The 57,671-nt window shown below is 71.0% G+C and carries 46 protein-coding genes (1 of these 46 running past the window's edge); 11 read left to right on the top strand and 35 right to left on the bottom strand.

The annotated features are described in order from the left end of the window. The 3 genes from ABE487_RS14385 to ABE487_RS14375 all read right to left on the bottom strand — a co-directional run. A protein-coding gene (locus ABE487_RS14385; RefSeq protein ID WP_346452912.1) for an efflux RND transporter periplasmic adaptor subunit crosses the window boundary here: on the bottom strand, positions 1-73 show its beginning. It extends 1,457 nt beyond the left edge of the window; 73 of the gene's 1,530 nt are visible here — the first part of the coding sequence; the start codon lies at positions 71-73; the stop codon falls past the left edge of the window. Positions 74-181: 108 nt separating this feature from the next. Continuing rightward, the gene (locus tag ABE487_RS14380; RefSeq protein ID WP_346443005.1) at positions 182-1,495 is read right to left on the bottom strand and encodes a HAMP domain-containing sensor histidine kinase; all 1,314 of its coding nucleotides are present in this window, start codon (positions 1,493-1,495) and stop codon (positions 182-184) included. A 25-nt stretch (positions 1,496-1,520) separates the two neighbouring features. After that, a complete protein-coding gene (locus ABE487_RS14375) occupies positions 1,521-2,234 on the bottom strand; it encodes a response regulator transcription factor (protein WP_047137337.1) in 714 nt (237 codons plus the stop codon). Positions 2,235-2,376: 142 nt separating this feature from the next. Here ABE487_RS14375 and ABE487_RS14370 point away from each other — a divergent pair, with 142 nt between their 5' ends. Further along, the gene (locus ABE487_RS14370; RefSeq protein ID WP_346443007.1) at positions 2,377-2,721 is read left to right on the top strand and encodes a DMT family protein; all 345 of its coding nucleotides are present in this window, start codon (positions 2,377-2,379) and stop codon (positions 2,719-2,721) included. Between the two features lie 330 nt (positions 2,722-3,051). Here ABE487_RS14370 and ABE487_RS14365 read toward each other — a convergent pair whose 3' ends face one another. The 4 genes from ABE487_RS14365 to nudE all read right to left on the bottom strand — a co-directional run bounded on the left by ABE487_RS14365 (position 3,052) and on the right by nudE (position 5,805). Next, entirely contained in the window at positions 3,052-3,375 is a 324-nt protein-coding gene (locus tag ABE487_RS14365) for a YnfA family protein (RefSeq protein WP_346448991.1), read from the bottom strand. Positions 3,376-3,473: 98 nt separating this feature from the next. Beyond that, positions 3,474-4,319, bottom strand: a complete 846-nt coding sequence (gene mazG, locus ABE487_RS14360; RefSeq protein WP_346452510.1) for a nucleoside triphosphate pyrophosphohydrolase — start codon at positions 4,317-4,319, stop codon at positions 3,474-3,476. Between the two features lie 126 nt (positions 4,320-4,445). After that, the gene (gene cysQ / locus ABE487_RS14355) at positions 4,446-5,261 is read right to left on the bottom strand and encodes a 3'(2'),5'-bisphosphate nucleotidase CysQ (RefSeq protein ID WP_346452512.1); all 816 of its coding nucleotides are present in this window, start codon (positions 5,259-5,261) and stop codon (positions 4,446-4,448) included. After that, positions 5,254-5,805 (bottom strand): ADP compounds hydrolase NudE, encoded by a 552-nt coding sequence (gene nudE, locus ABE487_RS14350; protein ID WP_183427527.1) that lies wholly within the window; start codon positions 5,803-5,805, stop codon positions 5,254-5,256. The genes cysQ and nudE overlap by 8 nt, the downstream gene beginning before the upstream one ends. Positions 5,806-5,858: 53 nt before the next feature. Here nudE and bioA point away from each other — a divergent pair, with 53 nt between their 5' ends. Together bioA and ABE487_RS14340 are read left to right on the top strand one after the other, a co-directional pair. Continuing rightward, positions 5,859-7,286 carry an adenosylmethionine--8-amino-7-oxononanoate transaminase gene (gene bioA, locus ABE487_RS14345; RefSeq protein ID WP_346443015.1) on the top strand — a complete coding sequence of 476 codons (1,428 nt, stop codon included), beginning with the start codon at positions 5,859-5,861 and terminating at the stop codon, positions 7,284-7,286. Then, positions 7,277-8,011, top strand: coding sequence for a 16S rRNA (uracil(1498)-N(3))-methyltransferase (locus ABE487_RS14340; RefSeq protein ID WP_346443017.1), 735 nt, complete (start codon positions 7,277-7,279; stop codon positions 8,009-8,011). The genes bioA and ABE487_RS14340 overlap by 10 nt, the downstream gene beginning before the upstream one ends. Positions 8,012-8,048: 37 nt before the next feature. Here ABE487_RS14340 and ABE487_RS14335 read toward each other — a convergent pair whose 3' ends face one another. From ABE487_RS14335 to ABE487_RS14305, 7 genes are read right to left on the bottom strand one after another with little or no spacing between them, the layout of a single operon-like run. Next, positions 8,049-8,516, bottom strand: coding sequence for a chemotaxis protein CheW (locus tag ABE487_RS14335; protein WP_346443019.1), 468 nt, complete (start codon positions 8,514-8,516; stop codon positions 8,049-8,051). Next, positions 8,513-9,823 carry a chemotaxis protein CheB gene (locus ABE487_RS14330; protein ID WP_346443021.1) on the bottom strand — a complete coding sequence of 437 codons (1,311 nt, stop codon included), beginning with the start codon at positions 9,821-9,823 and terminating at the stop codon, positions 8,513-8,515. The genes ABE487_RS14335 and ABE487_RS14330 overlap by 4 nt, the downstream gene beginning before the upstream one ends. Beyond that, positions 9,816-15,200: an Hpt domain-containing protein gene (locus ABE487_RS14325; protein WP_346452911.1), complete on the bottom strand. Its 5,385-nt coding sequence runs from the start codon at positions 15,198-15,200 to the stop codon at positions 9,816-9,818. Before ABE487_RS14325 ends, ABE487_RS14330 begins: the two co-directional genes overlap by 8 nt. A 19-nt stretch (positions 15,201-15,219) precedes the next feature. Then, positions 15,220-17,241, bottom strand: coding sequence for a methyl-accepting chemotaxis protein (locus ABE487_RS14320; protein ID WP_346452516.1), 2,022 nt, complete (start codon positions 17,239-17,241; stop codon positions 15,220-15,222). A gap of 36 nt (positions 17,242-17,277) precedes the next feature. Further along, positions 17,278-17,841, bottom strand: coding sequence for a chemotaxis protein CheW (locus ABE487_RS14315; RefSeq protein ID WP_346443025.1), 564 nt, complete (start codon positions 17,839-17,841; stop codon positions 17,278-17,280). After that, positions 17,838-18,203, bottom strand: coding sequence for a response regulator (locus ABE487_RS14310; protein ID WP_346443027.1), 366 nt, complete (start codon positions 18,201-18,203; stop codon positions 17,838-17,840). Before ABE487_RS14310 ends, ABE487_RS14315 begins: the two co-directional genes overlap by 4 nt. Positions 18,204-18,213: 10 nt before the next feature. Beyond that, positions 18,214-18,618 carry a response regulator gene (locus ABE487_RS14305; protein WP_346443028.1) on the bottom strand — a complete coding sequence of 135 codons (405 nt, stop codon included), beginning with the start codon at positions 18,616-18,618 and terminating at the stop codon, positions 18,214-18,216. A 159-nt stretch (positions 18,619-18,777) separates the two neighbouring features. Here ABE487_RS14305 and gshB point away from each other — a divergent pair, with 159 nt between their 5' ends. Both gshB and ABE487_RS14295 read left to right on the top strand, forming a co-directional pair. Beyond that, complete coding sequence (gene gshB / locus ABE487_RS14300) at positions 18,778-19,719, top strand: glutathione synthase (protein ID WP_346452518.1); 942 nt, start codon at positions 18,778-18,780, stop codon at positions 19,717-19,719. A 59-nt stretch (positions 19,720-19,778) separates the two neighbouring features. Next, positions 19,779-20,648 carry an energy transducer TonB gene (locus tag ABE487_RS14295; protein ID WP_346443031.1) on the top strand — a complete coding sequence of 290 codons (870 nt, stop codon included), beginning with the start codon at positions 19,779-19,781 and terminating at the stop codon, positions 20,646-20,648. 105 nt (positions 20,649-20,753) lie between these two features. On the opposite strand, the gene ABE487_RS14290 is transcribed toward ABE487_RS14295, so the two are convergent. Genes ABE487_RS14290 through mrcB form a run of 6 tightly spaced genes read right to left on the bottom strand, consistent with a single transcriptional unit; the run spans position 20,754 to position 28,065 of the window. Further along, the gene (locus ABE487_RS14290; protein WP_346452520.1) at positions 20,754-21,557 is read right to left on the bottom strand and encodes a class I SAM-dependent methyltransferase; all 804 of its coding nucleotides are present in this window, start codon (positions 21,555-21,557) and stop codon (positions 20,754-20,756) included. Beyond that, positions 21,554-22,216: a signal peptidase I gene (gene lepB / locus ABE487_RS14285; RefSeq protein WP_346452521.1), complete on the bottom strand. Its 663-nt coding sequence runs from the start codon at positions 22,214-22,216 to the stop codon at positions 21,554-21,556. Before lepB ends, ABE487_RS14290 begins: the two co-directional genes overlap by 4 nt. Before the next feature lie 47 nt (positions 22,217-22,263). Next, on the bottom strand, positions 22,264-22,968 hold the full coding sequence (tsaB, locus tag ABE487_RS14280; protein WP_346452523.1) for a tRNA (adenosine(37)-N6)-threonylcarbamoyltransferase complex dimerization subunit type 1 TsaB: 705 nt from the start codon (positions 22,966-22,968) through the stop codon (positions 22,264-22,266). Next, positions 22,965-25,040: an ATP-dependent DNA helicase gene (locus tag ABE487_RS14275; RefSeq protein ID WP_346452525.1), complete on the bottom strand. Its 2,076-nt coding sequence runs from the start codon at positions 25,038-25,040 to the stop codon at positions 22,965-22,967. Before ABE487_RS14275 ends, tsaB begins: the two co-directional genes overlap by 4 nt. A gap of 20 nt (positions 25,041-25,060) precedes the next feature. Beyond that, on the bottom strand, positions 25,061-25,588 hold the full coding sequence (locus ABE487_RS14270; protein ID WP_346452526.1) for a hypothetical protein: 528 nt from the start codon (positions 25,586-25,588) through the stop codon (positions 25,061-25,063). After that, positions 25,585-28,065: a penicillin-binding protein 1B gene (mrcB, locus tag ABE487_RS14265; protein WP_346452528.1), complete on the bottom strand. Its 2,481-nt coding sequence runs from the start codon at positions 28,063-28,065 to the stop codon at positions 25,585-25,587. The genes ABE487_RS14270 and mrcB overlap by 4 nt, the downstream gene beginning before the upstream one ends. Before the next feature lie 122 nt (positions 28,066-28,187). On the opposite strand from mrcB, the gene ABE487_RS14260 reads away from it, so the two are divergent. Further along, positions 28,188-30,305, top strand: a complete 2,118-nt coding sequence (locus ABE487_RS14260) for a glycosyltransferase (RefSeq protein WP_346452529.1) — start codon at positions 28,188-28,190, stop codon at positions 30,303-30,305. On the opposite strand, the gene ABE487_RS14255 is transcribed toward ABE487_RS14260, so the two are convergent. Together ABE487_RS14255 and ABE487_RS14250 are read right to left on the bottom strand one after the other, a co-directional pair. Continuing rightward, positions 30,306-31,859, bottom strand: a complete 1,554-nt coding sequence (locus ABE487_RS14255) for a hypothetical protein (protein WP_346452531.1) — start codon at positions 31,857-31,859, stop codon at positions 30,306-30,308. Positions 31,860-31,905: 46 nt separating this feature from the next. Next, a complete protein-coding gene (locus ABE487_RS14250; RefSeq protein ID WP_346452533.1) occupies positions 31,906-34,062 on the bottom strand; it encodes a bifunctional (p)ppGpp synthetase/guanosine-3',5'-bis(diphosphate) 3'-pyrophosphohydrolase in 2,157 nt (718 codons plus the stop codon). 64 nt (positions 34,063-34,126) lie between these two features. Here ABE487_RS14250 and ABE487_RS14245 point away from each other — a divergent pair, with 64 nt between their 5' ends. Further along, the gene (locus ABE487_RS14245) at positions 34,127-34,657 is read left to right on the top strand and encodes a hypothetical protein (protein ID WP_346452534.1); all 531 of its coding nucleotides are present in this window, start codon (positions 34,127-34,129) and stop codon (positions 34,655-34,657) included. Between the two features lie 286 nt (positions 34,658-34,943). Continuing rightward, entirely contained in the window at positions 34,944-35,354 is a 411-nt protein-coding gene (locus ABE487_RS14240) for a transposase (RefSeq protein ID WP_346452536.1), read from the top strand. A 119-nt stretch (positions 35,355-35,473) separates the two neighbouring features. Here ABE487_RS14240 and hrpA read toward each other — a convergent pair whose 3' ends face one another. Beyond that, the gene (gene hrpA / locus ABE487_RS14235; RefSeq protein WP_346452538.1) at positions 35,474-39,601 is read right to left on the bottom strand and encodes an ATP-dependent RNA helicase HrpA; all 4,128 of its coding nucleotides are present in this window, start codon (positions 39,599-39,601) and stop codon (positions 35,474-35,476) included. A gap of 89 nt (positions 39,602-39,690) precedes the next feature. On the opposite strand from hrpA, the gene ABE487_RS14230 reads away from it, so the two are divergent. Continuing rightward, positions 39,691-40,263, top strand: coding sequence for a Dps family protein (locus ABE487_RS14230; protein ID WP_346443054.1), 573 nt, complete (start codon positions 39,691-39,693; stop codon positions 40,261-40,263). A gap of 619 nt (positions 40,264-40,882) precedes the next feature. Here the strand turns inward: ABE487_RS14230 and ABE487_RS14225 are convergent. From ABE487_RS14225 to ABE487_RS14170, 12 genes are all read right to left on the bottom strand, one after another. Further along, on the bottom strand, positions 40,883-42,256 hold the full coding sequence (locus tag ABE487_RS14225) for a dicarboxylate/amino acid:cation symporter (protein ID WP_346452540.1): 1,374 nt from the start codon (positions 42,254-42,256) through the stop codon (positions 40,883-40,885). A gap of 47 nt (positions 42,257-42,303) precedes the next feature. Further along, positions 42,304-43,962, bottom strand: coding sequence for a BatD family protein (locus ABE487_RS14220; protein WP_346452541.1), 1,659 nt, complete (start codon positions 43,960-43,962; stop codon positions 42,304-42,306). Positions 43,963-43,970: 8 nt separating this feature from the next. After that, a complete protein-coding gene (locus tag ABE487_RS14215; RefSeq protein ID WP_346452910.1) occupies positions 43,971-45,725 on the bottom strand; it encodes a VWA domain-containing protein in 1,755 nt (584 codons plus the stop codon). Next, the gene (locus ABE487_RS14210; RefSeq protein ID WP_346452775.1) at positions 45,722-46,741 is read right to left on the bottom strand and encodes a VWA domain-containing protein; all 1,020 of its coding nucleotides are present in this window, start codon (positions 46,739-46,741) and stop codon (positions 45,722-45,724) included. The genes ABE487_RS14215 and ABE487_RS14210 overlap by 4 nt, the downstream gene beginning before the upstream one ends. Next, entirely contained in the window at positions 46,738-47,196 is a 459-nt protein-coding gene (locus ABE487_RS14205; RefSeq protein WP_346452774.1) for a DUF4381 family protein, read from the bottom strand. The genes ABE487_RS14210 and ABE487_RS14205 overlap by 4 nt, the downstream gene beginning before the upstream one ends. Position 47,197: 1 nt before the next feature. Next, positions 47,198-48,115 (bottom strand): DUF58 domain-containing protein, encoded by a 918-nt coding sequence (locus tag ABE487_RS14200; RefSeq protein ID WP_346452773.1) that lies wholly within the window; start codon positions 48,113-48,115, stop codon positions 47,198-47,200. 37 nt (positions 48,116-48,152) lie between these two features. Then, the gene (locus ABE487_RS14195; RefSeq protein ID WP_346452772.1) at positions 48,153-49,145 is read right to left on the bottom strand and encodes an AAA family ATPase; all 993 of its coding nucleotides are present in this window, start codon (positions 49,143-49,145) and stop codon (positions 48,153-48,155) included. Positions 49,146-49,296: 151 nt separating this feature from the next. Continuing rightward, positions 49,297-51,111: a type IV pilus secretin PilQ gene (gene pilQ, locus ABE487_RS14190; RefSeq protein WP_346452771.1), complete on the bottom strand. Its 1,815-nt coding sequence runs from the start codon at positions 51,109-51,111 to the stop codon at positions 49,297-49,299. Positions 51,112-51,205: 94 nt separating this feature from the next. Next, complete coding sequence (locus ABE487_RS14185) at positions 51,206-51,727, bottom strand: pilus assembly protein PilP (RefSeq protein WP_346443095.1); 522 nt, start codon at positions 51,725-51,727, stop codon at positions 51,206-51,208. Between the two features lie 20 nt (positions 51,728-51,747). Continuing rightward, positions 51,748-52,422: a type 4a pilus biogenesis protein PilO gene (gene pilO, locus ABE487_RS14180; protein ID WP_346443072.1), complete on the bottom strand. Its 675-nt coding sequence runs from the start codon at positions 52,420-52,422 to the stop codon at positions 51,748-51,750. After that, a complete protein-coding gene (locus ABE487_RS14175; RefSeq protein WP_346448939.1) occupies positions 52,419-53,024 on the bottom strand; it encodes a PilN domain-containing protein in 606 nt (201 codons plus the stop codon). Before ABE487_RS14175 ends, pilO begins: the two co-directional genes overlap by 4 nt. Further along, positions 53,024-54,082 carry a pilus assembly protein PilM gene (locus ABE487_RS14170; RefSeq protein WP_346443076.1) on the bottom strand — a complete coding sequence of 353 codons (1,059 nt, stop codon included), beginning with the start codon at positions 54,080-54,082 and terminating at the stop codon, positions 53,024-53,026. The genes ABE487_RS14175 and ABE487_RS14170 overlap by 1 nt, the downstream gene beginning before the upstream one ends. A 165-nt stretch (positions 54,083-54,247) precedes the next feature. Between ABE487_RS14170 and ABE487_RS14165 the strand changes: the two genes are divergently transcribed. Continuing rightward, the gene (locus tag ABE487_RS14165; RefSeq protein ID WP_346443078.1) at positions 54,248-56,809 is read left to right on the top strand and encodes a penicillin-binding protein 1A; all 2,562 of its coding nucleotides are present in this window, start codon (positions 54,248-54,250) and stop codon (positions 56,807-56,809) included. A 108-nt stretch (positions 56,810-56,917) separates the two neighbouring features. Continuing rightward, the gene (locus ABE487_RS14160; protein WP_346448935.1) at positions 56,918-57,559 is read left to right on the top strand and encodes a hypothetical protein; all 642 of its coding nucleotides are present in this window, start codon (positions 56,918-56,920) and stop codon (positions 57,557-57,559) included. Positions 57,560-57,671: the final 112 nt, after the last annotated feature.

Below are 57,671 nucleotides of genomic sequence, written 5' to 3'. Positions count from 1 at the left end.
CCACCACGAGGGGCACGATGCGCGCCGGACCACGGCGACGGGAAACGGTCTTGGGCTTGGCACGGCTCGACATGCAGGCATCTTCGATGGGCGATATGACGGGGTAACGCACCAGGCCGGCCGCAGTTGACCGGTGTGCGCACCGATCATCATGCCGCGTGCAGACCCGGTGGGCACGGGCTCAGCCGGCCGGGCGCGTCAGCCTGATCGTCACCGTGGTGCCCTCGCCGGGCGTGCTGTCCAGGCTCACCGGCCAGCCGAAGCGGGTGCCCAGCCTGCGTACGATGGACAGACCGATTCCCTTGCCGGCCTGGCCGAACGGATCGGCACGATAGAACGGCTCGTAGACCCGCTGCAGCACTTCGTGCGTCATGCCGATGCCGGTATCGCGCACGACGATGCGATCCTCGGCCACCACCACCACCACCTCGCCTTTCTCGGTGAATGCCCAGGCATTGCGCAGCAGATGGCCGAGCATCACGCCGAGCACGCGCGGCGGCGCATCGAGTCGCGGGCTGGCCTGCAGATCGACCCGCAAGCCCAGGTGCTTGGCGTCGAACATCGGGCGGACCTTCTCGACCTCTTCCTCGACCACCGCGGCGACCTCGAACACTTCGCTTTGCGGCATCACCCCACGCTCGCGCGCGAGCACCAGCAAGGCGTCAATGACGGCCTCCATGTCCTGGCTGGCGCGACGGATGCGCAGCAGCGGGCGCTGCTGGTGCGGCGGCGTCGACGGATCGGCGGCAATCATGTCGCTGGCGACACGGATCACCGTCAGCGGGGTGCGCAACTCGTGGCTGGCATCGCGGGTGAACTCGCGCTCGCGGCGTACGAACGAGGCGATGCGCTCGCCCAGCCCGTGTAGCGCGTTCGACAGGGCCTGCGCCTCGCGGCCGCCACGTTCGCGCGACTCCAGCGGCGGTGGCATCCCGTCCTCGTCGCCGGCGGGATTCCAGCGGCCGACCTCGACGGCGAGTTGGTGGATCGGCAGCACCATCCGTTTGGACGTGCGGTAGGTCAGCCATGACACGATGAAGATCGTCCCGACCGTCAACACGATCAGACCGCCTGCAGCCAAGGCCAGCATGCGGTCGAACAGACCCATCGATACCGCCAGGTACAGCGTCCCGGCCTCGCGCCGATCCACCAAGAGTACCCCGCTGGTGTCGCGGCGCTGCGAGAAACCCTCGGGCGCATCCTTGAACCAGAGCAGGCTGGCAACCGCGCGGTCGCCGCTGACGATGCTGTCCCAGGCGCCGCCGCCGCGGGGGACGAAGTAGCCCTGCATGTTGGCGCCGAACGGCGGTGGATGGGCCGCGTCGGTCGTGCGCGCGCGCCAGTAGGCGTCGGCCTCGGCGCGCAGCCAATGCCGCGCCGCGACCTCGCGGCCGACCAGCGCCGCGGCCAGGATGCAGACCACCAGCGTCATGCCGGCGATGACCGCCTGGAACGTGAACGCATCGCGGATACGGTTGGGGAGCCCCTGGGGCATCGGATCGAGCGCCTGGCGTACCGGCTCAGGCCGGCGATTGTTCGATGTCGGCGATCCGGTAGCCGGCGCTCTGCACGGTGTGCAGCAGCTGCTTGTCGTAGGGCTTGTCGATGATCTTGCGCAGGTTGTACAGGTGACTGCGCAGGGTGTCGGAGTCGGGCAGGCTGTTGCCCCAGATCTCGCGCTCGATCTCCTGGCGGTTGACCACGCGCGGCGATTCGCGCATCAGGATCGTCAACAGCTTCATGCCGATCGGCGAGAGCTGGAGTTCGGTGCCGCCGCGGGTGGCGCGCATGCTGGCCGGATCGAGTACCAGGTCGGCCACCTTCAGCACTTCCGAGCCCACCTGGCGACGCTCGCGGCGGATCAGCGCACGCAGCCGGGCCTCGAGCTCCTGGATCGCGAAGGGCTTGGTCAGGTAGTCGTCGGCGCCCGAGCTCAAGCCGGTCAGCTTCTCGTCCAGCGTGTCGCGCGCGGTGAGCATCAGCACGGGGGTCGACTTGCGCGCATCCTCGCGCAGGCGCTTGCAGACCTCGATGCCGTCCAGCCGGGGCAACATCAGGTCGAGCACGATCACGTCGTAACTGTTCTCCGTCGCCAGTCGGTACCCGTCCAGGCCGTCGGCCGCGTAGTCGACCTCGAAACCGCGCCCTTCCAGATATTCGCCGACCATCTCTGAAATGTTGCGATTGTCCTCGACAATGAGAACGAGTCCCCCTGGTTCCTGACCTGCACGCATTGCTTGGCTCCCGTGGCTGGCGCGTTGATTAATCTTTGTGAAAATCTCACGCGCCGGGTGCACAGTTCGTGAAGATTGTGACGTGCCAGCGGACAGGCAGGCGCTGCGCTACGCTTCGCGCTCCCTCGCCCGAGCCATCGACATGCCCGGCTTCGAACGCTTCCTCCCCGTGCTCCTGCTGCTGGGGTCCAACATCTTCATGACCTTCGCCTGGTATGGCCATCTCAAGTACCGCAGTGCGCCGCTGCTGATGGTGATCGTGGTCAGCTGGGGCATCGCGTTCTTCGAGTACACGCTGATGGTGCCGGCCAACCGGATCGGCGCGGCGGTCTACTCGGCGCCGCAGCTCAAGGGCATGCAGGAGGTCATCACGCTGCTGGTGTTCGCGGGGTTCTCGACCTGGTACCTGGGGCAGCCGTTGAAGTGGAACCATTGGGCAGGCTTCGCGATGATTGTCGTTGCAGCGTGGCTGATCTTCCTGGAGTGACCCAAACGCAGTGCTGCTGGCGCCTCAGTAATCCCAGCCGCGCGCGCGGCCTCATTGCCCTGAGCAGGCGGAACGCAATCGAGGGCGGGGCAGGCTTCGCGATGATTGTCGTTGCAGCGTGGCTGATCTTCCTGGAGTGACCCAAACGCAGTGCTGCTGGCGCCTCAAGTGTTCCCAGCCGCGCGCGCGGCCTCATTGCCCTGACCAGGTGGAACGCAATCGAGGGCGGGGCAGGCTTCGCGATGATCGTCGTTGCGGCGTGGCTGATCTTCCTGGAGTGACACCAACGCAGTGCCGCTGGCGCCTTAGGTGTTCCCAGCCGCGCGCCGCTCAGGCTGGCCGCGGCGAGAGCATGATCACCGCCATGCCTGCCAGGCATAGCGCCGCACCGATCAGGTCCCAGCGCGTCGGCACGACCGCATCCACCCGCCACAGCCAGACCAGGGCCACCGCGACATAGACCCCGCCGTAAGCCGCATAGACACGTCCCGATGCGGTCGGATGCACACTGAGCAGCCAGACGAACAGGGCCAGCGACAGTGCGGCAGGCAACAGCAGCCAGGCGCTGCCGTCCTTGCGCAGCCATAGGTAGGGCAGATAGCAGCCCACGATCTCGGCCACGGCGGTGAGCAGGAACAGCAGCAAGGTCTTCATAGGCCGAGAGGAGTGGGGGGCGGGAACAATGTGAAGTGACGGTGGCGGATCTTTGCCGCAGCGCGACAGGCGTCGGGCGCCTGCCTGGGCGCGAGGCGTCAGCCGAGGTCTTCGGTGTCCGACCGGCCCTCGCTGCGCTTGACCCGCATCCAGTAGGCCTCCTGCGCGGCGAGCGGCAACTCGGCGAACGCGGTGCCGTCGGCCTCGGCCAGCGTCTCCATCGCACGAAACCGGCGTTCGAACTTGTGGTTGGCCCGGCGCAGCGCGCTGCCGACATCGACCTTCGCGTGACGCGCCAAGTTGGCGGCGACGAACAGCAGATCGCCCAGTTCGTCCTCCAGCCGGTCGCGCGCGGCCGCATCATCGGGATCGGCGGCGAGCGCATCGAACTCGGCGCGCACTTCGCCGAGCTCCTCCTGCAGCTTGGCGAGCACAGGCTGCGGTCCGGGCCAATCGAACCCCACCCGCGCCGCGCGGTTCTGCAGTTTGGTCGCGCGCTGCCATTCCGGCAGGCCACGGGCGATGCCCGCCAGCGCCGACCCATCCGTCTCGCCGGCCTCAGCCCGTTCGGCGCGCTTGATCGCCTCCCAGTTGCTCGCGACCGCACCCGCGTCGGGGGCATGCATGTCCGCGAACACGTGCGGGTGCCGCCGGACCAGCTTGCCGACGATCGCCGCGACCACGTCGTCGAACGAGAATGCCCCCTGCTCCTGTGCCAGGCGCGCATGGAAGACCACCTGCAGCAACAGGTCGCCCAACTCGTCGCACAGGCCCGGCAAGTCGCCGCGGTCGATCGCATCGGCGACCTCGTAGGCCTCCTCGATCGTGTACGGCGCGATCGTGGAGAAATCCTGCTGCAGATCCCAAGGACACCCGGCCTGCGGATCGCGCAACCGCGCCATCACCGCCAGCAACCGCGCCATCCCGCCGTCGTTTTCGGCCATCACACACCTCCCTCACAAGCAAGACCGGGGTCAGAGTCGATTTTCCCAAACAGGGTCAGCGTTGGTTTGCTGAGCATGCTGACGGCCATCGCACCTGAAAAATCGACTCTGACCCCGGTTTGAGTGTCAGAGCCATGTGCGCCAGGGGAGGTCGGGATCGCCGATGGCGATGAAATCGCCGTTGAGCAGGGTCTGGCGCTGGTTGTAGCGGAAGGGTCGGCCGCGGGGGTCGAGCACGACGCCGCCGGCGGCCTCCAGGATCGCCTGACCGGCGGCAGTGTCCCACTCGCTGGTCGGCCCGAAGCGTGGGTAGACGTCGAGGGCGCCTTCGGCGAGCCGGCAGAACTTCAGCGACGAGCCGAGCGGGCGCGGCTCGATGTCGCCGATCCGTGCCAGCACTGCGGCGGTGCGCGGATCGCGGTGCGAGCGGCTGGCGGCGACCCGCAGCGGACCGGCCGCGCCCGCCGCCCGGCGCGTATGGATCGCGGTCTCGCCGCCGCCATCGCGGCGGAACGCCCCGCCCCCCGGTATGCCGTACCACAGCGCGCCGGTGACCGGGGCCTGGATCACCCCCAGGATCGCGACGCCGTCGTCGATCAGCGCCAGGTTGACGCTGAACTCGCCATTGCGCTTGACGAAATCCCGGGTGCCGTCGAGCGGGTCGACCAGCCACATCCGCCGCCAAGCGCGGCGCTCGGTCACCGGCACCGCATCGGCCGCTTCTTCCGACAACACCGGGATGTCGGGCGTGAGCCGGTGCAGGCCGTCGACGATGACATGATGCGCGGCAAGGTCGGCCGCGGTCACCGGGCTGTCGTCGGCCTTGGCGACCACTTCGAATGCGTGCGCATAGACCGCGAGAATCGCCTCGGCCGCGCGATGCGCGATCGCGATCGCGCCTTCGACGACCGTAGGCTCGACCGGCGCGCGGCCGTCAGCCACCGTAATGGCGCAACCAGTCGCGGACGATGAACAGCGCGGCGATCGAGCGCCCTTCCGAGAAGTCCTCGCGCAGGATCAGCTCGTGCAGCGCATCGAGCTTCCACGGCACCACGTCCAGTTCCTCGGGCTCGTCGCCAGGCAAGCGTTCGGGATACAGATCGCGCGCGAGCACCAGGGTCGCCTGGTGGCTCATGTAGGTCGGCGCCAGGCTCAGGCTGCGCAACGCGTCGAGACGACGGGCGCCGTAGCCGGCCTCTTCCTTGAGCTCGCGGTCGGCGGCCTGGATCGGGGTCTCGCCGGCATCGATCCGGCCTTTGACCAGACCCAGCTCGTAGCGATGCATGCCAGCGGCGTACTCGCGCACCAGCAGCACCGTCTCCGCATCGATCAACGGGACGACGATCACCGCGCCATGGCCACGCCCGTGCAGGCGCTCATAGCGTCGGCGCTCGCCGTTGGAGAACTCCAGATCGAGCTGCTCCATCCGGTACGGGCCGGCGTCGTGTTCGGTGATCCCATGGATCGTCGGCAACCGTCGGCTCACGCGCGCACGCTCCGGCCTGCACGGCGCCGGCGCTGCGGGGCGATAATGGAGGGATGACAGAACAGATCCACGATCCGGCCATTCTAGCCGACGGCAACGACTGGCGGACCCGCGACCTCGCCGCGGTCTGGCACCCGTGCACGCAGATGCGCGAGCACCCCGATACGCAACCGCTGCTGCCGATCGTGCGCGGCGAAGGCGCCTGGCTGGTCGAGGCCGGCGGCCGCCGCATCCTCGACTCGGGCAGCAGTTGGTGGACCAACCTGCACGGACATGCCGAGCCGCGCATCGCCGAGGCGATCGCGCGCCAGGCACGCACGCTCGAGCAGGTGATCCTGGCCGGCTGCACCCATCCGTCGGCGATCGAACTGGCCGAACGGCTGCTGGCGCTGGCCCCGCGCGAGCCGGGACGGGCGCCGTTGTCGAAGGTGTTCTACGCCGACAACGGCTCGGCCGGCGTCGAGGTCGCGCTGAAGATGGCGTTCCAGTGGTTCGCCAACCGCGGCGACGCGCCGCGACGGACCAAGTTCGTGGCGCTGCGCAACGGCTACCACGGCGAGACCCTCGGCGCGCTCGCGGTCGGCGACATTCCCTTGTATCGCCGGGTCTATGCCCCGCTGCTGTGCGAGTCGCTGTTCGCGCCCTCGCCCGACGCCTTCGAGGCGCGCGCGGGCCAGAGCGCCGCCGCGCACGCCGAGGACGCGGCCGATGCGCTGGCGCGCCTGCTCGATGCGCACGCCGGTGAGATCTGCGCGCTGATTCTGGAGCCGCTGATCCAATGCGCCGGTGGCATGCGCATGCACGACCCGGTGTATCTGCGGCGCGTGCGCGAGCTGTGCGACGTGCACGGCATCTTCCTGATCGCCGACGAGATCGCGGTCGGCTTCGGGCGCACCGGCACCTTGTTCGCCTGCGAGCAGGCGCCGGGCAACGCCGGCACGCCCGCCGGCATCCAGCCCGACCTGCTATGCCTGTCGAAGGGGCTGACCGGCGGTTTTCTGCCGCTGTCGACGGTGCTCACGACCCAGGCGCTGTACGACGGTTTCCTCGACGCCTCGCGCGAGCGCGCGTTCCTGCACTCGCACAGCTACACCGGCAATCCGCTGGCCTGCGCCGCGGCCCTGGCCTCGCTCGACATCTTCACTGCCGACGACACGCTGGCGCGCAACCGACACACCGCCACGCGCATGGCCGCGCTGGCCGCGCAGGTCGGCGCACACCGGCATGTCGCCGACACCCGCCAGACCGGCATGGTCGTCGCGTTCGAACTCACGCGCGACGGCGACCGCGCGACGCCGTTCGACCCGGCGCTGCGCGTCGGCCTGCGCGCCTACCGCCATGCGGTCAAGCGCGGCGTGCTGCTGCGCCCGCTAGGTGACATCCTGTACTGGATGCCGCCCTACTGCATCGACGAAGACCAGTTGCAACTGCTCGCGCAGGTCACCGCCGAGGCGATCGAGGTGGCGACGTCGTGCGCGTGATTCGGGCCTTCGTCGACCTGCCGTTGCGCGAGGGCGAGACGATCGCACTGCCCGAGGACGCCGCCGCGCACCTGGTCCGCGTGCTGCGCCTGCGCGAGGGCGAGCGCTGCGTGTTGTTCAACGGCGACGGGTGCGACCACGAGGCAGAACTGACCCGAGCCGACAAGCGCGGCGCGGCCGCGCGGATCGGCGCCGGCCGCCCCGTCGCGCTCGAGTCGCCGCTGCGTATCGTGATGCTGCAGGGCATCGCCCGCGGCGAGAAAATGGACTGGATCCTGCAGAAGGCCACCGAACTGGGCGTGGCCGCGATCGTGCCGGTCTCGAGCGAACGCAGCGAGGTCCGGCTCGACGCCGAGCGCGCCGGCAAGCGGCACGCGCACTGGCGCAGCGTCGTGGTCTCGGCCTGCGAGCAGAGCTGGCGCGCGCACGTGCCCGAGGTCGCCGCGCCGCAATCGCTGGCCGCGGCACTGGCCGCGCTGTCGCCCGGCACCGGCCGCTGGCTGCTCGATCCCGAAGCGACCGCGGGCCTTGCGACGATGCCCGCGCCGACGGGCGAGCTGGTGCTCGCGATCGGCCCGGAGGGCGGCTGGTCGGCCAACGACCGCGCCGCGCTCGTCGCCGCCGGTTTCGGTGGGCTGCGCCTGGGCCCCCGGATCCTGCGCACCGAGACCGCCGGCATGGCCGCGATCGCCGCGCTGCAGGCGCGGTTCGGCGACCTGGGATGACCCCAGGCCGGGGCTGCCGGCCCGGGACCGGCCTGCCCTAGCCCACGACCTCGCGCACTGCGCGCTCGAGCGCATCCAGGTCCGGGATCTGCGCGACCTCCTCGCCCAGGCGCACATGGGCACGGATCGCGAACGGCAACGGCGCGGTGTCGTGCGCGCCATCGGGTTGGCGCAATTGCGCGGCCGAGACCGTGACCAGGCGCGGGAAGCCTTGGGTCGAGAGTGCGAGATACGGCAGGTGCGGATCGCCGCCGAGCGCCTTGAGCACGACCACCTTGTTGCCAAGCCCGGCCGTGTCGTCGCCCTGGCCCGACAGCGTCGCGAAGGCGACCAGCGGCAACCGCCAGCCGCGCCAGCGCAGCCGCCCAGGCAGCCACGCCGGCGCGCCGGGGATGGGATCGGGCACCGAGTACGACAGCACCTCGGAGATCGTCGCGTTGGGCAGCAGCAGTTGCGTCGCCCCGGTCCGGATCAGCACGCACCGGATCTCGGCCGTCGTGCTCACAGCGACCAGCCCTCGTGCTGGGGCGCGCCGGCGCCGGGCATCCAGCGTTCGATCACCCAGGCGGCGAGCGTCGGCGGGGTCCCGGTCTGATGGCCGCGCGCATTCAACGCCTGGGCAGCGGTGGGGTCGTAGCACCCCGCGCCGTCCTGCCCGACGACCAGCGCGCCCTGCCAGGCGGGCGCCGTGGCCAGCGGCACGAGCGCGGGATCGGCCCCGCTGAGCAGCAGCCACGCGCTGTCGGCGGCCGGCATGGCTTGCGTGATCGCCGCGGGATCGCCGCCGGCGGCGAAGCGCATGTGCCCACCTATGCGCTGCGGCAGCAGATCCGGCGGCAGCACGTACACCGTGCCCGGCGCGATCGCCATGCCGGGTTCGGCCAGGTGCACCGGCATCGCGGCCACGCGCACCATCTGCCGAACCAGTTGGTCGTAGCGTCCGCTCTCCAGGTGCAGCCGCACCAGGATCGGCCGCGGGAAGTCTTCGGGCAGCGCACCCAACAGTTGCCGCACCGCATCCGGACTGCCGAGCCCGCCGTCCATCAGGACCAGCCCACGCTCCGGACCATGGCCATAGCTGTCGGCGTCGGCCAGCGCCAGGCCGGCGATCCGTTGCTCGAGATCGGCCAGATCGTGCGCAGGCGGTATCGGCGGTGGCGGTCCGGACTTGTCGGCAAGCCCACGGAACGACGGCAGCAGGTCGATGTCCGCCGATGGCACGCCCAGAACGTCGTGGTCCTGGTCGCGCTCGGCCGCGTCGGCGGCTGCGGCCGCCGGGGCGCTGTCCGCAGTGGCAGGGGGCATCGGCGCTGCGTCGGCACGATCGTCACTGCCGTCGAAATCGAAATCGAGCTCGAAGGGCGCATGCGGCGGGTCGTCGTACTCGGCTGCGACCGGATCGAAGGCGTAGGCCGCATTGCCGGACGACGCATTCGCCGCATCGCCCATCTGCGCGGCATCGGCATCGGACCCTCGGTCCTCGCGCAGCCGCAGCTTGGCGCCCAGCTGCCGCACCCAATGCGCGGCGGCGTCGCCACTGCGCTCGAGTACCCGGTCGGCGTCCTCGAACACGACCATGCGTCCGGGCCGTGCCAACACCGGCGCCAGGGCCTCGATCGCGTCGGCGATCACCGGCTCCAGCGCGACCACGATCGCGGCCGGGGCGAGCGCGTCCACTTGCTCGGCGTCCGCCCTCAGCGGGTCGATCTGTACGGCCGCGTCCGCGCCGGCCTCCACCACAGCCGCCGCAAGCCGGTCGCAGACCGGGCCGGGCCGGGCCAGCACCACCACACGCAAGGCAGGGTCACGCATCGTCGGGCTCCAGTCCCAGCAAGGCCTGGACATGCCGCAGGAGCTCCGTCTCCTGATACGGCTTGCCGAGGTAGCGATCGACGCCAATCTCCAGCGCACGCTCGCGGTGTTTGTCGCCGCTGCGGGAGGTGATCATCATGATCGGCAACGCGCGCAGCCGAGGGTCGGCCTTCATCCGCATCGCCAGTTCGTAGCCATCCATGCGCGGCATCTCGATATCCAACAGCACCAGATCGGGAATCCGTTCATCCATGCGCTCGAGCGCGTCGATGCCATCCTTCGCGGTCGCCACCGCCAGGCCCTGCCGCTCCAGCGCGCGGCAGGTGACCTTGCGCATCGTGATCGAATCGTCGACGACCAGCACCAGCGGGACACGACGGGCCTGCACGGGCGACGGCGCCGCAGCGATGGCCGCTTCGGGCTGCGCCGCCTGCCGACGCACCAGTGGCGCGATATCCAGAATCACCACCACGCGACCGTCGCCCATGATCGTCGCGCCGAAGATGCCCGGGATTGACGTGAGCTGGGGCCCGACCGGCTTCACCACGATTTCGCGGTTGCCCAGGATCTCGTCCACCGCGACCGCCGCGCGCAGCTCGCCGGCGCGGATCAGCAGCAAGGGCATCTGCAGGTGGCCTTCGGCACGCGCAGGCGCCTGTCCGACCAGCCGGCCCAGGTCGTGGAGCGCGTAGTCCTCGTCACCGTACCGGTAGTCACGGCCCGCGCGCAGCGCGTCGCGCGCGATGCGGCCGACGCCGCGCACCGAGGCGATCGGCACCGCGAAGGTGGTCTCCCCGATGCGCACAAACGCGGCCTGGGTCACGGCCAGCGTCTGCGGCAACCGCAGCACGAACGTGCTGCCAACGCCGTCCCGCGATTGGATGTCGACGCTGCCGCCGAGCTGTCGGACCTCGCTGGCGACCACGTCCAGGCCGACGCCGCGCCCGGCCACGTGGCTGAGCGCGCTGGCGGTCGTGAAGCCGGGCTGCAGGATCAGCGCGTCCAGGTCGCGCTCGGCGATCTGCGCATCCGGCGTCAGCAGGCCGCGCTCGTGCGCGCGGCGGCGGATCGCCGCGCGGTCCAGCCCAGTGCCGTCGTCGGCCACCTCCAGCACGATCTCCGCGCCCTCGCGGCGCAGTGCGATGCGGATCGCGCCCACCTCGGGCTTGCCCGCCTGTTGGCGCGCCTGCGGCGTTTCCAGTCCATGCGCGACGGCGTTGCGCAACAGGTGCTCGAGCGGCGGGCCCATGCGCTCGAGCACATTGCGATCGATCTCGCCGTGGGCGCCGGCCAGGTGCAGGTCCACTTGCTTGCCGGTGTCCTGGGCGGCCTGCCTGACGACGCGCCGCAGGCGCGGCACGATGCCGTCGAAGGGCACCATGCGCGTCCGCATCAGGCCTTCCTGCAGATCCGAGCTCACGCGCGACTGCTGCTGCAGCAGCGATTCGTAATGTCGGGTCTGCTCGTCGAGGGTGTGCTGCAGGCTGTCGAGATCGGCGGCCGTTTCGCCGAGTGCGCGCGAAAGCTGCTGCAGGGTCGAGAAGCGGTCGAGCTCGAGAGGATCGAACGCGATGTCGCCGCTGTCGCCTTCGCGCCGATAGCGGGCGACGATCTGGGCCTCGGTCTCGATGTCGAGCCGTCGCAACTGGTCGCGCAGGCGGTCGTTGGTCTGCCCAAGTTCGAGCATCGCGCCGCGGAAGGTTCCCAACTGCTGCTCGAGGCGCGCGCGGTAGATCGCGACCTCGCCGGCGTAGGTGACCAGGCGGTCGAGCAGCCCGGCCCGGATGCGCACCTGCTCCTGCGAGCCGCGTGTGGCGTCGTCGTCGCCGTCGACCGAGAGCGCCAGCGCAGGCAGCGGCGCTGACAACGGCATCAGCGCAGCGTCGCTGTGCATCCCATCGAGCGGTCCGGACGCATCCGCGGCGCTGCGGGCGGTCACCGTGAACGCGTCGACCAGGGCCGGCGAAGGTCCGATGGCGCGGCGTTCGCCGGCGCGCACAAGCATCGCGTGCAACCGGTCGAAGCCTTGCTCGAGCAGCGCGAGATCGTCCCGATGCATCGGCCGGTGTTGCTCGGCAAGGGTCTCGAGCAGTGTCTCCATCGCATGCCCGAGGTCGCCGATGGGCATGAGCCCGGCCATGCGGGCGCCGCCCTTGAGCGTGTGCAGGTCGCGTTGCAGGCCCGCGATCGCAGGCAAGGCGCCCGGATCGTCGCGCAACAGCGCCACCAGGCCATCGGCATCGTCGAGCAGGTCGATGCCTTCCTCGACGAAGATGTCGATCAGCTCGGGATCCAGGCCGATCAGGTCCAGCGGGCCTTCGGGATCGTGATCCGAAGCGCCCTCGCCCTCATCTTTCCGCTCAGCATCGACATCGACATGGGCGCCGGCGTCGGCGTCGGCGTCGGCGTCGGCGTCGGCAGCAGTCTGCGTCCACGATGTCGCCGTGTCCGGGGCATCGCCTGCGGGCACCACAGGCGAGCACGCGTGCACATCTGCGAGGTCGTTGCGATCGCGTGCATCCGACGTCGCGACGCCGACGTCGGCCTGCGGAGGCGCGACGTCGATCTGGCTCGTTGCGACAGCCGCCTGTCGCAGCGCCCTCGCAGCGTAGCGATGGCGCTCATCGGCAAGGACCTCGGCATCGATCGCAGCTTGGCGCTGCAGCGCCGACGCCCGTTCGGGCTGGCGTCGCGCGCTGTCGAGATGCTCGATCGCCGGGGGGGCCGCGTCCGCCTGCTCGACATCGGCATCGGCCGCGATGTCCGTATAGAGATCGAGATCGGAGTGCGCGCGCGCCTGCCCTTCGGCAGCGACGTCATCGACGCTCAGCGGCGCGGCATCCGAGGGCGCCGATGCCCGAGGCGCGTCTTCGCCCTCGCCATCGTCGCGCTGAGCCTGCTCGACATCGGCCTGCTCGAAACGCGCGCCATCGAGCAGTGTGGCCGCCGCGTCGTCCCCCTCGTCCAACATGGGCGCGTCCACGATCGGCGCATCGAAGTCGGCGATCTCGTAGCCGGCGACCGGCGACGCATCGAGGCGGTCGCGGACGACGCCCAGGCGTGCCGCCAGGGCCGGCAACACAGCGATCCGAGGATCGTCGTCGTGCAGGCGCGTCAGCGTCTCGCGCAGCGCCCCGCGCAACGCGTCGATCGCGTCGACCGCTTCGGGATCGGGCACCGACGGCGTGGCGACCAGCCGCCGGGCATAGTCCTCGGCCGGCGCCAACAACGCGCCGACCGCCGGGACCTCGGCCATCGCGAACGCGCCGTGCATCGTATGCAGCGCGCGCAGCAGCCGCTCGACGTCGAAGGCGTCTCCGGCACGGGCCGCGTCGATCCAGGCATCGACGGTCAGCAGGTGCTCGTTGGCCTCGGCATCGAGAATCTCGAGCAGCAGCGCGTCGATGCGTGCCGGCACGGTGGCGACGGCCTCCACAGCGGGCGGTGCCTCAACGGTGCGCACGGCATCGGCCGCGGCCATCGGCGCTGGCGGCGAGATGCCCGCGTCCCCCGCCGCGATCTCGGCGACTCGGGCGGCAACCGCATCCACGTCGAGCAGCAACGGGGCCTGGTCGCGCAGCGCCGCGTCCAGTGCCGGCAGTGCCTGCGCGGCCACGTCGACCGCTGCCACGACGGCCTGCCCCCCCGGATGCAGGCCGTCGATCACGCGATTGAGCAGCGATTCGACGCGCCAGGCGAACTCGCCCAGCTCGACCGCGCCGACCAACCGGCCGTTGCCCTTGAGCGTGTGGAAAACGCGTCGCACCTGCCGCAGCCGCTCCGGATCGCCGGGCTGGCGCCGCCACTGGGGCAACAATGCCTCGAGATGGGCGATCTCGTCGGCGAGTTCTTCCAGGAAGATCTCCCGGATCTCATCATCGATGTCGTTGCCGACGGCCGCGAAGCCACCCCGCGGCGGCGCCTGCGCCGCACCTGCCGGCACCCACGCACCGTCGCCGGTCTGGGTGTCATCGGTCGAGGGATGGCTGCCGTCGCCATGGGCGGCGAGGCCCTGGTTCTCGTCCGCCTCCCGCGCCCCAGGCGCGGTGCCGGGCAGCGGCCAGTATCCCAGCGTCTGCAGGCGGCTGCGGGCGACCTCGAGGAACCGGTCGCGATCGGGACGTTGCGCGTCCACCCCCTGCAGGAAAGACTCCAGGCTCGCCACCGCATCGGCGAAGGCGTCCAGTGGCCCCGGCGCAGGTGCCTGCGCCCCCGCCAGCAGTTCGCGGTCGACGTACAGGCGCACGCCCTCCAGGCAGGCGGCCGCCTGCGGCTGGTCCAGCATCGCCAGCGCACCGGCCACCTCGACCAGCAGATCCGGCACCGTCAGCAGCGCCGTGCGATCCCATTGCCGGTCGACGAAGACGACCAGTGCTTCGCGCGCTTCGCCGAACGCCGCGATCGCCTCGCCGATCGCCACTGTCCGGGCACGCTGCGCCTCGGCGGCGAGCGCGGCGTCGGTCGCCACCGCATCGCCCAGTTGCGCGACCTGCATGTCGAGCGTGGCATCGACGTAGAGCAGCGCCCCGGCGATGTCGAGCAGCGCGGCTTCGTCGGCCGGCATCGCGCCGTCGACGATCGCATCCAGCGCCTCGCGCTGCTGCACGACCACCGCGCAGGCGTCGTCGAGCCCGACCATGCCCAGCGTGTCGGCCACCGTGGCCAGCAGAGCCGACTGCGGCCGCAACGCGGCGGGATCGCGCACGCCGGTGCGCAGATGCAGGTCGAGCGCATCCTTGACCTGCAGCAATTCGTCCTTGACCGCTTCGGTCACGGTACCGAGCAAGGCGCGGTTGCGTCCGGCCAGGCTGCTGCGGGCATGGTCGAGTTCGGCGTCGCTGGGACGCGCGTCGCCCGGGCCGAATGCCTCGCGCAGCGCAGCGAGCGTGTCGGCCGAGACCGGGGCCTCGTCCTCGCCCTCGGCATCGGGCGCGTCCACCGCCCCGACATCGAAGAACAGGCGCTCGTGCAGCGCGGAGATGCCACGCGCGGCGCGCAGATCGTTGAGCAGCGGCAGCAATACGATCGGGATGTCGCGATGCCCCCCCTGCAGCCGTTCGAGATAGTCAGGCAGCAACAACAGGCCGCGCAGCAAGGCCGAGGCCGCCGCGTCGCGATCCCCGACCTCGCCCCGGCGCAAGGCCTCGACCAGCCGCTCCATTTCCTCGACCACGAGCGCAGGCGCCTGCAATTCGACCATCCGCAGCGTGCCGGTCGCCTGGCGCAGCCCGGTGGCGCAGTGGTGCAAACGCGTGCCGTCGTCGGGCGCTTCGACGAAGCGCTCCAGTTCCATCCGTGCCTGGCGCAGCACCTCATCGAGCTCGGGCTTGATCCAGCCCAGCATCGTGTGGTCGATGGCCTCGCGCAGCCCGCTCATGCGTCGGTCCGTGTCCGGCTCAGGTCGGCAGCTTGAAGTCGGCGACCGAACGGCGCAGGTCGGCGGCGAGCTGGGCGAGGTTGCCGATCGAATCGGCGGTCTGGCTGGCGCCGCGCGAGGTCTGCGCGGTGATCGACTGGATCGTGTGCATGGCCTCGGTGATGTTGGTCGCGGCCGAAGACTGCTGCTGCGCCGCCGAGGAGATGCCCTCGATGAGGTCGGCCAGGCTCGTCGACACGCTTTCGATCTCGCCCAGCGCGGTGCCCGCGTCCTCGGCCAGCCGCGCACCGGCGACGACCTCGGAGGTCGTCTGCTCCATCGAGGTGACCGCCTCGTTGGTGTCGGACTGGATCGTCTGCACCAGCGTTTCGATACGCCGCGTGGCGCCGGTGGCGCGTTCGGCCAGTCGCTGCACTTCGTCGGCGACCACCGCAAAGCCGCGTCCCGCCTCGCCGGCCGAGGCGGCCTGGATCGCAGCATTGAGCGCCAGGATGTTGGTCTGCTCGGAAATGTCGGTGATCAGCTCGACGATCGAGCCGATCTCCTGCGAGCTCTCGCCCAGGCGCTTGATGCGCTTGGAGGTCTCCTGGATCTGGTCGCGGATCGAATCCATGCCCGCGATCGTCTCGCGCACCACGCCGGCGCCCTTGGTCGCAATGCGCACCGAGCGCTGGGCGACGTCGGCCGATTCGGACGAATTGCGCGAGACCTGGTCGATGCTGACGGCGATCTCGTTGATGCGATCGGAGGCCGAATTGATCTCGTGGGCCTGATGCTCGGCGGCGTCGGCCAAGTGCATCGCGGTGGCGCGGGTTTCCTGCGCGCTCGAGGCGACTTGCACCGAGGTGTCGTTGATGGTCTGCACCAGGCTGCGCAACTGCTCGATCGCGTTGTTGATCGAATCGGCGATCGCGCCGGTGATGTCTTCGGTGACCGAGGCCTTGACGGTCAGATCGCCCTCGGCGAGCGCGCCCATCTCGTCGAGCAGGCGCATGATCGCTTCCTGGTTGCGGTTGTTGAGCTCCAGCGAGGTCTCGTAGCGCCGCCGCTGGGCGCGATTGAGCTCGGTCACCAGGCCGGCGATCGCGGCCAGCGCCAACAGGCCGGCGACGATGCTGACCCACACGTTGCCGAGCAGGCTGCGGTCCTGCAGCGAGCCGAAGGCGGTGAAGGCGTTGAACAGCGCCTCGCTGTCGCCCAGCAGCCGGTCGGAGCCGGCCACCAGCTCACCGGCCGCGGCCTGCGCCTGGAACAGCGGCTCGCTGCTGGCCAGGATCGCCTCCAGGTCGGTGCGCATCTGCGTCCAGGCCTCGTCGGCGCGTGCGAGCGCCGCAAGCGCGTTGCCGTTGGTCAGCGCCTGCAACTCGCGTGTCGGGTCACCTTCGCGCAGGCCGGTCATGACCTGCTGGAAGTCCTCGACGTTCCGGCGCAAGCCCTGGCCGGCCACCGCGGCGACACTGCCGCCGGCCTGTACCTCGGTCACCCGGCGCGCCATGTCGCCGGCGATCACCACCTGGCGCAGCGCCATGTACACCTGCGACGACGGCGAGCCGCTGCTCGACATCGCCCGCACCAGTTCGTCGAGCAGCGCCTGCAACTGCGGCACGCGCTGGCTGAAACGCTCGGCGTGGCCGGCAAACGCAGTGACCGCCGCTTCGCCTTCGGCCAGCCGCGCCGCACTCTCGCCCAGCGGATCCCAGGTTGCGGCGACCTTGCGGATCGGGCCGGACACGCCCGCAGTGCTGCCGTAGCGCTCCTCGAGCTGGCGGATGTCGCGCTCGATCTGCGCCCGGGTGGCGTTGAACGCCGCGAACGCGACCGCATTGCCGCGCGCCGCTTCCGACCCCTGATTGGCCAGCCGCTGGCTGTCCACGCGCAGGTTCGAGGCCGAGAGGCTGGCACTGCCGAGTTGCGCGGCGCGCCAGGTGCCGTAGCCGGTGTTGAGGACCAGGACCGTGCCGGCGACGATCATCATCACGACCCAGAAGTTCGTGCCGAGAATGCGCCGTTTGCCTGCGCTGGGATCGACCACTGTGCTCATGCGTTGCGTTTCCTGATCGTGGTGCGCGCCGCGGCGTCAGGCCGCGGCATGTCTGAACTCGGGCGTGCGGGCCAGGCGATCGAGGCTGAAGACCCCCCAGACCGTACCGGCTTGCGCGTAGGCGCGCTCGACGAAGTGCGCATAGCGCCCGCTGGCGATACGGTCGGGCGGCACCTGGTCCTGTTCCAGGAAGCTGCGCTGGCCCAACAGGGCGTCGATCGTCACCGCGACGTCGCCCCCGGGCTGGCGGACCAGCAGCATCCGCTGACCGTCCTGCCGCGCACTGGGCTCGCCTTCCAAAAACTGCCGCAGATCGACGATCGGCAGCAGTGCGCCGCGTACGTTGCCCACCCCGAGCATCCAGGGCTGGGCGCCGGGAACGGGCGTGACCGGCGGCATTGCCAGGATCTCGACGACTTCGTCGAAGGCCGAGGCCAACAGCCGGCGACCGACCCGATAGCCCACACCGCGCCACAGGCCAGGCGCGTCCAGTTGTTCGGGCAGCCCGACGACGTGCGCCAGGCTGCGCCGCTCATAGTCGGCCAGCAGTGCGAACGGCCCCGGCGCCGGTGCCGCGAGATCGGGCGCCGAGGCGTTCACCCGCCCAGGACCTGGCGGATCTGCGCGATCAACGCCGCTTCGGTCGGCGGCTTGACCAGATAGCCCTTCGCCCCCTGGCGCAGGCCCCACATGCGGTCGGTCTCCATGCCCTTGGTGCTGACGATGACCACCGGGATGGCCGCGGTCTGCGGATCGCGCACCAACGCACGGGTGGCCTGGAAGCCGCTCATGCCCGGCAGCACGACATCCATCAGCACCAAGTCAGGCCGCTCGCTGCGACACAACGCGATGCCGTCCTCGGCATTGGCCGCCGCGAGCACTTCGTAGCCATGCCGCTCCAGCCACTGGGTCAACACCGCGGTGTCGGTGGGCGAGTCCTCGATCAACAGGATGCGGGCCATGCCTTTCCCCTCAGGCGTCGACGTGGTGACGGATCGCATCGAGCAATTCCTCGCGCGTGAACGGCTTGGTGACGTATTCGTCGGCACCGACGATCCGACCACGCGCCTTGTCGAACAACCCGTCCTTGGACGAGAGCATGATGACCGGGGTCGTGCCGAAGCGGCGGTTGTTCTTGATCAGCGCGCAGGTCTGGTAGCCGTCGAGCCTGGGCATCATCACATCGACGAAGATGACCTGCGGTGCGTGCTCGACGATCTTGGCCAGGGCCTCGAAGCCGTCGACCGCGGTCACCACCTCGGCCCCTTCGCGGCGGAGCAGCGTCTCGGCGGTCCGTCGAATGGTCTTCGAATCGTCGATCACCATCACCCGCAGGCCGTCGAGGCATCCGGTGGATGGTCTGTCGTCACTGCTCATGCGGTCGCTGTCCCCTGCCCGACGCGCCGATTCGGCGCCGCAGCATCGCGAAGTTATATCCCAGCGGGCGGCTGGGCTGTCAAGCGTACACGCACCGGCGCCAGGTGCGCCGCAAAGGCCCTGCTAACATGCCGGCTTTCCCTCTGCGTGGATGCCGGTATGTCGCTGAACGTCGTCGTGGTGATGGATCCGATCGGCTCGATCCGGATCGCCAAGGACACGACGTTCGCGATGCTGCTCGAGGCGCAGCGGCGTGGGCACCGCCTGCAGTACGTGCTGCCCGGCGCACTGGGCATGGCCGGCGGCGACGCGGTGGCGACACTGGCGCCGCTGACCGTGCGCGACGATCCCGCCGACTGGTTCAGCCTCGGCGCCCCGGCGCTGCATCGCTTCGGCGAGGGCGACGTGGTGTTGATGCGCAAGGATCCGCCGGTCGACCCGGAGTTCATCAACGACACCCAGATTCTCAGCGTCGCCCAGCGTCAGGGCGCGCAGATCGTCAACGATCCTCAGGGTCTGCGCGACATGAACGAGAAGCTCGGCGCGCTCGCGTTCCCGCAGTGTTGCCCACCGACGCGAGTGGCCCGCGACGCGGCCGCACTCAAGGCCTTCGTCGCCGAGCACGGCCAGGCGGTCCTCAAGCCGCTCGACGGCATGGGCGGACGCTCGATCTTCCGCGCCGCAGCCGGCGACCCGAACCTCAACGTGATCCTCGAGACACTGACCGACGGCGGCCGGCGGCTGGCGATGGCGCAACGCTACCTGCCGGAGATCGTCGACGGCGACAAGCGCATCCTGCTGATCGACGGCGTGCCGGTGGACTACTGCCTGGCGCGGATCCCGCAGGGCGACGAGTTCCGCGGCAACCTGGCCGCCGGCGGTCGCGGCGAGGGCCGCCCGCTGAGCGAGCGCGACCGCTGGATCGCCGCCCAGGTCGGCCCGACGCTCGCCGCACGCGGCATGCGCTTCGTCGGCCTGGACGTGATCGGCGATTGGCTGACCGAGGTCAACGTCACCAGCCCGACCTGCGTGCGCGAGCTCGATGCGCAGTTCGGGCTGAACATCGCCGGGCAGTTGTTCGACGCGATCGAGCGCGGATGACACAGGCCCGGTCCCGGATCGCCCCGGATGCGCGTCGCTAGCGCCGACGACCGCAGGCCGTGACCGCCGCGTCGCCGCCGCGGATCGGCGACGACGCGCGCCTGGGCGCAACGCTGGCGTTGTCGCTGCTGGTACATGGGCTGCTGGTGCTGGGCATCGGCTTTTCGACCGAAGACGCCGCACCGGTGGTGCCGACGCTGGATGTGATCCTGACCGAGACCACGCGTCCACTGACCCAGGCCCAGGCCGATTTCCTCGCCCAGGCCAGCCATCAGGGCGGCGGCGAGGACACGCGCAGCCTGCGGCCGCGCGAGCCGCGACCGGGCTTGCAGCCGCACCCCGAGGCCGGCGTCGCGCCGCGCCCGCTGCGTGCGCAATCGCCCGACACCCAGCCGCCTCCGCGCGAGCGCGTGGTCGCCAGCGCACGCGGTCAGCCCCGCGTGGCGAGTCCCGATCCCACGCCTCAGGCCGAGCGCCGCACGCTGCCGCCCGGCCCCGAACGGGTCGAACGCGACCTGGAGATGGCACGGCTGGCCGCGGAGATCCACCTGCGCTCGGAGCGCTACGCGCGCAGGCCCAAGCGCAAGTTCGTGTCCGCCAGCACCCAGGAGTACGTCTACGCCACGTACCTGCGGCAATGGGTGGACCGGGTGGAGCGCGTGGGCAACCTGAACTACCCCGACGAGGCCCGCCGGCGCGGCCTGGCCGGGCGCCTGGTCATCAGCGTGGCGATCCGACGCGACGGTTCGGTGGAGCGTGCCGATGTCATCCGCAGCAGCGGCGTGCCCCTGCTCGACGATGCCGCGCTGCGGATCGCCCGGCTCGCCGAACCCTACCCACCGCTGCCGCCGACCGACGAACAGATCGACATCCTGCACGTCACCCGCAGTTGGAACTTCCTGCCCGATGGCGCCCTGGTGGACGACTGACCGCGCACGCCCAGAGCATGACGTGCCGAGTAGGCCTGCCGCCACGCATGGCGCCCCCGCCCGAGGCTGGATGACGCGGCTGTGCGCAGACGCCTACGGCGCCGGTTATCGCCCACCCGGCACGCGGCCGGCAACGGCATGGGCCCGCGCGCCGACCGTGATCGCGCCGTTCGCACCGTCGACCGGAAGTTCGGCGCGAACCTCGGCGGCGAACTGCGCGACCTGCGCCGGCTGCCACCGGGCCAGTTGCGGGCCGATGCTGGGGGCCTCCAGCACGGTCTGCCAGTAATCGTCGAAGTCGGCGAAGGTGCGCCGCACCTCGATTGAATGCGTGCGCACCTCGCACAGGCCGACACCGGCCCACAATGCCTGCAGCACCTCCACGCGCGAGGCATCCGGCGACGGCGGCGCAGGCAGCACGACCCCACGGGCGCGAAGCCGCGCCTGCAGCGCGTGATAAGGAAAACCGCCGCCGGTCAGATCCCAGGCATAAGCCGAGACCAGCGCGCCGGGACGCCCGACCCGCACCATTTCGGCCACGCCGCGTTCCGGGTCGGGTACGAAGAAGATCACCAGCGGCATGACCAGCGCATCGACACTGGCCGGCGGAAACGGCAACGCCATCGCATCGCCGGCCAGCAGATGCGCCGCATCGCCGGCCAGTCGCGCCCGCGCATGCGCCACCTGCGGCACGGACGGGTCGAGCCCGTACACCTGCGCCGGCGCGCAGCGCGCGATCAGCGTCTGGGTGAACGCCCCGTTGCCGCAGCCCACGTCGAGCCAGTCCAACCCCGGCGCCGGCGCGAGCCAGCCGAGGAACCGGTCGCCGACGAGCCGACTCCAGATGGCCATGTAGCGTTCGTAGCGTGCGCCATCGTCGAAGCGGATCTGCGCATCGGCCGCGGTCACAGCGGCGTCCAGCCCGCGCCCTCGCCCCGTCGCCAGAACACGCCGCGGGCCTGCCCGTAGATCGCGCTGCTGGGCACCACGCCGAACCAGCGGCCGTCGAGACTCGCGCCGCGATGGTCGCCGAGCACCAGCACATGCCCTGCCGGCACCCGCAGCCCATGGATGTCCGGCCCCCCGCCGTCCGCCAGGTCGAGCACCGCCTGGCGGGCGCCGAAATCCTCGGGCGCGCCGGCCACCGGCGCGAGCGCGACCCCGTTGATCGATAGATGGCCATCGACAAGGTCGACCCGGTCGCCGCCGGTGGCGACGACCCGTTTGATGAGTCGGATGCCATCGGCCGGCGAGCGGAACACGACCACGTCCCCCCGCGCCGGTCGGTCGCCCGGCCATAGGATCCACTCGGTAAACGGCACCCGCAGGCCGTAGGCGCGCATGTCGACGACCACGCGGTCGCCCGGCTGCAGCGTCGGCGTCATCGAGCCACTGGGCACGTGATAGTGGTTGGCCAGCGACGAGCGTGCGATCAGCAACAGGCCGAGCAGCACGACCAGCGGCAGCCCCTCACGGCGCAGCCAGCCGCGCAGACGCCGGCCGGGGGGTACGGTGGACGATGGGCGCGCATCTGCAGGCGACGGCGAGGACATGGTCGGCTTCCGCATGGGGGTGGACCCAGGATAGGACAGTCGCAGACGCTCTGAAGGTCCGCTCAACGCTCAGCGCGGCGCGCCTGCTGCTGGGCCAGCGTCAGCGCGACATCGTTGCGCAGATAGGCCGGCTCGACCCGCTCCGGCGCGACCGCCTCGCCCCGGGCGAACGCCGCGGCCGCCAGGGCGGCCAGATCGGCCGCCTGCGGCAACGCGGTCGCGTCGATCCGCGCCTTGGACGCGCCCAGGCGCGTCGCCAATACGCCATCGGCGACGCCGAAGCCGGTGCCCACGCCGTACCAGACCTCACCCGCGCCCGGCAATGCGATCGTGTCGGGCGCACCGACCCGCTCGTCGGACAGCGCCTCCGGTCCGGCTGCACGCATCGCGAATGCGGCGCGATAGACCTCGCCCATGCGCGCATCGATCGCCGCGAGCACGTGCGCGTCCTCGCCTGCACCGGCGCGCAATGCGAGCACGGCCAGCGTCGAGACGGCGACGACGGGGCGATCGAGCGCCAGCGCCACGCCCTGCACCAGCGCGATGCCCAGGCGCACGCCGGTAAAGGCGCCCGGGCCCCGGCTGACCGCGACCGCATCGAGCTGCCTGCGTGCAATTCCGGCCTCATCCAGCAGTGCATCGGCCCACGGCAACGCGAGCTCGGCATGGCGCCGGGGCGCGACTTCGCTGCGATGGAGCACGCGACCGTCGTCCCAGATGGCGACGGAGCAGGCTTCGGTGGCGGTTTCGAACGCGAGCAGTTTCATGAAGGCCGGGATTCGGGAAGCGGGAGGGCGGCGTCGGTCGCGCCGGCAGGGATTGTCGCAGGTGGCGCGGCGAAGAACGCCTCGACATCCGCGATCTCGCGCGTGCGCGGCAGCGGCGGCAGCGAGTCCAGGAACAGCGCACCGTAACCGCGTCCGAGCAAACGCGGATCGCACAGCACCAGCACGCCGCGATCGGCCTCGGTACGGATCAGCCGGCCGACGCCCTGCTTGAGGGCGATGACCGCCTGCGGCAGTTGCTCGTCGCGGAACGGATTGCCGCCGGCGCGGCGGATCGCATCGAGCCGCGCCTCGAACACCGGGTCGTCCGGGGCGGCGAACGGCAGCTTGTCGATGACGACCACGCTCAGCGCGTCGCCGGCGACATCCACGCCCTCACGGAAACTCGCAGCGCCCAACAGCACGCCGTTGCCGGACTCGCGAAAGCGCTGCAGCAGCACGTGTCGCGGCGCCTCGCCCTGCACGAACAACGGCCAGGGGCAGCGCGACGACGCACGCAACAGCACTGCGGTCTCGCGCAGCGCGCGATGCGAGGCGAACAGCACGAACGCGCGCCCGCCCGATGCGTGCAGCACCGGCAGCAGGGCGTCGACCACGGCGGCCGTGTAGGCGGGCGCGGCCGGCGTGGGCAGTCGGGGGGGCAGATAGCACAACGCCTGGCGCGCCCAATCGAACGGGCTCGGCGCGAGCAGCGTCTGTGGGGCGTCGAGCCCCAGCCGCTTGGCGATATGCGCGAAGCTGCCGTCCACCGCCAGCGTCGCCGACGTGAACACCCAGGCCGCCTGAGAGACCTCGCGATGCGCGCGCAGCGGAGCCGACACGTCCAACGGCGTGCGCTGCAGGCGGAAGCCCCGCGGCGTCAGCTCGTACCACAGCACGCTGTCATCGCCGGGGCGTTCGGCCAGCGTGGCTTCGTCGGCGTCCTCGACGTGCGCATCATCGAACATGGCAGCGGACGCAGCGCCGTCGTTCCAGCGCCGCAGTCGGGTCAGGCACAGCAGCGCGCGGGCGTGGCAGGCATCGAGCCCGGGCGAGGCCTCGCGCAAGGGCGTCAGGACGTCGCGCAGATGCACCAGGGCTTCATCGAGCGCATGCAGCGCCTCCTCGACCGCCGGCTGGTACAGCGCCCGATAGCGGGTGCCGCGGGCCGGCAGGCCGTCCATCGCCATCCGCAGCCCTCGCGCCGCGCCGTCGAGCGTCTGCGCCGGCAGTTGCAGCACCGGCAGCGCGCCTGGCACGTCGCGGCACTCGGCAACGGCGTCGCGCGCCAGTTCGACCAGCGGCCGCGCACTCAGGCCCTCGCCGAAGAACTGCGCGGCCAATTCCGGCAACTGGTGCGCCTCGTCGACGATGAAGGCCTGGGCGCCGGGGAGAATTTCGCCGAACCCCTCCTGCTTGAGCGCCAGGTCGGCGAGGAGCAGGTGGTGGTTGACGACGACCACGTCCGCGGCCTGCGCCCGCTGGCGCGCCTGGACCACGAAGCATTCGCTCCAGAACGGGCAGTCGTTGCCCAGGCAGTTGTCGACGGTGGAGGTGACCATCGGCAACAGCGGCGTGTCCTCGGGCAAGCCGTCGAGTTCGGCGACATCGCCCAGCCGGGTCCGCCCGGCCCAGGCGACGATGCGCTGGAACTGGTGGATCTGATCGCGCGTCGCCAGCCGCGGCGCGCCGCGCGCCTGCTCCAGCCGATACAGACACAGATAGTTCGCGCGCCCCTTGAGCAACGCGCTGCGCAGACCGCTGCCGAGCGCGTCGCGCACCCGCGGCAGGTCGCGGTGGTAGAGCTGGTCCTGCAGCGCCCGCGTTCCGGTCGAAACGATGGTCTTCAAGCCCGACAGCAGGGCCGGCACCAGGTAGGCGAAGGTCTTGCCGGTGCCGGTGCCGGCTTCGGCCAGCAGCGTGGTGCGCTGCTCGATCGCGTCGCCGACCGCCATCGCCAGCGCCTGCTGCGCCGGACGCGGACGGAAGGCCGGAATGTGCGCCGCCAGTAGGCCGCCTTCGACCAGCGCCTCGCGGCTGCGTGCAGCCAGGCCGTTGGCGTCAGGTGCCGGCACTCCGACGTCGCAGTCCGGACTCAGTAGCGCTGTGGGCCGGCGACGCGGCAGCCGTCGGCCTGTGTCCGTGCGGCGGTCGCGCCGGCGGTATCGCCCGCGGCAAGCCGGACCTGTTCGAGCGTGATCCAGTGCCGGCGACACAGTGGGCCGACTTGGCTGCCGATCGCATGCGCACGCTCGGCCATCTCCGCCGCGCGCGAGAACTCGCGCTGCAGGATCGCCAGTTCGGCGCGCTCCTGCAGCAGCGCAGGGTCGTCGTGCACGATCTCCAGCGCCTGATCGAGCGCGGCCGCCGCGCCGGCCACGTCGCCCTGGCCTTCGAGTACGACTGCGCGTTCGCGCAGATCCTCGACCATCGGATCGCGCAGGGGCTGCACCGCCAGCTCACCGTCGCCGTCGCCGCTGGCAGCGCGGATCGCCGCGACCATCGCCTGCGGCGCAAGGGTGCTCGCCGGGGCGGCCGCCGGGGTGGATGTGGGCGGTGTGGTGCACGCAGCCAGCGCGAGCACGGCGGCGCAGCGGGCGCCGCGCAACAGGAAGGCGGTCATTGGGGGGATTCCTCGGCAGGCGGCTGGGCCGCGGGCTGCGGCGGCGATGGCGGTTGCGGCGGCGCGGGCGGTGATTCGTCGCGATCGCGGCGGCCGAAGCCGAACCACTCGCGCCAGCCGCGCCGCTCGGTCTCGATCGGCGCGCCATTGGCGTCGACCGGGTTGCCGTTCTGGTCGATGTACGTGGGCTGGCCGTCCTGGTCGTAGCCGCGGCACGACTGGTACGGCGGCGCGTACCCGGCGACGAATGCGAACCGACGTGCGCCCGGGCAGTCGGCATCGGTCGCAGTGGACTGCGCCACCCACTGCCATTCCAGGCCCTCGCTGCCCACGTCGAGCGGTGCACTGGGCAGCCGCGAGAACAGCCCGGACCACACCCGCATCGCACCGGTCGCGCCGACCAGCCCGGTCTGCGCGTTCTGGTCGTTGCCAACCCACACCACGCCCAAGTGGTCGCCGGTCCAGCCTGCAAACCAACTGTCGCGCCCGTCGTTGCTGGTGCCGGTCTTGCCGGCGGCGTTGAGCCGGCCCAGGCCGTCGTTGACCAGCCGGCGCGCGGTGCCCGAGGTCACCGCGTGCTGCAGCGCGATCGTGACCACCCGCGCCGACAGCGCATCGCTCTGCTGCGCGGGACTGGGCTGGGTGTCGTAGCGGTTGACCACGCGCCCCTGCTCGTCGATGACGCCGCGCACGGTGCGCAGCGTCTGCACTTCGCCGCCCGATGCCAGGAACTGATAGAGCTGGGCCATTGCATAGGGGCTCTGGTCCATCGCGCCGAGGATCAGCGCCGGATTGGCCTCGGCGCGGATGCCGGTCAGCATGTGCACCACGTCGGCCAGCGCGCGCGGTCCGACATCCATGCCCACGCGCACCGTGGACTGGTTGTACGAGCTGGCCAGCGCATCGATCAGCCGCACCGTGCCGTGGCTGCGGCCGTCGGCGTTGCCGGGCGACCAGCGCTTGCCGTTCTCGAGCGTGACCGTGACCGGCGAGTCGTCGACCCAACTGGCCAGCGAATAGCGGGTGGGGTTGCTGAGCGCAATCAGGTAGACGAAGGGCTTGAGCAGCGATCCGACCGGCCGGTGCGCCTCGAACGCGCGATTGAAGCCATGCTCGCTCGGCACGCGGCTGCCGACCGCGGCGATGACCTCGCCGGTATGCACGTCGGTGACCACCAGGCCGGCCTGCAGTTCCGGGCGCCCGCGCGTCCCCAGGTCCTTGAGCGTGCGCACGGTCGCGCCTTCGGCATAGGCCTGGGCCGACGGCACCATCGCGCTCATGACCGACAGCCCGGCGCCCTGCAACGCGCCGGCCGGATAATCGTTGGCGAGTTGGCGCCGGATCAGGTCGACATAAGCGGGAAAGCGATTGGCGGCGATGTTGCCGGGCGTATCGGTCACGCTCAGCGGGCGTGTCAGCGCGCGATCGTAGGCGGCCTGGTCGATGAGCCCGCTTTCGCGCATCTTGCCCAGCACGAAATCGCGCCGGGCCTGCGCGCGCTCGGGCTGGCGCCGCGGGTCGTAGTAGGACGGCCCGCGGATGATGCCGACCAGCAGCGCAACCTGCTCGGGCTCCAGGTCGTCGATCCGGCGGCCGAACCAGAACTCGGCACCGGCGGCGACGCCGTGGATCGCTTGCGCGCCACGCTGGCCGAGGTACACCTGGTTGAGATAGGCCTCCAGGATCGCGCCCTTGTCGTAGCGCGCCTCGATCAGCAGCGCGTAGAGGACCTCGTTGAACTTGCGGGTGTAGGTCTGCTCGCGACCGATGCCCAAAAGACCGCTGCGCGCAAGCTGCTGGGTCAACGTACTCGCCCCCTGCCGCGCCTCGCCGGCGCGCAGGTTCACCAGCGCCGCACGCGCCATGCCGCTCAGATCGATGCCGTGGTGGTGCGCGAAGTCCTTGTCCTCGACCGCCTGTAGCGTGTCGGTCAGCAGCTGCGGCACCTCCTGCACGCGGACCAAGCGTCGCTCTTCCTGCTGCTGTCCGTACAGGGTGGCGATGCGCGCCGGGTCCAGCCGCGCAGCTTCGATCGCACCGCCCGCGCCATCGCGCAGCCGCGAGATACGGCCGCCCGACAGCGACACCTGCACGCGCGCAGGCGCGACGACGCCGTCGACATCGCGATAGCCACGGCTGGAGATCGTCCAGCGCGCGCCCTCGGTGGCGTAGGTGCCGGGCTTGACCCCGTCGCCTTCGCGATAGCCGGCCGCGGCCAGTTCGGTCTTGAGCGTGGCGGCGTTCATCGCCCCCCCCTGGGCCAGATGCAGCGGGCGGGCGTAGACGCGGGTGGGCATCTGCCAGCGCAGGGCGCCGAAGCGCTCGCCGACCTGGTGATTGAGATACAGCGTGTAGGGAATCAGAAAACCGAGTCCCAGGCCGATCAGCGCCAGCATCCAGCTCAGGAGGCGGCGGTGCCAGGTCGACGGCACTGCCTCGTCGAGATCGTCGTCGTCTTCGTAATCGATCCGGGCCATGGATGTCCTGCACCCGCGGCAGCGGGTCGATGTGGGTGACACAATAGCGTCGGGCAGTCTATCCCAGCGCCTCCGGGCGGGATCGGGCCGCCTCCCCGACCAGTCAGCTGGAGTTCCGACGCATGTCGTTTTCCCTGGCCGATGCGCGCTTCCGGGTCGTCCGGGCGCTCGGCCTGTTCCGCCGCGGACTCGCGAGCCTGCGCATGCGCGGGCTCCGCGCCACCTGGCAGCGGGTCGGCGCGCAGTTCGGTGTGTTCGCGCCACGCGCGCGCCAGACACTGCGCCCCCCCGATCTGCGCCCGTTCGCCCCCTTCGCTATCCCGCTCCACGACGCGCCCGCGGTGTCGATCGTGGTGCCGGTCTACGGCCATCTGCCGCAGACCCTGGCCTGCCTGCGCGCGATCGCTGCGCACCCGCCGCAGGCCTCGATCGAGGTCATCGTCGTCGACGACGCCAGCCCCGACGACAGCGCGGCGACACTGGCCCGCATCGGCGGCCTGCGCCTGCATGTGATGTCGGCCAACGCAGGGTTCATCGGCGCCTGCAACGCGGGCGCGGCGCTGGCGCGCGGGGGCCATCTGCTGTTCCTCAACAACGACACGGTTCCCCAGCCCGGCTGGCTCGACGCGATGCTCGCGACCTTCGCGCGCGAACCCGATGCTGGCATCGTCGGCGCGCAACTGGTCTATCCCGACGGCCGCCTGCAGGAAGCAGGCACGATGCTCGTGCGCGACGGTCGCGGCGAGAACCGCGGCCGGCTCGCCGACCCGATGCATCCGCAGTTGCGCTACCGCGCCGACGTCGACTACGTCTCGGGGGCGGCGCTGATGTTGCCGCGCGCCTTGTTCGAACGCCTGGACGGCTTCGACATCTGCTATGCGCCGGCCGGCTACGAGGACGCGGATCTGGCGCTGCGCGTGCGCGAAGCTGGGCTGCGCGTGGCGATGCAGCCCGAGGCCTGCGTCGTGCACCTGGAGGGTGCGAGCGCGGGCACCGATCTGTCGCAGGGCATGAAGGCAGCACAGGCGCGCAACCAGCCAGTATTCGCCGCACGCTGGGCACACGTGCTGGCGCAGCGACCCGCCGATCCGGTGGCGGCCGGCCCACTGCCGCGCGCTGGCGTGCCCCAGGTGCTGATCATCGACAGCGTGACCCCGATGCCCGATCGCGACTCGGCCTCGCTGCGGCTGGTCAACCTGATGCGGCTGTTGCGCGAGGCGGGCATGCACGTGGTGTTCCTGCCGGCCGACCGCCGTCACCTGGGCGCGGCCACGCAGGCGCTGCAGGCGATCGGTGTCGAGGTCTGGTATGCGCCCTACGCCAAGAGCGCGGCGCACTGGATGCGCACGCACGGCGGACGGTTCGCGCGGGTCATGCTCTGCCGCCACTACATCGCGCACGAGTTTCTGCCACTGGTGCGCCGACATGCACCGCAGGCGCAGGTGATCTTCGACACCATCGACCTGCACTACCTGCGCGAACTGCGTGGTGCGGAAGTGTCGGGCGATCCTGCGCTGCGCCGCGCTGCCGAGCGCACCCGCGACCAGGAACTCGACGTCGTGGGGCGCAGCGACACGACCCTGGTCGTGAGCCCGAGCGAGGTCGCCCTGCTGGCCCGCGACGCCCCCCAGGCCCGAGTGGCGCTGCTGTCGAACCTGCACGAGGTCGCCGGTCCTGGGCGGCCGTTCGCGCAGCGGCAGGACCTGGTCTTTGTCGGCGGCTTTCGCCATCCGCCGAACGTCGATGCGGTGAAGTGGTTCGTCGGCACGATCTTTCCGGCGATCCGCGCGCGCCTGCCGCAGGTCCGCTTCCACTGCATCGGCGGCCATGTCGACGAGGCCATCGCCGCCCTGGCCCGGGTCGACGGGGTCGTCATCCATGGCCACGTGCCGGACATCGCGCCCTACATGGACGGCTGCCGCATCGCGGTCGCGCCGCTGCGCTTCGGTGCCGGCGTCAAGGGCAAGGTCAACCTGAGCATGGCCCATGGCCAGCCGGTGGTCGCGACAACCTGCGCGGCCGAGGGCATGCAACTGCACGACGGCCATGACGTGCTGCTGGCCGACCAGGCCGACGCGTTCGCCGACGCGGTCGTGCGCCTGTACGACGACGACGCCCTGTGGTGCCGGCTCGCGGAAAACGGCCTGGACAATGTCCGGCGCCACTTCTCCCTCGACGCCGCGCGCCGGACCGTCCATAGCGTGTTCGTGGACGGTGTCGAGGGCCGCCCGCAGCCCTGATCAATCGCCGTTGAGCGATGCAGTGCGCAGCCGCTGGGCGAACTCGGCGTGCCCCGGCACCCCTGGGTCGATCCTGCGCGCCGCCGACAGCGCGGCCTGCGCACCCGCGAGATTGCCCGCCCCCAGCCGCTCGTCGCCGATCGCCAGCCAACGCTGGGCCAGGCGCCGCCGCGCGTCGCGGGCCGCCGGCTCGCCTTCGCCCAGTGCCACCCGGGCGTCGAGGCAGGCATGCGCGCGCGCGAGGTTGTTGGCGCGCAGGCCGGCGTCGAAGCATTGCCGGGCACCGGGCAACAACCTGGCCGAGGCACGGGCGACCGCCGGATCGTCGGGCGCCAGCAAACGGGCGGCGCGGACATGGTCATAGGCGCTGTCGCCCGGAGGGGCCATCAGATCGCCGCGCGCCTGCGCGGCAGCCGCATGCTGCAGTAGAGTCGCCACCCGGCGTCGGCGTTCCTGGGGCGGCAACTGCGCACCGCGGTCGGCATGCACCGCGCGCGACCGCGCGATCCGCGATTCGGCCGCACGTACTGCCTCGCTGTCGGGCGCCAGCGCCCGCGCCTCGCGCAGCTGCGCATCGGCATCGGCGAAGTTGAAGTCGCGGGCATAGCGCTCGGCGCGCTGTGCATACGCGGCGCCCGCATCGACCAGCCCACGCTGCGCGGCGGCGTCCTCGGCATCGAAGGCCAGCAGGCTCTGCCACTGGGCGACGGCGCGCTCGATGCGCCCGTCGGCGAGATGCGCCGCCGCGCGCCGCCGCAGTGCATCGAGTTCCTCGGTCAGGCGGGCCTGGGTGTCGGGCAGGTCGACGTGGCCGGGATCGTAATCGCGCGCAGTGGCGACCAGCGCGGCCGCTCCGCGCAGATCGCCGTCGCGCAGTCGCGCACGTGCCCGCTCGAGCAGGGCGGCCAGCGACTCGTCGCGCCCGCGCAGCGCATCGCCATTGCTCGGCTCGATCGCGAGCACCCGCCCATACAGCGGCAGCGCCGCATCGGGAGCGGCATCGAGCCGGCCCAGGGCCTGCGCCGCCTGCGCTTGGCGCAACAGCACCTCCGGCGCTGTCCCACCGGCCTCGAGCGCGCGCAGTCGCGCGTCCACCGCTGCGATCGCATCGCGCGGTGCGGACAACTCCCGGGCCAGCTTGAGCGCGGCCCGGGCGGCGTCGAAGCGCCGGGCCTCGACCGCGGTTCGAGCCTGGACGAGTGCTGCATCGGCGACCTGCGACAGCCCGGCGCGCGGACGCACATCGTCAGGGTCGAGCGCCTGCGCGGCCTCGAACAGTTGCCGCGCGCCGCTACCGTCGCCGGCGTCCAGGCGCCCCTCCGCGACCGCCTGCGCGGCATCGTCGAGCAAGGCCTGCACCCGTGTCTCGGGCCACAGTCGGTCGACGACGAGCACACGGACGCCCAACACCAGCAGCGCCAGGCCGATGCACGCCGCCAGCGAGAACCCTGGCCAGCGGCGCCACCAGGGCGCGTCGGCCGCCAGCGACCGCCACGGGCGTGCGGCCAGGCGCCGGGCGGGCGCAGGTCCGTTGGAGAGATCGTCGCCGTTCACGCCGCGCAGTATGCGAGATCGCGCTGAACAGCGATGTCGCGATCGTTCACGCCCGCCGCGCCAACTCCACGCCGGGCACGCTGTCGAGCTTGCCGAGCAGTCGCGCCAGTTGGCCGTAATCCGAGACCCGCAGGCGCAACCGCAACTGCACACGCGACAGCCGGTGGTGCTCGCTCTGGATCGCCAGCACGTGCACGTCCTCCTGCGCGATCAGGTTGCTCAGATCCTTGAGCAGATGCCGGCGATCGACGGCCTCGACGACGACATCCGACTCGTGACCGCCACTCTGTTCGCCCCACTCGACCGGCAGCACCCGCTGCGGCTGACCCGACGACAACCGCAGAAACGATGGGCAGTCGCGACGATGCACGCTCACGCCGCGCGCCCGGGTGAGATAGCCGGCGATCGGTTCACCCGGGACCGGGCGGCAACAGCGCGCGACCTGGACCAGCAGGTTGTCCACGCCGACGACACGGAAGCTCGAATCGGCCGCCTTGGGCGCGCGACGCGGCCGGCGCAGCGGCAGCGTCGGCGCCTCGTCCTGCGCCGGCGCGTGACGTTCGCGCTCGATCTCCAGCAGCGCGCGGCCGATCTGGTTCGGCCCCACATCACCGAGCGCGACCAGCACGTGGAGGTCGTCGACGCTGCTCGCGTTGAAACGCGACAGCACCGGCGCCAGGTCGGCCTGCAGCAGGCCCAACCGGCGCAGATCGCGCTCCAGCAGCTCGCGGCCGGCCTGCACGTTGCGTTCGCGATCGAGCTTGTGGAACCAGTTGCGCACTTTCTCGCGCGAGCGCGGACTGGCGAGGAAGCCATTGGCCGCGACCAGCCAGTCGCGCCGCGGCGACGGCAGTTTGGCGGTGAGGATCTCGACCCGCTCGCCGGTCCGCAGCACGGTGTCGAGCGGCACGATGCGGCCGTCGACCTTCGCGCCGCGGCAGCGGTGCCCGACCATCGTGTGCACGTGATAGGCGAAATCGAGCGGCGTCGCCCCCTGCGGCAGATCGATGATCTCGCCCTTTGGCGTCAACACGAAGACCCGGTCCTCGACCAGTTCGGTATCGAACGCATCGGCCAGGCCTTCGGCCCGCCCGGCGTCGGTATGCGATTCGAGCAACCGCCGCATCCATTCGATCCGCCGCTCGAGCGCGGCGCTGCCGGCCGGCGCGCGCTGCGAGCCGCCGGTCTCCTTGTAGCGCCAGTGCGCGGCCACGCCCAGCTCGGACGCCTCGTGCATTTCGCGCGTGCGGATCTGCACCTCGAGCGTCTTGCCTTCAGGCCCGACGACCGCGGTGTGCAGCGAGCGGTAATCGTTGTTCTTGGGCCGGGCGATGTAGTCGTCGAACTCGCTGGGAATCGGCGTCCACAGCGCGTGCACCACGCCCAGCGCCGCATAGCAGGCCGGCACGTCGTCGACCAGCACGCGCACCGCGCGCAGGTCGTAGAGCTCGCCGATCGGCACCTGCTTTTTCTGCATCTTCCGCCAGATGCTGTAGATATGTTTGGGCCGCCCGGCAACGTCGGCGCGCACGTCCTGCGCGGCGAGCGCGTCGCCCAGTTGCGTGCGCACCTGCTCGATGTAACGTTCACGCCCCGCGCGCTTGTCGTCGAGCAAGCCGGCGATCCGGCGATAGGTCTCGGGCTGCAGATAGCGGAACGCCAGATCCTCGAGCTCCCACTTCAGTTGCCAGATGCCCAGCCGGTTGGCGAGCGGGGCGTGGATATCGCGGGTGAGCAGCGCCAGCGCACGCCGGGTCGGCTCGTCGGCGCGCACCGCCGCGCGCATCTGGGCCAGTTGCCTGGCCAGCAACACCAGCACCACGCGCAGATCGCGCACCAGCGCCAGCAACAGCCGGCGCAGGCCCTCGGGGTTGCCGCTACCGACGTGTTCGGCATGCAGCGACCAGACTTGGTGCGCGGCGCGCAGACCGTCGAGCAGCGGCACCAGCGCGGGCACGCGCGCGCGCAGCGGCTCGCGCCAGACCGGCACCGCATCGGCGATCGCCGCGGCGACCACGTCGCCATCGGCGCCCAGCAGCGCCAGCGACGCCAGCGTGTCCTGCAGCACCGTCTCATCGAGCTCGGCCACGCCGTCGGCCGCGGCGTCCGCCTCCTGCAAGGCCGCGCGCAGGGCCGGCCCGAGCGCAGCCGTGGAAGGCAGCGCCAGCAGACGATCCGGCAGGGGGCCGGCGGGCTCGGACATGGCGTGTTCGGGACGGTCGCAGGACCGTCTACACTAGCCCGCGACCCCGCCCGAGGAACAGAGCATGCGTGCATTTCACTGCGTCCTGATCGCCACCGCGCTGGCAACCGCCCTGCCCGCGTTCGCGCAGCAGCCCCGGATCGAGGACCGGATGAGCGCCGCAGAATTCCGCGCCGCCGGGCTGGGCAAGCTCGACGACGCCGAGCTCGATCGGCTCAATGCGTGGCTGGCCCGCCAGGCCGGTGCACCGGCCGCATCCACGACCGTGGGGGCGGGTACCGACGTCGAAGCGCGGATCGCGCAGGCCCGCGAGGAAGGCCGCCGCGAGGCCGCCTCCGCCGCCACCGGGCTGCCCGCATCTGCGCCGGCACGCGAGCCGATCGAGAGCACGATCGTCGGCGCCTTCCAGGGCTTCGGCAGCGGCCGGCAGTACACCCTCGCCAATGGCCAGGTCTGGCGCCAGATCGACGGCGCGACGCTCTCGGGGGCCCGTGGCACCGATGTCGGCGTGCGCATCCGCCCCGGCATGCTCGGCGCCTGGTGGCTGAAGGTCGACGGCTACAACACCCAGGCCAAGGTCGAGCGCGTGCGCTGAGCACACACCGCTCGGCAGCGCCGAGCGCAGCGCGCGGCGCCTGACCGAGTCCGACTGTACGACGTCGCCTGCCTAGCAGCGCGGCCTCGCGCGCGGCGCGGTCAAGAGCCGCATGTCCGTGCCCGGATGCAATTGTCGGGAACATTTCCGTCCGCGCCCTGCGGCATCTTCGGAGGGCGCTGCGCGGCAAGTCCCGATGCGCATGCCGCGGCGTGCGATGCACGCTGTTGGCATGGCCAGTCCACGCCCTCAGCCCCTCCCGCGTTCCGCGCAAGGCGCGCACTACATGATCACCGCGGTCACCTACGGCCGCGTCCCCTGGCTGCGCGATCCGCTCTACGCACGAATCGCGCGCCATGAGATCGAGGCCTGCGAACGACAGGGCTGGCTGCGCTCCGAAGCCTGGGTCCTGATGCCCGACCAGGTGCATTGGCTGTTCGAGCTGCGCGTGCCGATGCTCGGGCAGGTCGTGCAGACGTTCAAGTCGCAGACCGCCCGTGCGATCCGCGGGCGCGCCCGCGGCGCCGGTTCGATCTGGCAGGCCGGCTACACGGATCGACGGCTGCGCCCGGACGAGAATCTGACCGACCAGGTGCACCGGATCGTCGGGCGCCCAGTTCGGACAAGCCGGGCTGAGCAGCTGAGCGATGACGCATACAGGTGGGCCCGGCGGCCATGGGCTGTACCCGATACGTGAGCGGGTTGCAGATGGCCGGGCCTGTCGCCGCAGGCGTGACGCGACCGCCACCGGCGCCGCCGACGGCCAGCCCAGCCCTCCGGAAAGCAGTGGAGACAGGATGCGAGCGCTGCGCGGCGTCAGGCCGCGCGCAAAGCCGCCACCCGGCTCGCCAACTTCTTTGCCGAGACCCCACCCTTGGCACCCAGCTCCTGCGCGAACAGCGAGACACGCAACTCTTCGATGTCCCAGCGCAGCGCCTGCCATTGCGCGTCGCCGCCGCGGCCACGAGCGCCGGCGTCGAGCAGCGCGTCGACGAACGGCTTGACGTCGAGCATGCGCTGCTGATCGCGCTGCGGGTCGCGCAACGCGCGTTCGGCGCGCAGCGACAGCGCGCGCAGCCAGCGCGGATACTCGGCCAGCGCGGCCGCAGGCACGTCGCGCAGGAAGCCCGGCGGCACCAGCGCCGCGAGTTGCGCCTGCATGTCGTCGAGGTTCGCCCGCGCCCATCCCATCAGTTTCGAATCCAGTCGCCCGCGGATCTCGGCGACCAGGTCGAGGATCGTCTCGGCGCGCTGCAGCCGTGCCATCGCCTCGCCGAACAGGGCCTTGCCGACCGTGTCGCGATGCGCGGCGAACGCGTCGACGTCGCGGATCGTCTCCAGACCGTCGTCGAGCAACGCGGCGAGCGCGCCCTCGACCAGATCCTCGCGCAGCCGGTCGCCTGGCCGGTCGGCCGCACGCGGCGCCAACGACTCGATGGCCGCGTACAACAGCGCGGTCTTCGGGGCCACCGGCAATTGCTTGCGTGCCTGGCGCACGCGCTCGACGAGTGCGATCCGCAACAGGCGGCGCACGCCCTGTGGGTGCAGGCGCCGCGCCTGCGCGGGGTCGGCATGGACGGCCAGCGACACGCTCTCGCCCTCGTCCTGCAGCGCCGGATACGCCGGCAGCCCGCCGGCGCCTGCGATCGACACCGGCACCGGCGTGTCCGGGAATGCCGTCAAGCCGCGCTGCTGCAGCCCATCGGCGGCATGGGCGGCGAATGCACGCGCGGCCCGTTCGCCGAAACGCGCGCGCAGCGCGTCGAGGTCGCGCGATTCGGCCAGCACGGTGCGCGCCTTGCGATCGCGGCCGACATCGACCAGGCGCAGATTCGCCCGCAGATGCGGCTCGAGCGCGGTCTCATCGAAGTCCGTGGCCGCGATCTCCACGCCGCCGAGCTTGCGCAGAAAACGCGCCAGCGTGCCGGCGAAGCTATCCGCATCGCCGTCGCGCCAGGCCTGGGCGAACGCGCGCGCGAAATCGGGCGCCGGCACGAAGTTACGGCGCAGCGCCTTGGGCAGGCTGCGGATCAGCGCCGCCGCCTTGTCCTCGACGAAGCCCGGCGCCAGCCACGACAGCCGCGCCGGGTCGATCGCATTGAGCAGGTGCAGCGGCACCGACACCGTCATGCCATCGTCGGGCGCGCCCGGTTCGAACCGGTACGCCACCGCGAGCCGCGCATCGCCCAGTGCGATGAATGCCGGAAACAAGTCAGCATCGACACCGTCTGCGACCAACAGGTCGTCGCGGTTCCATTCGAGCGCACGTTTGGCCGCCTCCGGCGCCTTTCGATACCAGGCATCCAGCGCCTGGGCCGAAAGCAGGTCGGAGGGAATGCGCTGCGCGTACCACTGCGCCATCCAGTCCTCATCGACGACCAGCCCGCTGCGCCGCAGTTTGGCTTCCTCCTCGCGCGCCTGCGCCAGCGTGCGCAGGTTGCGTTCGAGAAATCCCGCGCGCAGGTCGATCTCGCCGGTCGCCAGGCCATCGCGCAGGAACAGCGCGCGCGCCTGATCGGGATACAGCCGTCCGTAATCCACCGGCTTCTTGGGCGCGAGCACCAGGCCGAACAAGGCAATCTGCTCGCTGCCGATCACCCGGCCTTGCGCGCGCGACCAGCGCGGGTCGTGATGACGCCGCGAGAGCAGGTGATCGAGCTCGGCGATCACCCAGTCCGGTTCGATCCCGGCATTGGTCAGTGCCCAGACCTTCTCGGTGTCGAGCAGCGTCGCCGACAGCACCCACGGCGGCGGCTTCTTCGCCAGCGGCGAGCCGGGGAACAACTGGAACCGGCGTCCGCGCGGCCCCTCGTACTGCCCCGAATGGCGCCCGCCACCGGCCGGGTCGGCGCGATGGCCGATCTGGGTGGGCAGCCCGGCGAGCAGCGCGCGATGCAAGGCGACGTGCGCACGCATGGCAGCCTGCCCACGTGCCCGCGCGTTCTCGGTCTCGTCCTCGGCCGGCACGTGCGAGACACCCGAAGCATCCACCGACCAACCCAGGTCTTGGCACTGCAACTTGAGCTGCCGATGCAGTTCGCGCCACTCGCGCATGCGCAAGAAGCCCAGGAAATGCCGTTCGCACCATTTGCGCAGCTGCGACTGGGTCAGATCTTCATGCGCCTGCCGGTAAGCGTCCCACAGCCGGACGATGCCGGCGAACTCCGAGCGCGGGTCGGCGAACATCGCATGCGCGGCGTCGGCCGCTGCCCGCTGATCGGCCGGTCGCTCGCGTGGGTCCTGGATGCCCAGGAAGGACGCGATCGCGAGCATCTCGTGCAGGCAACCATGCTGGTGCGCGGCGACCAGCATGCGCGCCAGCTTGGCGTCGACCGGCAGCCGCGCCATCGTGCGGCCGTGCGCAGTCAACCGGCGACCGTCGTCGATCGCCCCCAGTTCGGTCAGCTGCTGCCAGCCGTCGGCGACCGCGCGCGGATCGGGTGGCTCGACGAACGGAAAATCGGCGATCGGATCGGCGGCCGGGCGCGGCGCGTCGCCACTGCGCCGGCCGCGCCGGGCACGCGGCTCGCCGTCCCCGCCCAGGCCCAGCGACAACATGCGCAGGATCACGCCAGCGAGCGCCGCGCGCCGGATTTCCGGATCGGTGAAGCGCGGCCGCGACGCAAAATCCGCCTCCGAAAACAGGCGGTAACACACGCCCGGCGCGATGCGTCCGCAGCGGCCCTTGCGCTGGTCGGCACTGGCCTGGCTGATCGGCTCGATGTGCAGGCGGTCGAGCTTCTGCCGCGGACTGTAGCGCTTGACGCGCGCCAGCCCCGGATCGACCACATAATGGATCCGCGGCACCGTCAGCGAGGTCTCGGCCACGTTGGTCGCCAGCACGATGCGGCGCAGCGGACCGGGATTGAACACCCGGTCCTGGTCGCGCGCCGACAAGCGCGCATACAACGGCAGGATCTCGGTGTGACGATACTTACGGCGCTCGAGCGCCTGGTGCGTATCTCGGATCTCGCGCTCGCCGGGCAAAAAGATCAGCGTGTCGCCGGTTCCCCGCTCGCCCATGATCTCGTCACAGGCGGCAAGAATGCCGTCGAGCACCGAAACACCGGGGTCAGCGTCGATTTTCCCCTGCCCGCGCGGCGCCCCGTTCGCACCGGCTGCGACATTCGACGCTGCCCCCGGTTCTTCGCCGAGGGGGCGATAGCGGACTTCGACCGGGTAGCCTCGGCCTTCGACGTCCACGACCGGTGCGTCATCGAAATGGGCGGAAAAGCGCGCGGTGTCGATGGTCGCCGAGGTGACGATCAGCTTCAGGTCCGGTCGCCGGGCCAGCAGTTGCTGGAGGTAGCCGAGCAAAAAATCGATGTTGAGGCTGCGTTCGTGCGCCTCGTCGACGATCAGGGTGTCGTAGGCCGACAACCAGCGGTCGGACGCGATCTCCGCCAGCAGGATGCCGTCGGTCATGAACTTGATCGCGGTGTCGGGGCCGACGTTGTCATTGAACCGGACCTGGTAGCCCACCGCGCCACCGATCGGCACCTGCAGCTCCTCGGCCACGCGCCTGGCGACCGTGCGCGCGGCGATGCGCCGGGGCTGGGTACAGCCGATCATGCCCGCCGCGCCGCGCCCGGCCGCCAGGCACAGCTTGGGCAACTGGGTGGTCTTGCCCGAGCCGGTCTCGCCGGCGACCACGACGACCTGGTGCGCCCGGATCAGCGCGACGATCTCCTCGGCCTTGCCGGCGATCGGCAGGACCGGATCGACCGTCGCCCGCGGCAGCTTGCGCCCGCGCGCCTCGCGCCGCGCGACCGAGGCCTGCAGCCGGCTGGCGAACGCATCGCGCGCGGCCGGGTCGCCAGGCGTGCGCCGCCAGCGCGACCACAGCCCCAGCAGCGGACCGCGATCGCGCGAACAGGCGGCATCGACCGATGCGCGCGCCCGGCTCAACGCCGCATTCACCTCGTTGTCGCTGGAATACTCCATCACGCTTGCGAATCCGCCCCCAGGTCTCATATTCAATCGCGAAGGCCGCGTATTGTGGCCGCAATCCCATCCCACAGGAGTCGTCGACCATGGCCAAGGCCAAATCCCAACCTGCCTCCAAGTCCAGCCAGAAGCGTTCGTCGGTGGCGCCCGCCGTCGCCTCGCCCGATGCGCGCTCGACCGCGCCGGCCATCGATATCGGGATCAGCGACGCGGATCGCAAGCAGGTCGCCCAGCACCTGTCGGTGTTCCTGGCCGACGCCTACACGCTGTACCTGAAGACCCACAACTTCCATTGGAACGTCACCGGCCCGATGTTCAACGCGCTGCACGTGATGTTCGAGGGCCAGTACACCGAGCAGTGGAACGCGCTGGACGAGATCGCCGAGCGCATCCGCGCGCTGGGCTACAACGCGCCGGGCTCCTATGCCGAATTCATCGAGCTCAGCTCGATCAAGGAAGAGCCGGGTCTGGAGAAGTCGCCCGATTGGCGCGAGATGGTGCGCCAGCTGGTCCTGGGCAACGAAGCGGTCTGCCGGAGCGCGCGCAAGGCCCTCGAAGTCGCCGACGATGCCGACGACGATCCGACCGAGGACCTGCTGACCCAGCGCCTGCAGACCCACGAGAAGAACGCCTGGATGCTGCGCTCGCTGCTCCAGTAAGCGCGCTTCTCGCTCAGGTCCCGCAACAACGCCCGGCAGCGCCGGGCGTTTTTGTGCGATTGAGACGAGAGCGCAGCGTCCGAAGGGCATCGGCCTGCCGGCCGAAAAGCCGCTTCCCCCTCGGTCAAGGCCGCTGCGCGTCCGGCCACGCGAAGCACGCGTGGCGTTCGCATGGAGGCGCGACAGTGCCGCGCAGGCCATCCATGCTCACCCTGCCTTGACTCGGGCGCGCGCCGTCCATGGCGCGCTCGGCGCGGCCACCGTCCGCCCGTCCGCTGCAGCGACGTTTCAGACTGCGCCTTCGTGGAGAACGAGTATCTTCCGTTCGAAAGAAGACGTGATCTTTCACCCTCAGCGCGTAGTGTCGACCGGGGGTTGCGGCAGAGCGGACCATCAATGGTCCGCGGCGGCGAGTCAGTCATGGGTGCGGGTGGGCTGCTCGCGCGGCATGCCGCGCAGCCCGCACAAACGCCCGGCGTGCTTCGCCGGGCCGGACCGCGGCGCGGACTGACCGAGCCGAGGAGTAACCCCCGGACGGCACTACGCTGCTTCCGGAGCCAGAGTAATCGCCGAAGGCCGACTCGCGCTCGATCAAACGAGCAAGGCGTTGGGTCCCACCTCAAACACTATCGGGCGGCTCCGGGCCATCGACTTCACCGCGCGACACCAGCGCCGCGATGCCCAGATCGCCGGTCACGTTGACCGTCGTACGGCACATGTCCAGGAAGTGGTTGACGCCCAGCACCAGGCCGATGCCCTCGGCCGGCACGCCGACCATCGTGCAGATCAGCGCCACCACCGGCAACGAGCCCGACGGCACGCCGGCGGTGCCGATCCCGCCCAGGATGCAGACCAGCATCACCAGCACCTGCTGCCCGATCGACAGCTCGACCCCGAAGAACTGGGCCAGGAAGATCACCGTCACGCCCTCGAACAGCGCCGTGCCGTTCTGGTTGGCGGTCGCGCCGATCGTCAGCACGAAGCGCGACACCTTGCGCGGCAGCTTGAGATTCTCGTCGGCCACGCGCAGCGCCGTGGGCAGCGTGGCGTTGCTCGATGCGGTCGAGAACGACATCAGCATCGCTTCCTGCGCCCCCCGGAAAAACGCCAGCGGCGACCAACCGCCGAACAAGCGCAACGCCAGCGAATAGGTCACCAGCATGTGCAGCGCCAGCGCGCCGGCCGCCACAGCAACATAGGCGCCCAGGCGGACCAGCAGGTCCCAGCCGAACAGCACCGCCAGGTTGAACATGAAGCAGAACACCGCGATCGGCGCCAAGCGGATCACCAGTCCGATCAGCGTCATCGAGACCTCGAACAACCCCTCGATGCCGCGCTTGAGCGCGGCCGCGGCCTCGGACTTCGTCAGCACCAGGCCGATGCCGAACATCAGCGCGAAGAACATCAGCGCCAGGATGTTGGCGTTGTCCGACGCGGCGCCGACCACGTTCTGCGGCACGATCGACAGCAGCATCTCCATGCCCTTGGCCCCACTGCGGCTGTCGCTGACGATCGCCTCGGTGCGCTGCGCGCTCTCGGCCAGCAGTTGCTGCGCCAGCGCCGGATCGACGCCTGCGCCCGGGCGGAACAGGTTGACCATCACCAGACCCAGCAGCACCGCCAGGCCCGACAGCACGATCGTCCAGGCCAGCGTGCGCCAGCCGATCCGCCCCAGCGAGGCGACATCGCCCATTTCCGACACGCCGACCACCAGCGCCGAGAACAGCAGCGGCACGATCAGCATGAAGATCAGGCTCAGGAACAGCGTACCGAGCGGCTCGGTGACCCAGGCCACGAACGTCGCGACCAGCGGACGGCACTGCCAGCCCGGCTCGGCGACCGCGCAGGCAGCCGCAGCCGGGTCGGCCGGCGCCCAGGTTGACAGGCCGGTGTAGTGGGCGATCAGGCCAAGCAGCAATCCGGCGGCGAAGCCGATCGCGATCTTCCAGTGCAGCGGCAGACGGGGACGGGCGGATGCGCGCGGACGGGCCATGGCGTGATCGCTGCAGGAAAGCAGCGGAGGCTAGCAGGAAGCGGGCCTCAGCGCCGCGGATAGAGCGGCGGCAGGACGGCCTCATCATCGGGTGCCACCGGGCCGGCCGCGACCGCGCCGGTGCGGAAGGCCTGGCGCAGCGCGGCGCGCGCCGCCACCAGGTCGCCCTCGCCCCAGCGCGCCCGCTGCCACTGCGCGAGCGCATCGCGCTGGCCGGCATCGGCGAGCGCACGCCGCAACGCGTCGAGATCCGCCGCCGGCGGATCGACCAGCGCGCGCAGTGCCGCTTCGACCTCGGCCGGATCCCCGGTCTGCAACACGGTCGCCAACGACGGTCCGACGATCCGCGACCTCGGCACCGCAGCCGCGCCGGGTACCGCGGCGACCAGCCCTCGCGCGCCGACACGCGCGCGGCGCAGCCCGTGCCAGGCCACGACGCTGGTCGCCAACCACAGCAACGCGAACAAGCCGGCCAGCCACGGCCAGAGTCGACTGCCGTCCGCGTCCGCCCCAGAGACGGCCGGCAGACCCGGCGCGGGTGGCACCGCCTGCACGTCGGCGGTGTCGCCACCGCCGGGGTCCACCTCCAGGCGCAGATCCGGGGCCGCGCTGGTCCGGGCGGCGCCTGCGCGGACATCCCACCACCCCACGCGGGGCCCGGCCACGCGCAAGGGGCCGGCCGCCCGCGGCACGATCGAAAAGCGGCGGGTCATGCGCACCCGCGGACGTCCCTCGTCGAAACGCTCGTCGTACTGCGGGGGTTCGGCGAACACCTGCGCGCCGTCGGGCGCCGGCAAGGTGATGTCGGGCAACTGCGTGCCGACCGCGCCATCGAAGGTCGCCTCCAGCGTCAACGTGGTCGCAGCCCCGGCCCGGCCGCGCTCGGGCTGCTCGAGCCAGCGCAGTTCCAGGTTCCGCAGCGGCAGCCACGGCTGCGACGCCGTACCGGGCATCGCGCGCACCGACAGCGCGCTCGCCGGGCCATTGGCCGACAGTTGGCGCGGCCCGCGATCGAACAGATCGTCGAAGAAGCCGCCGCCCGCGCCGCGCCCTTCGAAACGCGCGCCCGGAATTGTCAGCGGCCCGCTACGCTCGGGCACGAGCAGAAAGCGCCGTTCGACCACGTTGTAGCGGCGGCCCTCGAACTCGCGGCTGTAGGTGATGTCGTTGCCGATCCGCTGCAGCGACGCGCCCTCGGGCTCGGGCTGTTCGAGCTGGCCCGAGACCAGCGGCACCGCATAGTGCAGGCGCAGGGTGTAGCCGACCGCCTGCTGCACGTAGGGCGTGTCGGTCTCGAGTTCGGCCTCGACGAACGCGGCCGCCCCGTCGCGGGCCGAGCGCACCGGCGCCGGACCGACCGTCAGCGACAAGGCATCGGTGCGCGCCCCCCCGACCTGCAGCGGCGGGACCGTCAATCGGCCCTCGCGCCGCGGGCGCAGCGCCACGCCGAACAGCGCACGCTCGATCTGGCGTCCGTTGCGGATCTCGACCTGGCGTCGGCTGGTGTGCCCGCTGAGCTCGAAGTCGCGCGCCAGCCCGCTCCAATCGGGCACCGCGACCGCTTCGTCGGTCTCGACATTGAGCGTGGTGGTCTCGCCCAGCGCGATCCGGTCGCGGTCCAGCCAGGCACGCGTCTGTGCCTGCAGGCTCCCGGCCATGCAAGCGAGCAGCACCGCCAACGCCGCGGCCTGACGCCATGTCCGCATTCCGGTCCTCATCGCAGTGCCTCCGCGCCGTGGCGCCGCTCGTGTTCGATCCGGAACTGCGCCCGCAACAGCCCGCCCGGGTCGTCGGGCACGCGCCGCAGCCAGGCCTGGTTGGCCTGCTCGCGCTCACGCTGTGCTTCATCGTCCTGCCGGTCGGCAGGCATGGCGTCGCCGGGTGACCGGCGACCCTCGCCCGCGTCTTCGAGTGCCTGCTGCATGCGCTCTCGCATGGCCTGGTCGGTGCGCTGCTGCGCGGCCTCGTCAGGAGGCGGTGTCGCGTCGGGGGGCGAGGGCGGCGTATCGGGGCGTGGCGCGCCGTCGGATGACGGTGCGGGCTGCGGTGCGCCGCGATCGCCTGCCCGGCCGTCGCCCGGATCCGGGCGCCCCGACTGGCGCTGCTGGTCGCGTGGCGGCGACCGCGGATCGTCGCGCGCGCCGGGCGGCGGCTGACGGCGACGCGCCGCCTCGACCGCGGCGCGATTGGCCTGCGCATCGGCCATGTCCGGCTGCAACCGCAGCGCCTCGTCATAGGCGGCGATGGCTTCGTCGAGCCGCCCCAGGCGCGCCAGTGCATTGCCGCGGTTGTAGGCGGCGCCTGGGCCGGGCAGCCCGGCCCAGGCGCGCAATGCGTCCTCGTGCCGCCCGTCGCGATAAGCCGCCGCGCCCTGCGCGAGCTGCGCGTGGGCGATCTGGTCGGCGCGCCGCCAGGGCGTACCGACCGGCGCCTGCGCCGTCTGCGCGGCATGCGCCGGCAGGATCGGCCAGACCAGCGCCCCCGCCAGCACCGCGACTGCGGCGCCGCGCCGGAACGCCAGCAGTACCAGCGCCAGCAACGGCAGCAACAGCCAGTAGCCCTGGTCGGCGATGCGCCGGGCCTGCGTGTCGTCGTCGGCTGCGGCGCCGGCCCCGTCTGCGCGGGCCTCGCGCAGGCCGAGCGCGTCGAGATCGCCGTCGTCGGCGGTCACGCGATGCCAGCGCCCACCGCCGGCGGTCGCCAACGCCTGCAATGCGTCGGCATCCAAACGGGCATGGACCAGCGCACCATCGCGATCGCGATAGGCCGCGCCGTCCGCGCTGCCCAGGCCCAGCACCGAGACCCGGTACCCCATTCGCACCGCGGCCGCAGCCTCGCGCACCGCGGCCCGGTCGGCGCTGTCGGTCAGCAGCACGATATCGCCGCGCTGCGCATCGCCCTGGCGCAACAATCGCGTCGCCTGCTCGATCGCGCGATCCGCGCGCTGGCCGTCCACCGGCATGATGTCGGGCGCGAGCGCATCGAGATACAGCGCGACATTCGCAGCATCGTCGGTCAGCGGCGCCACCATGTAGGCATCGTCCGCATAGACCAGCAGCGCCACCGGCCCCTGGCGCAGGGCGAGCAGCCGCGCGAGCTTGGCGCGTGCCTGCAACAGGCGCGACGGCGGCAGGTCGGTCGCCGTCGTCGCCGACGACAGGTCCAGCGCGACGACGAGCGGCGTCGCGGCGACGGACGCCAACGGCACGTCGACCTGGCGCCAGCCCGGGCCCGCCAGCGCCAGCACCGCGAGCAGGCCCGCGCACAGCCAGGCAGCCAGCGCCAGCAGCCCGCGCCGGCCGGGGCGGCGCTCGAGCAGATGCGGCAGCAGATGCGGATCGACCGTCTGCCGCCAGGTATCCTCGCCGCGCCGACGCGCCCACCAGACACCGGCCAGCAGCGGCAGCACCAGCAAGGCCCACAGCCAGGCCGGCCGGGCAAAGACCACGTCGGGCCAACCGCCGCTCATCGCGCGCCCCGCATCGGCAACCCCCAGGCGCGCGGCACCAGCACCAGCATCAGGAGCACGCAACCGGCCGCAAGTGGCCACGGATAGCGTTCCACCCGCGCACGCAGTGCCGGACCGGGCGTCTCGACCGGTTCGAGCCGGTCGATCTCGGCATAGATGCCGGCCAGCGATTCGGTGTCGCGGGCCCGGAACGCACGGCCACCGGTCGTCTCGGCGATCGCCTGCAGCGCCGCTTCGTCGATCGCCGGCTCGCCGCCGCCGGGCAGACGGAAGCCGAGCATCTGCAAGCCGTCCTCGTCGCTGCCGAAGGCAATGGTGTGCACGCGCAAGCCAGCGTCGCGCGCCAGTTCGGCCGCCTTCTGCGGGCTCAGCGCACCGGCGTTGCTGACGCCGTCGGTCAGCAGTACCAACACGCGGTCGCCCTCGCCGTCCTGCAGTCGTCGCACCGCCAGCGCGATCGCATCGCCGATCGCGGTCTCGCGCCCGGCCAGCCCGACCACGGTCCGGTCCAACTGCTGGCGCACGCTGTCGCGATCGAACGTCATCGGCGTCACCGCGTAGGCACGCTGCCCGAACACGATCAGCCCGATCCGGTCGCCTGCCCGGCGCTCGAGGAAGTCGGCGATCACCGCCTTGGCCGCCGTGAGCCGGTCGACTGCGCGCCGTCCGATCACCATGTCCTCTTCGCTCATGCTGCCCGACAGGTCGACCGCCAACATCAGGTCGCGCGCCGTCCGCGGCGGGTGCTCCGGCGGGCCGACGCCCTGTGGACGCGCCGCCGCAATGCACAGCAAGGCCCAGGCCGCCCACAACAGCCACGACGCCCGCGCGCCACCCCGGCCGGCGGTCGGTGCGGCGATCGCGTCGAGCCCGACATACGGCACCCGCAGCGCATCGCCTTCGCTGCGGACCGGCGGCCACCAGCGCCGCAGCGCCCAGGGCAACGGCAAGGCCAGCAGCATCCACGGCCAGGCGAACGCCGACAGCAGTCCATCCGCAGCCGCAGGCAGGCTCATCGCCCCGCCGCCATCAACGCCAGGAAGCGCAGGCGGGCCGCGGCGTGCAGTGCATCGAGCACGTCGCCATCGACCGCCCGCCGGAAACCGCCGTCGTGCAGCAAGCGCCCCGCGCCTTCAACGAACACCGGCGGGCCTTCGCCCTCGTCCAGGAACGCCAGCCAGGCATCGCCCTGCAACCGGTCGGCATCGGGACGCACGCGCCTCGCCGCCCGGCGCAGCAGCGCCGACATCGCGGCGATCTTCGCAGGCGCGTCGATCGCCGCCTCGACCTGGGCATCGAACAGCCGCGCCCAGGCGCGGCGCCGGCGCGCGCGCCGCCAACGCAGGCCGGCCACCACGGCGAGCATCGCCACGACCGCCGCGGCGAGCCACCACCAGCCGGGCGCCGGCGGCCACCAGCCCGGGGCGGCGGTCACGTGGATGTCGCGCAAAACCAGATCGGGTACCGCCATGTCAGGCCGCCTTCGGCCGGCCGAACGCCGGCAACCACACATCGCTGGGCATCTCGCTCGACAGCAGCACGCAGCGCACGCGCGCCGCACGCAGCGTGGCCTGGGCCCGGGCGATCGGCTCGGCGAACGCCGTCTGCCAGCGCGCGTGCTGCGCCCCGTCGCGCAGATCGAGCTCCACTCGCCCCGACGCGGTGGCAAGGCGCAGCCGTGCCCGCGGCGGCGCCTGTTCCAGTGGATCGGTCAACAACACCACCAGCACCTGGTTGTGCGCGGCCAGCGCCGGCCAGCGCTGCGCCGGTACGGTCGCGATACTGGCGGCATCGGCCAGCACCAGCAGGCGCGCGCCAGGCCGCAGCAGCCGCCCGGCATGATCGAGCGCGACCGCCAGCCCGGCATCGCCCGCAGGCGGCGCGGCATACCAGCGCGCGAGCGCATGCAGCACACGCAGCGCACCGCGACTGCCCGATGCCGGCGGCACCGGCGCCTCGTCATGCGTGCCGCGCAGGGCGGCGATGCGATCGCCGTCGGCCACGGCCGCCCAGGCGGCGACCGCCGCCGCGCGCGCGGCCTGGACCGACTTGAACCGCACCCGGCTGCCCACGTACAGCGTCGGCGCGGTATCGGCCACGAGCAAGGTCAGCCGTTCGCGCTCGGTCTGGAAGGCCTTGGTATGCGGCCGGCCGGTGCGCGCGGTCACGCGCCAATCGATGTGGCGCGCATCGTCGCCGGCTACGTACTCGCGCGACTCGGCGTATTCCATGCCCTGGCCACGCAGCGGCGATGGCGCCTGCTGGCGCAGGCCCGTATGCGCGCGCAGGGCCGCCCCCTGCCGCGTGGCACTCGCGCGCAGGGCAATGAGCTCGGCCAGCGCCGGGCGCACGCCGGCCGCCGTGTCCACGGCCCCGTCCGCGTCCCGCATTGCCGAATGCCCGATCACGACCTTCCGGTTCCGGCCGTCAGGGCAACGGGACGCGGTCGAGCAAGGCCTGGACCAGGCGCTCGCCGTCCCAGCCCTCGGCGGTCGCCTCGTAGCTGGGCAGGATGCGATGCCGCAGCACGTCCGGGGCCACGGCGCGGACATCGTCGGGCGTGACGAAGTCGCGGCCGGCGAGCCAGGCCACGGCCCGCGCGCAGCGTTCGAGCGCAATCGAGCCGCGGGGGCTGGCGCCCCAGGCGATGCGGGCGGCAAGGGCGGCGTCATAGGCCGCGGCATCGCGCGAAGCCAGGACCAGCTCGACCAGATACCGCTCCACCGGCGGCGCCACATGCAACGCGAGCACCGCCCGGCGCGCCGCAAACAGCGCCGCGAGCGGCATCCGATCGACCGCCTCGGGCCGTGCATCGAGCCGGGCCAGCGCCCGGTCGCGCGCCAGCTGCAGGATGCGCGCCTCGGCCCCGGCATCGGGATAGCCCACGCGCACATGCATCAGGAACCGGTCGAGTTGCGCCTCGGGCAACGGGAACGTGCCCTCCTGTTCGATCGGATTCTGCGTGGCCATGACCAGGAAGGGATCGGGCAGCGGGTAAGTCCGGCCACCGACCGTCACCTGGCGCTCGCCCATGGCCTCGAGCAGCGCGGACTGGACTTTCGCCGGCGCGCGGTTGATCTCGTCGGCGAGCAGCAGCGGATGGAAGATCGGGCCGGCCTGGAACTCGAACCGGCCCTCCTGTGGACGCCAGATCTCGGTCCCGGTCAGGTCGGCGGGCAGCAGGTCGGGCGTGAACTGCAATCGCGCGAAATCAGCATCGAGCCGCGCCGCGAGCGCCCGGATCGCACTGGTCTTGGCCAGGCCCGGCGCGCCCTCCACCAATAGGTGCCCATCGGCCAGCAAGGCCACCAGCAACCGGTCGACCAGCGCGGGCTGACCGACGATCTCCTCGCTCAGAGCCTCGCGCAGCGCGACGAATCGCGCCTGCAACTGCCCCGGTTGTTCGACCGCATGTTCCATCGGGTTCCCTGTGTCCGGCGCCCGTTGCGCCGCTCGACAGTGTGACCCGAACCGGGGGGCGGGGTTCAACCCGCGGGTCCGCGCGCGTTAGCCGCCGGACATGAAAACGGGGCCCTTTCGGGCCCCGTGGCGACATGCGCGGCGGCGGCGCTCAGCCGATCGGGCGCTGCGCGACGCGCATGACCTTCGGGGTGACGAAGATCAGCAGTTCGGCCTTGTCCTTGGTGCGGCCGCGGCTCTTGAACAGGTTGCCCAGGATCGGCAGGTCGCCGAGGAACGGCACCTTCGACAAGGACGCGCGATCGGTGAACTCGTAGACGCCGCCGATCGCGACCGTCTGGCCGTCGTCGATCAGTACCGCGGTGGTCACGTTGCGCTTGCTGATCAGCGGCACCTTGCCGACGTTCGGGTACTCGACATAATCAACGATCTCATCCTTCTTGATGTCCATCGCCAGGAACACGCGGCCGTCGTTGGTGATGGTGGGGGTGACCTTCAGTTCCAGCAGCACGTCCTTGAACTGCACCGTCGGGACATTGTTGCTCTGGCCGCCGGTCACGGTGATGTAGCCGACCTCCTGTCCCTGGCTGATCGTGGCTTCGCGCTGGTTGCTGGTGACGACGCGGGGATTGGAGATCACCTCGCCACGCTGCTCGGTCTGCAACGCCTGCAACTCGACCGCCCAGTTGATGGTGTTGCCCAGGATCGTGAAGGCCAGCGACGGGGCGTTGCCGGTCACCGGCAGGTTCACATTCAGGCCGCCAGGGACACCGACAGAGCCATCTTGGCCAATAGGTAACTTGCCGCCAACATCGACGCGATCGTCGACGCGCCTGGCCGTCGATACGCCAAAGCGCGCCCCGAGATCGCGTGCGAACGACTCGTTGGCGATCACGATGCGCGCCTCGATCACGACCTGGTCGACCGGCTTGTCGAGCAGATTCACCAGGCGCCGGATCTCGTTGACGCGCGAGGGGATGTCGATCACCAGCAGCGTGTTGGTGCGGCGGTCGAAGCTCAGGCTGCCGCGCGTCGACAGGAAGCCGCGTTGCTGCGACGTGCCGGCCCCGGTGTTGTTGACGTTGGCGCCCGTGCCGTTCTTGCTTTCCTCGGTCAGCAGCTTGGCGATGTCCTCGGCATTGCCGTAGCTGATCGGGATGTACTCGGTGGTCATCTCCGCGCGCTCTTCGATCGCCAGGCGCGCATCTTCCTTGGCCTGCTCGAACGCGGCGATCTCGGCCTGGGGGGCGACCCAGACCACATTGCCGCTGCGGCGCTTGTCGAGCGACTTGGCCTGCAGCACGATGTCCAGCGCCTGGTCCCACGGCACGTTCTGCAGACGCAAGGTGACGTTGCCGGCCACGCTGTCGCTGGCGACGATGTTGAGGTCGGATTCGTCGGCGATCAGCTGCAGCACCGTACGCACCGGCACGTCCTGGAAGTTGAACGTCACCGGCCGGCCGCTGTAGGCCCGCGCATCGGACACGGTGGTCGCCGCTTGTCCCATCGCGGCGGCGGCGGTGGAGGCCCCGACCGCACGATCGCTCGAGGCGGCGCGTGGCACGATCTCGACGATGTAGTCGCGACCGCTCTGGTAGGCCATCGGCTCGAAGTCGCCGCGCGCGCTGAGCACGACCTGCGCGCCGTTGCCGCCCTGACGCGCGTCGATGCGCTGCACCGGGGTGGCGAAGTCGACGACGTTGAGCGGGCGCTGCAATTGCGCCGGCAGTGTCGCACCTCCCAGGTTGATGACGACATTGCCGTCCTGCGTGCGCAGGTCGGGCGCGGCGCCCTCGCCGTCGAAGCGCAGGATCAGCTTGCCCGAGCCGCCGTCTCCACGCTTGAAATCGAGATCGGTTACCGACACGCCGGTGTGCGCCGCCCCCGCCGATGCCTGCAGCGCAGGCAGCAGCGACGCCGGTGTGGCCGGCTGCGCGGCCTGCACGCCGCCGAACGCCGCCAACATGCCAAGGGCGAGGCCGAACGCGCCGGCGTGAAGTGCCGACGTCCTTGCGGCCCGCGGGCTTCCCGCTTTGCTCACGGTCATCTTGCTTTCCTCATCATTTTTCGTTCAGCGCGAGCGAAGCCGGGCGTTCCAGCCAGCCGCCGGCACCGTCGGGCACCAGCTCGACGAGCTCGATACGATTCTCGGTGACCGATGTGACACGGCCATCGTTCTGCCCCAGGTAGTTCCCCGGCGCGATGCGGTAGGTCACCTTATCGGGCGCCAGCACCAGCCCGAGCATCCGGGCACCGGTGTTCATGGTGCCGACCATCGCCATGCTGTCGAGGGGGAACTGCTCAGTGATCTCTTTGCGACGGTTCGAATCGGGCCGCAGCCCGCTGCCGTTGTCGACGTCGGTGAACGCGTTGCTGAAGGGGTCGCGGATGCCCTGGGCGGAGTATTCGAAGGTCTCGAACTGCTGCATGACGGGCAGCGGCTCGAGCGGCGGCGCCGGCCGCTGCTTGACCTCGTCGACCCAGACCTCGAGATTGGGCGCGCCGCCCGGCTCGCTGGTGATATCGCGCCCGCAGCCGACCGCGAGCACGGCCAGCGCGGTCGCCAGCGCGCATCGGGCCATCGATGTGGCGATCGCGGCCATCAGGGCGTCTCCCCGGTCGCGGCGGCGGCCGCCTGCTCCTGCGCCGCGGTCTCCTCTTCGTCGAGGTAGCGGTAGGTCTTCACCGTGCCCGAGAGTTCGAGCACCGAGTTGGGGCCGATCGCAGCCAGCCCGCCGCTGTCCTCGCCGCGGGGTTTGAGCGAGATGTCGTGCATCGTCATGATGACCACGCGCGGCAGCGACGCGACTCCGCTGACGAACGCGCCGAACTGGTGGTAGGTGCCGACCATGCGCAGCGCGATCGGCTGCTCGGCGTAGAACTCGCGCGGCACCTCGGTGCCGGGCCGGAACAGGTCGTTCTGGATGCCGGTGGCGATCGCGGTCTGCGAGATGTCGGTGATCAGGTCCGGCATCTCGGTCTTGCTCGGCAACTGGCGCAGCATCTGCTGCAACTGCTGCTCCATCTGCGCGAGCTGCTGCTTGAGCGGTTCGAGGTTGGCGGCCTTGCCCTGCTTGGTCTCGAAGTCGCTGCGCAGCGTGGCTTCCTGGTCTTCCAGCGTGCGCAGTTCGTTGCCCTTGTCGCGGGTGATACCCCACCACAGCAGCGCGAAGATCAGCAGACCCACGACCACGCAGGTCCCGATGCGGTACTCGCGCGGCCAGGCACCGACGTTGTTGAGGTCGAGCTCGCGCAGCGACACCTTCTTGCGGCTCACGGGGCGACCTCCTGGGCGGGTGCGGCGGGTGCAGGCGCCGCTGCGCCGGCCTCCTTGGCGGCCGGCGTCGAGAGCTGGACGTTGAGCGTGAACGCGTACGGCAGCCCCGGCACGCCGTCGCGGGCCTCGATGACCGCCAGTTGCGGGTTGGTCATCCAGCCCGAGCCTTCGAGTGCACGCATGTACGTGCTCACGCGCGCGTTCGACTGCGAGCGTCCTTCGAGCGTCAGCATCTGCCCTTCCTGCTTGAGCGAGGTCAGCAGCACGCCGTCGGGGATGGTCCGTACCAGCTGGTCGAACAGGTGCACCATCTGCGAGCGGTTGCCCTGCAGCTCCTCGATCACCGCCTTGCGTGCCAGCAGGCGTGCGCGCTGACGATCGAGGCTGTCGATCTCGACGATCTCACGATCGAGCTCAGCGATCTGCTGCTGCAAAAACGCATTGCGCGCGCGCTGCCCGTCGAGCTGCGCGTTGTAGTACATGTTCACCAGCAGCCACAGCACGATACCGGCCACGGCCGCCAACGCGGCCATGATCCCGAATTCCTTCTGTCGCTGCCGGCGCCGTTCGGCGCGCCAGGGCAGCAGGTTGATCCGCGCCATCAGTCGAAGCTCCGCAGTGCGAGACCGCAGGCGATCATCAGCGCCGGTGCGTCCTGGGCCAGCGCCTGCGCCTGGACACGCGGGCCGAGCGTCATCTGCGCCAGCGGGTTGGCCAGCACGCTCGGCACGCCGAGTTGTTCTTCCACCATCGCCGCCGCGCCCGGGATCGACGCGCAGCCGCCGGCCAGCACGATCCGGTCGACCCGATTGAAGTCGCTGCCGGCGTAGAAGAACTGCAGCAGGCGGCTGATCTGCTGGACCATCGCCTCCTTGAAGGGTTCGAGCACCTCGACCTCGTAGCTTTCCGGCAGCCCGCCCTGGCGCTTGGCCAGGCCGGCCTCCTCGTAGCTCAGCCCGTAGCGGCGCATGACCTCGTCGGTGAGCTGCTTGCCGCCGAACACCTGCTCGCGCGAATACAGGCTGCGACCGTTGCGCAGCACGTTGAGGGTGGTCATCGTCGCACCGACATCGACCAACGCCACGACACCATCCGCGGCGATGTCGAGCGTATCGGCAACCAGTGCGAACGCGCTTTCGATCGCGAAGGCCTCGACATCGATGACCCGGGCGATGAGCCCGCCCAGCTCCAGCGCCGAGGCGCGCAGTTCGACGTTCTCCGAGCGGGAGGCCGCCAGCAGCACCTGCACGGTATCGGGATTGCCGGGCGAGGGACCGAGCACCGCGAAATCGAGGTTCACTTCCTCGATCGGATAGGGAATGTAGTTGACCGCCTCGAGCTCGATCTGCGACTCGAGCTCGTCCTCGTCGAGATCGGCGGGCATCGGGATGGTCTTGGTGATCACCGCCGAGCCGGCGACGGCCGCGGCCGCGTGCTTGGCACGGGTACCGGAGCGGGCGACGGCCCGCCGGATCGCGTCACCGACCGCCTCGGCCTCGACGATCGCTTTTTCGACCACGGCGTTGGGCGGCAACGGCTCGACCGCATAGTGTTCGACGCGATACCGGTTGCCCTGCCTGGACAGCTGGAGCAACTTGACCGCGGTCGAACTGATGTCGATGCCGACCAGCGGCACGTGGCTTTTTGCGATGAGCCCCACAGATTGCTCCCCTTCGCCACGGACGCATCCGCACGCCGCGTGTCCCGGCGCATTAGATAACGGACTTTCCCCGCAATGGCAAGGTCGGGCACGCTGCACAGGGGGCGTCGGAGGCCCTCGCAGCCGCTCAGCGACCGGCCGGCGATGGCGCCCTATACTGCGCGGATGAGACCCGATTCCGCGTCGCCCCCCCGCCCCCGCGCCTCCCGTTTCCGCCGTTTGCTGCGCTGGGTCCTGATCCTGGGCCTGGTGCTGGCCGTCCTGGCCACCGTGGCCGCGGGCATCCTGTACACGGCCGTGGCCTCCAAGCTGCCGGACGTGGAGACCTTGCGCGACATCGAGATGCAGGAGCCGATGTACGTCTATGCCCGGGACGGCAAGCTGATCGCGCTGTTCGGCGAGACGCGGCGCTACCCGGTCAAGATCGACCAGGTGCCCGAGCGCCTGAAGCAGGCGTTCCTGGCCACCGAGGATGCGCGCTTCTACCAGCACGGCGGCATCGACTACCGCGGCGTGGCCCGCGCGCTGTGGCTGCTGGCGACCACCGACGACCGCCGCGTCCCCGGCGGCTCGACGATCACCCAGCAGGTCGCCCGGCAGTTCTTCCTGAGCTCGGAGTACAGCTTCACCCGCAAGTTCGCCGAGATGCTGCTGGCGCGCAAGATGGAGCAGAACCTCACCAAGGACGAGATCTTCGAGCTGTACCTGAACAAGAGTTTCTTCGGCAACCGCGCCTACGGCGTGGCCGCGGCGGCCGAGTTCTACTACGGCAAGCCGCTCGCTGAGCTCGACCTCGACGAGATGGCCTCGCTGGCGGCGATCCCCAAATTCCCGTCCAGCGGCAACCCGATCAGCAATCCCGAGCGCGCGCGCGAGCGTCGCGACGTCTATGTGCTGGCGCGCATGCAGGAGCTGGGCTACATCACGCCGGCCGAGTCGGCGGCCGCGCGTGCGGTCGAGATGCACGCCAGCCCCCATGAGCGGCCGATCGAGGCGTACGCGCCCTATGTCGCGGAAATGGTGCGCCTGGAGATGGTCGCCCGCTACGGCGGCGACGTGCTCACCCGCGGCTACCACGTCACCACGACGATCGACCCGACGATGCAGGCCGCCGCCGAACTGGCGGTGCGCAACGGGTTGATGACCTACGACCACCGTCACGGCTGGGTCAAGCCGAGCGAGACCTTCGAGCTGGCGGCCGATGAAGACGCGGCGACCGCCGCGCGCCGGCTGCGCGGCATCGCCCCGCAAGGTGGCCTGCTGCCGGCCCTGGTGCTGCGCAGCGGCGACGGCACCGCGGAGGTGGTCCTGGCCGATGGCAGCACCGTCACCCTGGACGCGGCCAGCAGCCGCTGGACGGGGCGCGCGCCGTCCGCCCTGCTCGCGCGCGGCGACCTCACCCGGGTGCGCCGGATCGAGACTCCGGCCAAGGTGGCCGCCAATGCCGATCCCGACGCCCCCACGCCGCCGCCCACGGTGAGTTGGCAACTCGACCAGTTGCCGCGCGGCCAGGCCACACTGGTCTCGCTGGAGCCGGACAACGGCGCGGTCCGCGCGCTGATCGGCGGCTTCAGCTTCGCCGGCAGCAATTTCAACCGGGCCACACAGTCGCTCCGCCAGCCCGGGTCGAGCTTCAAGCCGTTCATCTTCGCTGCGGCATTCGAGAAGGGCTTCAACCCGGCGTCGATCGTGCCCGACGCGCCGGTGTTGTTCAGGATGCGCCGAGGGCAGGACTGGCGGCCACAGAATTCCGATGGCCAGTTCCGCGGGCCGATGCGCTTGCGCGAAGCGCTGGTGCAGTCGCGCAACCTGGTCGCTGTGCGTCTGCTCGACATGATCGGCGTGGATTACGCCCGTCGCTACATCAGCCACTTCGGCTTCGACGAGTCGCAGCTGCCGCCCAACCTGTCGATCGCGCTCGGCACGCCATCGCTGAGCCCGCTCGATGTCACTCGCGGCTATGCGGTGTTCGCCAACGGCGGCTTCCGGATCAACCCGTGGTTCATCGACGAAGTCCGCGACCGCGAAGGCACGCTGGTGTTCAAGGAGAACCCGGCCCGGGCCTGCCGTGGCTGCGGCAACGACGGCCGCCCCGGCCAGTCGGCCGCACCCTCGCATGTCGTCGACGGCTTCGACCTGGGACCTGCGTCGGCGCAGCGCAGCGTCACCGAAGCGCCGGAGCCGGCGGAAGCGCCCCCCGAACCCGAGGCGCGTGCGGACGGACAGGCACCGGTCATGGCCGAGCGCGCGATCGACGAGCGCGTGGCCTACCAGATGATCTCGATGATGCGCGACGTCGTCCGCCGCGGCACCGGCACCGCCGCGCGCGCGCTCGGACGCGAGGACGTCGGTGGCAAGACCGGTTCGACCAACGAGCATCGCGACGCTTGGTTCTCCGGCTTCGGCGGCAACCTGGTGACCTCGGTCTGGGTCGGGCGCGACGACAACCGCTCGCTCGGCTACCGCGAGTACGGCGGACGCTCCGCGCTGCCGATCTGGATCGACTTCATGCGGGTCGCTCTGGACGGCGTGCCCGAAGCGCGCAACGACCCGCCCGAAGGCATGGTGCGCGTCTCGGTGACCCCCAGCGGACGGTTGATGCCGGTGGGCGCCGAGGGTGGCGGCATCGTGGAGTACGTGAAGGCCGAGGACCTGGAGCGGATGGCGTCCGAGGTCGATCTGCAGATCGACGACGTGCCGGCCGAGGAAGCGTTCGACATTTTCTGATCGAACCGGCCCACCCCTGAATCCATCGCGCCGGCCCCTGGCGCGATGGCTTGACCGCCCAGGAGGGAGGCGTAGAGTCGGTACGTCGATCGACACGGGGGAACATGCATGCATCGCGCACGCCAGCATGCCGGGGCCCGCACCCGAGAACGTCGCCACCGTCTGGCGCACGAGGCTGCCCGACTCATGGCCGAGGGCGGCATCCACGAGATCCATCAGGCCCGGCTGAAGGCCGCTGGGCGACTGGGCATCCACGACGATGCCTCGCTGCCGCAGGATCAGGAAATCGAGCAGGCACTGGGCGAGTACCGCCGCCTGTTCGCGTCCGCTGCGCACGCCGACGCGCTGCAGCGCAGCCGCGAGGCCGCGCTGGAAGCGCTCACGTTCTTCGCGCCGTTCCAGCCCCGTCTGCACGGCGGCGTACTCGATGGCACCGCCGATGCCCAGGCGCCGGTGCAACTGCATCTGCACAGCGACGACGCCGATGCGGTGCAGCGCTTCCTCCTCGACCAGCGCATTCCGGCGCAGGCGCGGAGTCGGCGCGTCCGGCTCGACCGCGCGCGCCGGGAGGATTGCCCGACCTGGACCTTCCACGGTGGCGAGGTGGCGTTCGAGCTGACGGTGCTGCCGGCCAACGCGCTGCGCCAGGCGCCGCTGCGCGCCGACGACGATCGGCCGATCCGCCGGATGTCCGGGGCGCAACTGCGCCAATTGCTCGCTGCCGGGTCGGCCGGACACGACGACGACTAGCTGTGATCTTTCAGTAGGTTGTTCATCCGGGGCGTCTCTGGAAGATGGGGGGTTACGAAGCCAACCCAGCCCCAGGAGCCCCGGATGAACCTGCATAAACATGCCCGATTGA

The sequence above is a fragment of the Luteimonas sp. TWI596 genome, assembly GCF_039674105.1.
In the GTDB taxonomy this organism is placed as follows: Bacteria; Pseudomonadota; Gammaproteobacteria; order Xanthomonadales; family Xanthomonadaceae; genus Luteimonas.
The sequence above is the reverse complement of the archived record's forward strand: the minus strand, read 5'-3'. Positions and strand labels throughout refer to the sequence as shown.

What these genes read in the sequence shown, in the direction of transcription:
- mrcB (WP_346452528.1), bottom strand. Translation starts at nt 28,065, where the DNA reads ATGGCCCGGATCGATTACGAAGACGACGACGATCTCGACGAGGCAGTG.
- ABE487_RS14175 (WP_346448939.1), bottom strand. Translation starts at nt 53,024, where the DNA reads ATGGCGCGGATCAACCTGCTGCCCTGGCGCGCCGAACGGCGCCGGCAG.
- lepB (WP_346452521.1), bottom strand. Translation starts at nt 22,216, where the DNA reads ATGCGGAAGCCGACCATGTCCTCGCCGTCGCCTGCAGATGCGCGCCCA.
- pilQ (WP_346452771.1), bottom strand. Translation starts at nt 51,111, where the DNA reads ATGTTGGCGGCGTTCGGCGGCGTGCAGGCCGCGCAGCCGGCCACACCG.
- ABE487_RS14185 (WP_346443095.1), bottom strand. Translation starts at nt 51,727, where the DNA reads ATGGCCCGATGCGCGCTGGCGACCGCGCTGGCCGTGCTCGCGGTCGGC.
- ABE487_RS14370 (WP_346443007.1), top strand. Translation starts at nt 2,377, where the DNA reads ATGCCCGGCTTCGAACGCTTCCTCCCCGTGCTCCTGCTGCTGGGGTCC.
- ABE487_RS14330 (WP_346443021.1), bottom strand. Translation starts at nt 9,823, where the DNA reads ATGCGTGACCCTGCCTTGCGTGTGGTGGTGCTGGCCCGGCCCGGCCCG.
- ABE487_RS14260 (WP_346452529.1), top strand. Translation starts at nt 28,188, where the DNA reads ATGTCGTTTTCCCTGGCCGATGCGCGCTTCCGGGTCGTCCGGGCGCTC.
- tsaB (WP_346452523.1), bottom strand. Translation starts at nt 22,968, where the DNA reads ATGAAACTGCTCGCGTTCGAAACCGCCACCGAAGCCTGCTCCGTCGCC.
- ABE487_RS14165 (WP_346443078.1), top strand. Translation starts at nt 54,248, where the DNA reads ATGAGACCCGATTCCGCGTCGCCCCCCCGCCCCCGCGCCTCCCGTTTC.
- ABE487_RS14210 (WP_346452775.1), bottom strand. Translation starts at nt 46,741, where the DNA reads ATGAGCCTGCCTGCGGCTGCGGATGGACTGCTGTCGGCGTTCGCCTGG.
- ABE487_RS14250 (WP_346452533.1), bottom strand. Translation starts at nt 34,062, where the DNA reads ATGTCCGAGCCCGCCGGCCCCCTGCCGGATCGTCTGCTGGCGCTGCCT.
- ABE487_RS14195 (WP_346452772.1), bottom strand. Translation starts at nt 49,145, where the DNA reads ATGGAACATGCGGTCGAACAACCGGGGCAGTTGCAGGCGCGATTCGTC.
- ABE487_RS14205 (WP_346452774.1), bottom strand. Translation starts at nt 47,196, where the DNA reads ATGGCGGTACCCGATCTGGTTTTGCGCGACATCCACGTGACCGCCGCC.
- ABE487_RS14240 (WP_346452536.1), top strand. Translation starts at nt 34,944, where the DNA reads ATGATCACCGCGGTCACCTACGGCCGCGTCCCCTGGCTGCGCGATCCG.
- ABE487_RS14365 (WP_346448991.1), bottom strand. Translation starts at nt 3,375, where the DNA reads ATGAAGACCTTGCTGCTGTTCCTGCTCACCGCCGTGGCCGAGATCGTG.
- hrpA (WP_346452538.1), bottom strand. Translation starts at nt 39,601, where the DNA reads ATGGAGTATTCCAGCGACAACGAGGTGAATGCGGCGTTGAGCCGGGCG.
- ABE487_RS14380 (WP_346443005.1), bottom strand. Translation starts at nt 1,495, where the DNA reads ATGCCCCAGGGGCTCCCCAACCGTATCCGCGATGCGTTCACGTTCCAG.
- ABE487_RS14220 (WP_346452541.1), bottom strand. Translation starts at nt 43,962, where the DNA reads ATGCGGACATGGCGTCAGGCCGCGGCGTTGGCGGTGCTGCTCGCTTGC.
- ABE487_RS14160 (WP_346448935.1), top strand. Translation starts at nt 56,918, where the DNA reads ATGCATCGCGCACGCCAGCATGCCGGGGCCCGCACCCGAGAACGTCGC.
- mazG (WP_346452510.1), bottom strand. Translation starts at nt 4,319, where the DNA reads ATGGCCGAAAACGACGGCGGGATGGCGCGGTTGCTGGCGGTGATGGCG.
- ABE487_RS14270 (WP_346452526.1), bottom strand. Translation starts at nt 25,588, where the DNA reads ATGACCGCCTTCCTGTTGCGCGGCGCCCGCTGCGCCGCCGTGCTCGCG.
- ABE487_RS14375 (WP_047137337.1), bottom strand. Translation starts at nt 2,234, where the DNA reads ATGCGTGCAGGTCAGGAACCAGGGGGACTCGTTCTCATTGTCGAGGAC.
- ABE487_RS14200 (WP_346452773.1), bottom strand. Translation starts at nt 48,115, where the DNA reads ATGCGGGACGCGGACGGGGCCGTGGACACGGCGGCCGGCGTGCGCCCG.
- ABE487_RS14215 (WP_346452910.1), bottom strand. Translation starts at nt 45,725, where the DNA reads ATGAGCGGCGGTTGGCCCGACGTGGTCTTTGCCCGGCCGGCCTGGCTG.
- ABE487_RS14320 (WP_346452516.1), bottom strand. Translation starts at nt 17,241, where the DNA reads ATGAGCACAGTGGTCGATCCCAGCGCAGGCAAACGGCGCATTCTCGGC.
- ABE487_RS14325 (WP_346452911.1), bottom strand. Translation starts at nt 15,200, where the DNA reads ATGAGCGGGCTGCGCGAGGCCATCGACCACACGATGCTGGGCTGGATC.
- ABE487_RS14310 (WP_346443027.1), bottom strand. Translation starts at nt 18,203, where the DNA reads ATGGCCCGCATCCTGTTGATCGAGGACTCGCCCACCGACACCGCGGTG.
- ABE487_RS14225 (WP_346452540.1), bottom strand. Translation starts at nt 42,256, where the DNA reads ATGGCCCGTCCGCGCGCATCCGCCCGTCCCCGTCTGCCGCTGCACTGG.
- ABE487_RS14230 (WP_346443054.1), top strand. Translation starts at nt 39,691, where the DNA reads ATGGCCAAGGCCAAATCCCAACCTGCCTCCAAGTCCAGCCAGAAGCGT.
- ABE487_RS14245 (WP_346452534.1), top strand. Translation starts at nt 34,127, where the DNA reads ATGCGTGCATTTCACTGCGTCCTGATCGCCACCGCGCTGGCAACCGCC.
- bioA (WP_346443015.1), top strand. Translation starts at nt 5,859, where the DNA reads ATGACAGAACAGATCCACGATCCGGCCATTCTAGCCGACGGCAACGAC.
- ABE487_RS14305 (WP_346443028.1), bottom strand. Translation starts at nt 18,618, where the DNA reads ATGAGCAGTGACGACAGACCATCCACCGGATGCCTCGACGGCCTGCGG.
- gshB (WP_346452518.1), top strand. Translation starts at nt 18,778, where the DNA reads ATGTCGCTGAACGTCGTCGTGGTGATGGATCCGATCGGCTCGATCCGG.